General features: G+C 60.6%; 52 protein-coding genes and 3 pseudogenes. 42 read left to right on the forward strand and 13 right to left on the reverse strand.

All coding sequences use genetic code 11. From position 1 onward, the window contains the following. Positions 1-424: pseudogene (locus C0Z18_RS26310) on the reverse strand (PAS domain S-box protein); the annotation flags it as partial. A gap of 32 nt (positions 425-456) precedes the next feature. Further along, positions 457-819: a hypothetical protein gene (locus C0Z18_RS26315; protein WP_102648409.1), complete on the reverse strand. Its 363-nt coding sequence runs from the start codon at positions 817-819 to the stop codon at positions 457-459. Positions 820-1,886: 1,067 nt separating this feature from the next. Between C0Z18_RS26315 and C0Z18_RS26320 the strand changes: the two genes are divergently transcribed. The 15 genes from C0Z18_RS26320 (at position 1,887) to C0Z18_RS26385 (ending at position 18,980) form a co-directional block, all read left to right on the forward strand. Further along, positions 1,887-3,077, forward strand: coding sequence for an AAA family ATPase (locus C0Z18_RS26320; RefSeq protein WP_233217499.1), 1,191 nt, complete (start codon positions 1,887-1,889; stop codon positions 3,075-3,077). After that, a complete protein-coding gene (locus C0Z18_RS26325; RefSeq protein ID WP_102648410.1) occupies positions 3,078-4,124 on the forward strand; it encodes a ParB/RepB/Spo0J family partition protein in 1,047 nt (348 codons plus the stop codon). 323 nt (positions 4,125-4,447) lie between these two features. After that, on the forward strand, positions 4,448-5,719 hold the full coding sequence (locus C0Z18_RS33295) for a Replication protein O (protein WP_199189559.1): 1,272 nt from the start codon (positions 4,448-4,450) through the stop codon (positions 5,717-5,719). A 199-nt stretch (positions 5,720-5,918) separates the two neighbouring features. Beyond that, positions 5,919-6,182: a ribbon-helix-helix domain-containing protein gene (locus C0Z18_RS26335; protein ID WP_102648411.1), complete on the forward strand. Its 264-nt coding sequence runs from the start codon at positions 5,919-5,921 to the stop codon at positions 6,180-6,182. Between the two features lie 19 nt (positions 6,183-6,201). Continuing rightward, positions 6,202-7,287, forward strand: coding sequence for a hypothetical protein (locus tag C0Z18_RS26340; RefSeq protein ID WP_102648412.1), 1,086 nt, complete (start codon positions 6,202-6,204; stop codon positions 7,285-7,287). 93 nt (positions 7,288-7,380) lie between these two features. Further along, complete coding sequence (locus tag C0Z18_RS26345) at positions 7,381-7,893, forward strand: hypothetical protein (protein ID WP_102648413.1); 513 nt, start codon at positions 7,381-7,383, stop codon at positions 7,891-7,893. A 33-nt stretch (positions 7,894-7,926) separates the two neighbouring features. Then, entirely contained in the window at positions 7,927-8,343 is a 417-nt protein-coding gene (locus tag C0Z18_RS26350; RefSeq protein WP_146014101.1) for a hypothetical protein, read from the forward strand. A 490-nt stretch (positions 8,344-8,833) separates the two neighbouring features. Continuing rightward, positions 8,834-9,004, forward strand: a complete 171-nt coding sequence (locus tag C0Z18_RS33300) for a hypothetical protein (RefSeq protein WP_199189560.1) — start codon at positions 8,834-8,836, stop codon at positions 9,002-9,004. A gap of 78 nt (positions 9,005-9,082) precedes the next feature. Further along, positions 9,083-9,355, forward strand: a complete 273-nt coding sequence (locus tag C0Z18_RS26355) for a hypothetical protein (RefSeq protein ID WP_102648415.1) — start codon at positions 9,083-9,085, stop codon at positions 9,353-9,355. Between the two features lie 29 nt (positions 9,356-9,384). Beyond that, complete coding sequence (locus C0Z18_RS26360) at positions 9,385-11,205, forward strand: site-specific integrase (RefSeq protein WP_102648416.1); 1,821 nt, start codon at positions 9,385-9,387, stop codon at positions 11,203-11,205. Positions 11,206-11,326: 121 nt separating this feature from the next. Continuing rightward, positions 11,327-11,662 carry a hypothetical protein gene (locus C0Z18_RS26365; RefSeq protein ID WP_146014102.1) on the forward strand — a complete coding sequence of 112 codons (336 nt, stop codon included), beginning with the start codon at positions 11,327-11,329 and terminating at the stop codon, positions 11,660-11,662. A gap of 564 nt (positions 11,663-12,226) precedes the next feature. Then, complete coding sequence (gene hsdR, locus C0Z18_RS26370; RefSeq protein WP_102648418.1) at positions 12,227-14,581, forward strand: EcoAI/FtnUII family type I restriction enzme subunit R; 2,355 nt, start codon at positions 12,227-12,229, stop codon at positions 14,579-14,581. A gap of 18 nt (positions 14,582-14,599) precedes the next feature. Further along, positions 14,600-16,069 (forward strand): type I restriction-modification system subunit M, encoded by a 1,470-nt coding sequence (locus C0Z18_RS26375; RefSeq protein ID WP_102648419.1) that lies wholly within the window; start codon positions 14,600-14,602, stop codon positions 16,067-16,069. Continuing rightward, positions 16,066-17,820 (forward strand): restriction endonuclease subunit S, encoded by a 1,755-nt coding sequence (locus tag C0Z18_RS26380; RefSeq protein ID WP_102648420.1) that lies wholly within the window; start codon positions 16,066-16,068, stop codon positions 17,818-17,820. The genes C0Z18_RS26375 and C0Z18_RS26380 overlap by 4 nt, the downstream gene beginning before the upstream one ends. Before the next feature lie 170 nt (positions 17,821-17,990). Further along, the gene (locus C0Z18_RS26385; RefSeq protein ID WP_102648421.1) at positions 17,991-18,980 is read left to right on the forward strand and encodes a hypothetical protein; all 990 of its coding nucleotides are present in this window, start codon (positions 17,991-17,993) and stop codon (positions 18,978-18,980) included. A gap of 419 nt (positions 18,981-19,399) precedes the next feature. Here C0Z18_RS26385 and C0Z18_RS26390 read toward each other — a convergent pair whose 3' ends face one another. Continuing rightward, on the reverse strand, positions 19,400-19,660 hold the full coding sequence (locus C0Z18_RS26390) for a hypothetical protein (RefSeq protein ID WP_102648422.1): 261 nt from the start codon (positions 19,658-19,660) through the stop codon (positions 19,400-19,402). Between the two features lie 920 nt (positions 19,661-20,580). On the opposite strand from C0Z18_RS26390, the gene C0Z18_RS26395 reads away from it, so the two are divergent. The 7 genes from C0Z18_RS26395 to C0Z18_RS26425 all read left to right on the forward strand — a co-directional run bounded on the left by C0Z18_RS26395 (position 20,581) and on the right by C0Z18_RS26425 (position 26,210). Continuing rightward, a complete protein-coding gene (locus tag C0Z18_RS26395; protein WP_102648423.1) occupies positions 20,581-21,459 on the forward strand; it encodes a hypothetical protein in 879 nt (292 codons plus the stop codon). 201 nt (positions 21,460-21,660) lie between these two features. Beyond that, positions 21,661-21,948 carry a helix-turn-helix domain-containing protein gene (locus C0Z18_RS33660; protein ID WP_269845333.1) on the forward strand — a complete coding sequence of 96 codons (288 nt, stop codon included), beginning with the start codon at positions 21,661-21,663 and terminating at the stop codon, positions 21,946-21,948. A gap of 192 nt (positions 21,949-22,140) precedes the next feature. Then, positions 22,141-23,235 (forward strand): ATP-binding protein, encoded by a 1,095-nt coding sequence (locus C0Z18_RS26405; protein WP_102648425.1) that lies wholly within the window; start codon positions 22,141-22,143, stop codon positions 23,233-23,235. Between the two features lie 22 nt (positions 23,236-23,257). After that, positions 23,258-23,809 (forward strand): MarR family transcriptional regulator, encoded by a 552-nt coding sequence (locus C0Z18_RS26410; protein ID WP_102648426.1) that lies wholly within the window; start codon positions 23,258-23,260, stop codon positions 23,807-23,809. Between the two features lie 133 nt (positions 23,810-23,942). Then, positions 23,943-24,380, forward strand: a complete 438-nt coding sequence (locus tag C0Z18_RS26415) for a hypothetical protein (RefSeq protein ID WP_102648427.1) — start codon at positions 23,943-23,945, stop codon at positions 24,378-24,380. Continuing rightward, entirely contained in the window at positions 24,364-24,774 is a 411-nt protein-coding gene (locus C0Z18_RS26420) for a hypothetical protein (protein WP_102648428.1), read from the forward strand. The genes C0Z18_RS26415 and C0Z18_RS26420 overlap by 17 nt, the downstream gene beginning before the upstream one ends. Further along, the gene (locus tag C0Z18_RS26425) at positions 24,771-26,210 is read left to right on the forward strand and encodes a ThiF family adenylyltransferase (RefSeq protein WP_102648429.1); all 1,440 of its coding nucleotides are present in this window, start codon (positions 24,771-24,773) and stop codon (positions 26,208-26,210) included. Before C0Z18_RS26420 ends, C0Z18_RS26425 begins: the two co-directional genes overlap by 4 nt. 45 nt (positions 26,211-26,255) lie before the next feature. Here C0Z18_RS26425 and C0Z18_RS26430 read toward each other — a convergent pair whose 3' ends face one another. The 3 genes and pseudogenes from C0Z18_RS26430 to C0Z18_RS26440 all read right to left on the reverse strand — a co-directional run. Further along, on the reverse strand, positions 26,256-26,534 hold the full coding sequence (locus C0Z18_RS26430; protein ID WP_102648430.1) for a hypothetical protein: 279 nt from the start codon (positions 26,532-26,534) through the stop codon (positions 26,256-26,258). Then, positions 26,531-27,012: pseudogene (locus C0Z18_RS26435) on the reverse strand (DUF2778 domain-containing protein). Before C0Z18_RS26435 ends, C0Z18_RS26430 begins: the two are co-directional and overlap by 4 nt. A 119-nt stretch (positions 27,013-27,131) precedes the next feature. Further along, a pseudogene (locus tag C0Z18_RS26440) lies at positions 27,132-27,944 on the reverse strand (SOS response-associated peptidase family protein); the annotation flags it as partial. Positions 27,945-28,089: 145 nt separating this feature from the next. Between C0Z18_RS26440 and C0Z18_RS26445 the strand changes: the two are divergent. The 18 genes from C0Z18_RS26445 (at position 28,090) to C0Z18_RS26530 (ending at position 48,286) form a co-directional block, all read left to right on the forward strand. After that, the gene (locus C0Z18_RS26445; RefSeq protein WP_011875589.1) at positions 28,090-31,086 is read left to right on the forward strand and encodes a Tn3 family transposase; all 2,997 of its coding nucleotides are present in this window, start codon (positions 28,090-28,092) and stop codon (positions 31,084-31,086) included. Further along, entirely contained in the window at positions 31,083-31,448 is a 366-nt protein-coding gene (tnpC, locus tag C0Z18_RS26450) for a Tn3 family transposase post-transcriptional regulator TnpC (protein ID WP_009693043.1), read from the forward strand. Before C0Z18_RS26445 ends, tnpC begins: the two co-directional genes overlap by 4 nt. A 358-nt stretch (positions 31,449-31,806) precedes the next feature. Beyond that, complete coding sequence (locus tag C0Z18_RS26460; RefSeq protein ID WP_011875590.1) at positions 31,807-32,175, forward strand: hypothetical protein; 369 nt, start codon at positions 31,807-31,809, stop codon at positions 32,173-32,175. Positions 32,176-32,266: 91 nt separating this feature from the next. Next, positions 32,267-33,559, forward strand: a complete 1,293-nt coding sequence (locus C0Z18_RS26465) for a TolC family protein (RefSeq protein WP_060096529.1) — start codon at positions 32,267-32,269, stop codon at positions 33,557-33,559. Between the two features lie 11 nt (positions 33,560-33,570). Beyond that, the gene (locus C0Z18_RS26470) at positions 33,571-35,100 is read left to right on the forward strand and encodes an efflux RND transporter periplasmic adaptor subunit (protein WP_011875592.1); all 1,530 of its coding nucleotides are present in this window, start codon (positions 33,571-33,573) and stop codon (positions 35,098-35,100) included. Then, on the forward strand, positions 35,097-38,303 hold the full coding sequence (locus C0Z18_RS26475; RefSeq protein ID WP_021157489.1) for an efflux RND transporter permease subunit: 3,207 nt from the start codon (positions 35,097-35,099) through the stop codon (positions 38,301-38,303). The genes C0Z18_RS26470 and C0Z18_RS26475 overlap by 4 nt, the downstream gene beginning before the upstream one ends. After that, positions 38,300-38,650: a copper-binding protein gene (locus C0Z18_RS26480; protein ID WP_011875594.1), complete on the forward strand. Its 351-nt coding sequence runs from the start codon at positions 38,300-38,302 to the stop codon at positions 38,648-38,650. The genes C0Z18_RS26475 and C0Z18_RS26480 overlap by 4 nt, the downstream gene beginning before the upstream one ends. A 73-nt stretch (positions 38,651-38,723) precedes the next feature. Further along, a complete protein-coding gene (dsbD, locus tag C0Z18_RS26485) occupies positions 38,724-40,595 on the forward strand; it encodes a protein-disulfide reductase DsbD (RefSeq protein WP_042973489.1) in 1,872 nt (623 codons plus the stop codon). Between the two features lie 51 nt (positions 40,596-40,646). Next, complete coding sequence (locus C0Z18_RS26490) at positions 40,647-41,009, forward strand: hypothetical protein (protein WP_011875596.1); 363 nt, start codon at positions 40,647-40,649, stop codon at positions 41,007-41,009. A gap of 113 nt (positions 41,010-41,122) precedes the next feature. After that, positions 41,123-41,422, forward strand: a complete 300-nt coding sequence (locus C0Z18_RS26495) for a hypothetical protein (RefSeq protein ID WP_011875597.1) — start codon at positions 41,123-41,125, stop codon at positions 41,420-41,422. 53 nt (positions 41,423-41,475) lie between these two features. Next, positions 41,476-41,703: a DUF2933 domain-containing protein gene (locus C0Z18_RS26500; RefSeq protein ID WP_043292957.1), complete on the forward strand. Its 228-nt coding sequence runs from the start codon at positions 41,476-41,478 to the stop codon at positions 41,701-41,703. 82 nt (positions 41,704-41,785) lie between these two features. Then, on the forward strand, positions 41,786-41,947 hold the full coding sequence (locus C0Z18_RS33030) for a hypothetical protein (RefSeq protein ID WP_009687857.1): 162 nt from the start codon (positions 41,786-41,788) through the stop codon (positions 41,945-41,947). A gap of 244 nt (positions 41,948-42,191) precedes the next feature. After that, positions 42,192-42,527 carry a PCYCGC motif-containing (lipo)protein gene (locus C0Z18_RS33665; protein WP_021157492.1) on the forward strand — a complete coding sequence of 112 codons (336 nt, stop codon included), beginning with the start codon at positions 42,192-42,194 and terminating at the stop codon, positions 42,525-42,527. 33 nt (positions 42,528-42,560) lie between these two features. After that, entirely contained in the window at positions 42,561-42,878 is a 318-nt protein-coding gene (locus C0Z18_RS26510; protein WP_009687817.1) for a P-II family nitrogen regulator, read from the forward strand. A 437-nt stretch (positions 42,879-43,315) separates the two neighbouring features. Continuing rightward, on the forward strand, positions 43,316-43,711 hold the full coding sequence (gene cueR / locus C0Z18_RS26515; RefSeq protein ID WP_009687816.1) for a Cu(I)-responsive transcriptional regulator: 396 nt from the start codon (positions 43,316-43,318) through the stop codon (positions 43,709-43,711). A gap of 67 nt (positions 43,712-43,778) precedes the next feature. Continuing rightward, on the forward strand, positions 43,779-43,976 hold the full coding sequence (locus tag C0Z18_RS26520; protein WP_009687815.1) for a heavy-metal-associated domain-containing protein: 198 nt from the start codon (positions 43,779-43,781) through the stop codon (positions 43,974-43,976). 398 nt (positions 43,977-44,374) lie between these two features. Further along, a complete protein-coding gene (locus tag C0Z18_RS26525; protein ID WP_089454681.1) occupies positions 44,375-46,669 on the forward strand; it encodes a heavy metal translocating P-type ATPase in 2,295 nt (764 codons plus the stop codon). Between the two features lie 72 nt (positions 46,670-46,741). Beyond that, on the forward strand, positions 46,742-48,286 hold the full coding sequence (locus C0Z18_RS26530) for a multicopper oxidase family protein (RefSeq protein WP_060096533.1): 1,545 nt from the start codon (positions 46,742-46,744) through the stop codon (positions 48,284-48,286). Between the two features lie 392 nt (positions 48,287-48,678). Here the strand turns inward: C0Z18_RS26530 and C0Z18_RS26535 are convergent, their stop codons facing one another. The 7 genes from C0Z18_RS26535 to C0Z18_RS26565 all read right to left on the reverse strand — a co-directional run bounded on the left by C0Z18_RS26535 (position 48,679) and on the right by C0Z18_RS26565 (position 54,173). After that, positions 48,679-49,011 carry a DUF4148 domain-containing protein gene (locus tag C0Z18_RS26535; RefSeq protein ID WP_069302012.1) on the reverse strand — a complete coding sequence of 111 codons (333 nt, stop codon included), beginning with the start codon at positions 49,009-49,011 and terminating at the stop codon, positions 48,679-48,681. A gap of 269 nt (positions 49,012-49,280) precedes the next feature. Continuing rightward, entirely contained in the window at positions 49,281-50,222 is a 942-nt protein-coding gene (locus C0Z18_RS26540) for a copper resistance D family protein (protein WP_060096539.1), read from the reverse strand. Then, positions 50,222-50,596 carry a copper homeostasis periplasmic binding protein CopC gene (gene copC / locus C0Z18_RS26545; protein WP_009693495.1) on the reverse strand — a complete coding sequence of 125 codons (375 nt, stop codon included), beginning with the start codon at positions 50,594-50,596 and terminating at the stop codon, positions 50,222-50,224. Before copC ends, C0Z18_RS26540 begins: the two co-directional genes overlap by 1 nt. A 63-nt stretch (positions 50,597-50,659) precedes the next feature. Beyond that, the gene (locus C0Z18_RS26550; RefSeq protein WP_009693496.1) at positions 50,660-51,007 is read right to left on the reverse strand and encodes a copper-binding protein; all 348 of its coding nucleotides are present in this window, start codon (positions 51,005-51,007) and stop codon (positions 50,660-50,662) included. Positions 51,008-51,074: 67 nt separating this feature from the next. After that, positions 51,075-52,370, reverse strand: a complete 1,296-nt coding sequence (locus C0Z18_RS26555) for a copper oxidase (RefSeq protein ID WP_060096542.1) — start codon at positions 52,368-52,370, stop codon at positions 51,075-51,077. Between the two features lies 1 nt (position 52,371). Further along, a complete protein-coding gene (locus tag C0Z18_RS26560; RefSeq protein ID WP_069302011.1) occupies positions 52,372-53,877 on the reverse strand; it encodes a TolC family protein in 1,506 nt (501 codons plus the stop codon). Continuing rightward, positions 53,874-54,173 (reverse strand): hypothetical protein, encoded by a 300-nt coding sequence (locus C0Z18_RS26565; RefSeq protein WP_009692898.1) that lies wholly within the window; start codon positions 54,171-54,173, stop codon positions 53,874-53,876. The genes C0Z18_RS26560 and C0Z18_RS26565 overlap by 4 nt, the downstream gene beginning before the upstream one ends. 833 nt (positions 54,174-55,006) lie before the next feature. Between C0Z18_RS26565 and C0Z18_RS26575 the strand changes: the two genes are divergently transcribed. Continuing rightward, positions 55,007-55,678: a heavy metal response regulator transcription factor gene (locus tag C0Z18_RS26575; RefSeq protein WP_060082467.1), complete on the forward strand. Its 672-nt coding sequence runs from the start codon at positions 55,007-55,009 to the stop codon at positions 55,676-55,678. Then, positions 55,675-57,096 (forward strand): heavy metal sensor histidine kinase, encoded by a 1,422-nt coding sequence (locus C0Z18_RS26580; RefSeq protein WP_009692901.1) that lies wholly within the window; start codon positions 55,675-55,677, stop codon positions 57,094-57,096. Before C0Z18_RS26575 ends, C0Z18_RS26580 begins: the two co-directional genes overlap by 4 nt. Positions 57,097-57,671: the final 575 nt, after the last annotated feature.

Below are 57,671 nucleotides of genomic sequence, written 5' to 3' on the forward strand. Positions count from 1 at the left end.
CCGCCTTTTTATTGAATCGATGTATCCTGCCGGCTCTGTCGAGGACAACAACAATCGCGTTTACTTCCGACACGATACCTTCCGCAAAGGCCAGCGCCTGCATCGAATTCTCTGCGACCGATTCCGAATCCATCAACAGGGCAGCAACGCCCGCCCATTCGTAGGCATTAATCTTTTTGCCGACGAGATGCAGTTTGGAGCGCTTCCCAAGGATGGTGACGCCGAAAATTAATACGTCGGTCACCCCGGTTAGGCTTCGAATGCGCTCGGCTTGACGGGCACTCAACTCAACGGTAACGCTTGGGCCAATCTCTTCGCCGGATGCGGATAGCTGGAGCACGCAGCTATCGCTTGCGAATTTCCAGACCGGACTCGTGGTGCCCAATAGATCATCAAGATCACGAAAAGCTGCGTTTCCTTTCATAGCGTTCACCAGGCGTTAGAGATGCGTCACAGTCACCGCGTGCCGTAGTACGCCCTTCCGTCGATTTCACCGACCAACGCATTCATTGTCTTCAGCAGCGAGCGCGCCGATGCGATTCCTCGCCATTTATTTTCTGCAATTCGCCGGCCAACCAAGATGACATCGAATTGTTGTCCGTAAAACGTCAGCGAACACGGCACTTCTTGAGGTTCAGTGGTCAAGGACCGAATTTTCGCCGCATCAACGGGATTTAATTTGCATGCGATGTCTGAACAGTCGACCGAACCGCCCAACCGAAGCGCATCGCTGTCGCCCCCGATACTCCAAAATGGATTTTCACCGCCCGTAGAGAGGTGAAAGAAAGTGTCGACGTCACCGTTATCGACAAACAACATGGCTGACCTCCGTAGCGCGGAAGCGCGATTAGATCTTCATTGATTCGGTAAAAATGATGTCACTCTCGTTGAGCGCGAACTTTTTTCACAGAAAACGTTTTCTCCCTTCAGCGCGCTTTCATAACCCTTTGAGACGCCGATACCCCACGTAACGAGATGATTACCCGCTATGGATAAAGCGCTTTTTCATCGGAGCAATGACAGTACATTCATTTTTCCAGATGTTCAGTTACAAGATGTTACGAAGCACCGGAAACGAAATTCCCCTTTCTGGTATTTCCTGTCAGCATTGATAGTTGACAGGTTTATTATTTTCAGGTCGTGAATGCGTATGTGCGGTACTGCGTTCATTGCCTATGCGGATGCTGGCGGTCATTTTTTGGGTCATGTCGCTCATTCCGGCGTGGTAGCGACGCGGGCCGTGGCACTGCGCGGACCAAGTACCGATGCGGCTTACCTTGCAATTTTTCCGACCGCTATTGCGCACGACGCGAGGCGGCTCGGCAGCTCTCCGTTGCCGCAGGCCAACGCTTACTCGATGGTGGACCGGTGCGCGACCGTAGCCGGAATCGGGACAAAGTTCGGCAACCACACATTCCGAGCGACCGGAATCATTGCGCGCCTAAGCAATGACGAAGCGTTCTGGAACGCGATGGCGACGGCCACTGCGAACTATGCGTCAGCACGTAGGACGCGGCTCTATGACCTGCGGCGCAACGAAGTCAGTTCGATCGAGTCGAGCACGTCCGCGGCTTGCATGGGCGCAGCACTGTCCAGATCCGTGCAGACGCGTACCTGCCAAGCAGACCATCGCGACGACGATCAGCAGCATCGTCGCGCAAACACACGAACACGGCTCTGCGCGGGCCTGATTCACGTCGCGCTGCACGGCAATGCTGCTGCACGCGTTGACGGAGGCACTTCCGCCGGGACTTTTTCACGAACGTCGCGTCGGCTCGATAGGCTCTTAAGAGTTTACTTGAAGTTTACCGGCTCCCCATTTATTCTCCGGTTAGCCGCATTTTTGCCGACAACCGGGAAACCCGCCAGTTACCAGGACACTAACCGTGAGCACTATCGAGCCAATATCGACCAGGCTGCCCGAAGTGGATCAGTCTTTGACAGTCGACGACATCATGGCGCTGGCGGCCCAAGCCGAGAACGTCCTCGATCAGATCCGGGACGCGATGCTTGAGCCGTACCCACGCAAAAAGGCACCGATGTTCACGAGCGCAAGTGTCGCGACGTTGTGCGGCCTCGACAAGGCTCGCCTCAAGTACTTGTCAGCAAACGGTAAGCTTCCGGCTGGTACTTCTCGTGGAGCGGGCCGAGCAAAGGAATACACATTGGAAGAAGCCATCGTGTGTATCCAAGCAACTTCGAAGCGGCCCACTCGCCCGCCGGGCAAACGAGGGCGAGTGTATGCCATCGCAAACTTCAAGGGCGGAGTCACGAAGACGACCACCACTGTAGCGACAGCGCAGGCGCTATCACTGCTTGGTCGTCGGGTTCTGGTCATCGATTCAGATCCGCAGGGCTCCTCGACGCAGCTGCTCGGTTATAGCCCTGAAACTGAGGTCAATGACGACCAGACGCTACTACCACTATTTTACGGCGAGGCATCGTCACTCGCCGGGTCGATTCGCGAGACGTATTGGCACAACGTTGACTTGGTGCCAGCGTCGATTTCGTTGTCCGATTCGGATTTCGCAGTCATTTCCATGCTGCTCAAGGACCGCCACTTCGAATTTTGGGACATTCTGAACAAGGGATTGGCCGCGCACCTCAACGACTACGATGTGGTGATTATCGACACACCACCGGCCCTCGGCCAAATAACCACCAACTGTCTAGCGGCGGCCGATGCAATCGTTCTGCCCTGCCCTCCTGAGGGTTTGGATTTCGCTAGCTCGACCCAGTTCTGGCGCCTTTTTTCGGAAGTCGCACGGCGACTCCCTGGCGTTCGCGAACACAAGCGCTACGACTTCGTGAACGTCCTCATGACGAAGGCCAAAAACACGGAGCAATCGAGGGTGGTGCAAGGCTGGCTGCAGAAAGCCTACGGTACGCGAGTACTTCCCATCTCGATCCCTGACTCCAGCGTACAAGCCGGCGCGGCAGCAATGCTCTCGACTATCTACGACCTGTCGAAATCCGACGTGAACAGCCAGTCCTATGCTCGAATTCGAGAGCCGTTTGACCAGCTCGCTGACTACCTCGATAGCCAGTTGGTGCGCGCATGGGCACGGGAGGTGTAAATGGGCATCAGTAAAAAACTTGCCGAACGGACCAGCAATATTCAGGCAACCCCTTCGATGGATCGACCATCGATGAAGGCTGATACTCGGCTAACGACGCCGGGTCGACTGCTCGACGCGCAGTTGCACATCAAAGAAGCCGAAGATCGCGCTGATGCCGCAATTGCGGAAGCAGCGACGGTAAAGCATCAGCTCGACGAGGCTCGAGCTCTGATCGAAACGCTGCAAAATTCAGGGGATGCGGGGGGTGCAGCAGAAGTCGACATCTCCACCCTGGTCGAAAAGCCGGGCCGTCGCCGGGTCCTATCGCCGACAGAGTACGAAGAACTCAAGGCTAACCTTGCTGCGAATGACCTCATTTACCCGGTTGTCTATCGTCCGTTGGGCAATGGCAAAAACGAGATCGTCGCGGGGCACAACCGGGTAGCCATCTATAGAGATGAACTCAAGCGGGCGAAGATTCTTGGGATCCGATTCCTCGGGGACGAGCGCCAAGCGGAGCTAGGCGCGACGTTTTCGAACCTGCTGGCCCCTTCCCTTCCCGACTTCGAGAAGTACAGGCAATTCGTCCGCCTTCAAACCGAATCCGGGTTTACCCGATCAGATGTTATTAGGGCCTCCGGACTAAGCAGTTCGCACGTGTCGAGAATTCTCGCATTCGACAGCTTGCCCCCGGAAGCGCTCGAGGCAATTGCCAAGCGTCCGGACCGCGTCGGAGGAAATGCGGCGGAGGAGTTCGCAGCCCTCGCCGGCAACGGGAATATGCAGGCCGTCGTGGATGCCATCAAAAAGCTCATCGAGGATGAATCCCTGACGCAAAAGCGAGCGCTTGAGATGGCCCGTCCGAAGGCACCCCGGGCACATCTTGCGAATTCTCGGCCAATCAATATCGGGAAGAAGAAGCTCTGTGAGGTTTCGGTCCGCAGTGGTGTGATCGGTGTGCGGTTCGCTGGAAAGGAAGCAGAGACCGTCGCAGCGAAGTGGATCGATAAGATCGAGCAGTTTATTCGGGACGAGATCGCTCGTGAAGCGGTCGGCGGTGAATGACCTTCCCTACTAGGGAAGAGAGAAAAATCAAGGCCTTACGGTTTCGTCTGGTAGGAACACAATACCGTCCCTAGTAGGGAATCTTTGTAAATCAGTGACTTACGGGAAAAGAAAGATGTCGATGCCATAAGATTCGACGCACCAAAAGCAAAGGCCCTCGGCTGGAACCGAAGGCCTTTTGCAATTCGGGCTTGACTGGAATCCCGCCCGTCTATCGCTCCATCCGGCTGGAACCGGCTAGAGACTCGACATCTCGGAGTGTAGCGGATCGCGATCGACAGTCAAGCGTGGATCGACCATTTTTTTAGAAATGGGCGCTGGATATGTCTATCGCGCAACGCTTGGTTGCTGGCGAGGGGAACACACATCCCTTCGACCAGAACCTCCCCTATGTTCACCTCGACAAAGAGGCGCTGTCGCAATTCACCTGCGACACGACCAACCTTCCCTGGGTCATCTTCCGAGCTGCGTTTCGGGCGGAGCACCTTTCGGAACTGCCGGCTCGCGCCCGCGCCCTGCTGGCTGCCCTTGCCCGCACCGTTGACGCGGATCGCCCTTACGCCGCGATTTTCGCCCGTCGTGAGCTACTCACTGGCCGTGCTCTACAGTCCATGCGGACGTTCTACCGTAGCCTCGACGATCTCGAGAGCGCAGGTCTCATTCACCGCCCCCCGCAAAAGCGTCACGGCGAAGTCGGTCTCTTTGGCCGGGCCTACTTACACCTCACCCCCAAAGCCGCCGCGTTGCTGGGGCTCGTCGCAGTAAAAGAAGTCGAATCTATTACCAGCGCCGAATCACCGTCCGACGAAACTCACGTCGTTCCGTTAGATCAACGGTCTGCCAAGGTGGCAGACGGAGCTATATATAAGGATCTTTCCCCTTCTGCCTTTCAAAAGAGACAACCGGGTCAGCTCCCTGCCGATCTCCAGCGCCTGCTGTCCTTGGGTTTTCGAAAATTCCTGATCTTCAAGCTCATGCGAGAAGCGCAACACCATGGCAAACGCCTCTCGGACGTCGTCGACGTCGCATGGGCACACCTCGAGGTCGCCCATGCCCCGATCGCCTACCTGCGCAAGCTGCTCACGGTGCCGGTCGACTTTGCCTATCAGCGTCGGGCTCGCGAGAGCGACCAGCAAGAAGCCCAAGCCGGCCAGCGCGACGCCGAGCATGTGCAGGAGACCATCGCCCGATGTGCCGGCCGCCTGTTCTTCGATACCCAGGCGCAACGCCGTTTGGAGGTCTCGGCGGACCACGCCGTCCTGACGGTCCTCGATGCGCGAGAAGGTCGCCCGCGGGTTTCCGTGACTAGCTGGCAAGCCGAGTTCGTCGCGGCACTCGAATCGGGCAACGTGACAGCCGCGACGCCCGAACTCACTGAGCGGTTTGAAGCGCAACGCATGCAGGCCGTACAGGGCAGGGCCGCCCCTCGCGCGCACCTTCGATCCGCCGAAGCCGAAAGCACCGTCGCGTCGCCGGCCCGTGATGCCGGCCCGCGACAAGTCACGCCCACAGCGGCCGACCATCTCACGCGGCTGAGGACGATGACGGTCGCCGCTACGTTTTTCGCCCGTCGCTTCTCTGGGGGGACGCCTTGAGTGCTCGAGCCGCCGAGTCGCGCGGGGACAGTCGACGTTAGAACGGACGATGTCCGGGCACGAGGCGGCCAGGCCTGGCGCGATCACGATACGCTGGGTCGCTACGAAGTGAAAACTGCCGCCGCACCGTGCCCGCCAACTTGAAATTGGCACGTGAGCCGAGTAGGATTAAATCCTGTTTAGCAGCATCGGAGCCGCCATGCGCACAACCCAACAATTCAGCGTGACCTTGCCGAAAGAGATGGCCGAGCTGGTGCGCGCCAAAGTCGCCAGCGGCGAATACGCGTCCGAGAGCGAAGTCATTCGCGACGGCCTGCGCTCGCTGGTTGCCCGCGATCGAGCAATCGAGTCGTGGCTCCGATCCGAGGTCGTGCCGGCTGCCGAAGCGCTCGCCAACGATCCCGAGCGCGCGTTGAGCGCGGCGCAGGTTCGCGAGCACTTGGCTCGCAAGCGCGCGCGGTGAGCCCGATAGGAGACATCCGATGCGAAAAGAGTATGAGTTGCAGACCGACGTGTTGGCGACGATCGTGGCGGCCGCGCCGGTCACGCCCAAACACACCGACTTGCTCACGACATTTGCCGCGCGCACGGACTATCGCGGCGCGCGCCACGTGAAGACGCGGGACGAATTCGGCGAACGGCCGGCGCGCATCCTTGACGCGGACGATCGCGAAATCGCCCCCGACTATCGCGCCTGGATCGACGCCGAGCTGGACAAGCACGGCGGCTCTGCGCGCGCCGTGTGGACGGCGCACAAGGACGCAGGCTACCGGCTCACGGAGATTCAGCCGGTGCTGCATTACTTCGTCCACGATCGCGGCGAGGCGCAGGAGAACTTCGTGCAGATCGAGGTCTGGGAAGAGCAGGAGTTCGTCGAGCGCGAACTGTTCCCGCGCGAGGAGCACTGGGGCCTGCCGAACGTCGACGAACTGCGCCGGGGCGCGCCCGGAATGCTGGTCGAGCACATCGAACGCCGCACGCTGGGAACGCCGCGGTACCGGCTCGAGCAAGTGATCGACATGCAGCAGTTCATCGCGATCGGGAACGCCGCGTACGAGGCGCGTCGGCGCGCCGACGGCGATCGACGCTGGATGGAAACGAATTCGACCACCGGCGAACAGCGCGTCGTGACCGCCCGCGAGCTGACGCCCGGGTACGATCAAGTGCGCTGGGAAAGTCGACGCTTTTTCGAGGACTGGGCGGCTTCCAGCCCGGGCCGGGCAGGGGAGCGCGCCTGCTTGCGCTGGGCCTTCAACACGTCGGATTACACCGATCCGAAGGGCGTACGCTACATGAGCTTTGTGCCGCAATGGGGGCACACGCGCAAGATCGCAGAACTGAAGAACACCGGCAAACTCGACGTCTACAGTCTGTACGGCAAGCTCACGCAGCTCGACGAGCGTGTGGGGTACCGGTTCGCGTGGTACTTCTACGGCCTCCACGGCAACCTCGTCAAAAGCGGCCAGATGGAGCGCGTGCTTGAGGCGGCCGAGGCTGGCCTGATCGTGCTGCCCGAGCACGACTACCGCGTGCTGCGCGCCTGGCACGAGGCGCCGTACGGCTTCTGACGTCGACGGGACGGGAAGAACAGCAGGGTTCTAAACTGGCCTATCGGAATGCCGATTAGGCGGGCCTTAGCAATACGAATAAGAACACCCACTATGACCGGAATTGCCTCAACGCGGGAACTGTTCCAACAGGAGATGCGTACCGCGCTGGATGTGGCCGAGCAGGACCTTCGCGCCAAGTACAGTGATCCGGGGATCGCGCTGGAGATCGTTGACTACCGGACGGTCCCCCGGGTGGTCGCGCCTTGGGACGAGATTCTGGACTGGGAATACGCGCGCCGACGCGCGGCCGCGACGCACCGAAGCTGTTTCGTCGGCATCAGCGCCGGCTCATCGCGTAACGTTGCTGCGCTGGCGTTGGTCAAGGTATCCAGGCACCGTGTGACGACCTCTTTGTTGTTTTTCCAGAAGGACGAGCAGGCGCAGATCCCTGGGCGGGCAATGGCCATGATGGACGTGATCTTGGGGGCCGTGGCCGCCGTGTTCGAGTCAACCACGATCGCGATCGACACGCCGCTGGGCCACTTGGTGTCGTACTACAAGAGCTACGGCTATACGACCGAGCGATATCTGGACCACCGGTTGTTGCTGACAAAGCCCGCCTAACTGGTCTAACATATTGATGTAACGGACAAATTTATGGCTATGACCAAACGCAAATCAACCCGAAAAGCCGACGCAGCGCTGAGCAAGGCGAAGTTCGGGGTGACCAAGCTCGTCGGCGTGCTTAAGCTCAGGACCAAGCGGATTCGCCATGTTGCGATCGAAGCTGCGGTGAAAGCTCAGCTCAACACACAGGCCAAGCGCTTGGGCGGCAGTCGGCGTCTCACGCTGGACGAAGCGGCGATTAGTCGGTCCGAACTCGCGAGCCGGGCGGTGGAACTGTCGGACGCGCAGCGGGCGCGCCTGCAGGCCGCGCGTGCGCGCGCCGAAGCACGACTGCGCCGCCCCGACATGAGTGCCGAGGCGGTGCAGGCGCGCGAGCGCGCGGGTGCCGAGTGGGAAGGGCGGCACGGGCCCGTGACGGCGTTTGCCGGCGCAAGACGCGGGCGTTAAGGAAGCCCAAACCCGGCTCCGGCCGGGTTTTTTGTGAGGGGTGTCAATGCCGCTAAGTCCCATTAGCGGCATTGCGCTTAATACCTGAAATCGCTAATAATCTGCTTTAAGCTGGGTTCGGCGCGGTGTTGACTAGGTAGTTACCCTAGGTTTGCCCGTCATCCCCCCGCGCCGCGTCGATACGCTCAGGCAGGCGCTTCGCTGCCTGCCTCGGCCGTCGCGTTCCGCCCGGTCGGGAACGCGGGAGTGTCGGGCGGTACCGAGCACGGTTGATCCCACCGTGTGGGCCATCTCGTTGGCAGGATGGGATGTCCGCAAAGTGGACCCGTGGGGCTGCTGTGGCCCACCGCGGCCCGGTAGCCGTGATGTGACCTTGACCCGCCCGCTGGGGCGGGTTTTCGATAATCGAGGCCGACTTGGTGGCACTGCCTGGTCCCGTGTACCGACCTGCTGCGAAGCCTGCCGACCTTATTGCAGAACTGGAGCCGTGATGCTGACCCTCGCTGATGCCCTGCGCTTGGCCATCAACACCCTGCGCGATGCGGCGGAATCGCGCCGCATGCCGTCCGGTATCGCGCTCGATGACGCGACTGCGGCGCTGCACGCGGATGCGGCCAACCAGCTGGAACAGGAGCTCGATGGCCTGCGCGACTATGAGTAGGGCGCCCGCCTGTCGCGGCGCGACTCGCGGGGCGGCTCTTGTGCGCTGCATCCGCGTTCGAGTGATGAGCATCTTCCGATGACCGATCGCCGCTTTGCCGCGCCGTCGGCTGCGCTCTCGACCATTCGCGCACGCTACCGGTTCATCGAGGGCGACACCGTGTCGGTTCCCGTGCGGCCGTCGGGTGCATGGCTCGGGTGCGATCGATGGCGCCAACGCGCGTGTCATCCGCATACCAAGGCCGGCCTGCGCTGGCAGTTGGTCTCCGACACCGTGCTCGCCGCGCTCGCCGACGACAGGTGGCTCACTGCGCAGCTTGAGGCGCCGCGCTACGTCGACGTGCCGGCCTGAGGCGCGCCCCTTACTCACCGACCCACACCATGGCCAATCAACCCCAGCAGCTCGAACTCCCGGCGCCGCGCACCTACAGCCGCACCGAATTCACGGCGCTGCGCGCGCGCGTCAAGGGGCTCTCGATCACAACGATTACCCGCGCCTACTTCGATGCTGAGACGACCGAGCCGCTCGGGGTCGAGCGGCTGCTGCGCACGATGCGCGATGACCTGGTTTCCCTTGCGCTGCGCGAAGGTTCGTCGGTGCTGGTGTCGCACCTACAGGCGTCGATCGCCAAGCACGCCGAGGTGCGCCTGACGCCCGTGACGCTGCAGCTCATCGAAGAAGCGGCCGGGCAGTGGGCCAGGGCGCGGCCGGCGCTCGACCATCCGCTGTCGCGGTGGTTTCGGCCGCTGGTGGCCGCGCGCCTTGCCGGCGAAGGAATCCGCACGATCGGCGACCTTATTGCGTTCATCAATCGCCGTGGCGGCAGCTGGTGGCGCTCGATCCCGCGCATCGGAGTCGGGCGCGCGCGCGTGCTGGTGGCCTGGCTGCGCCGCCACGCGAGCTCGCTCGGCCAAACGGTCGAGCTCGAGGTCGAGCTCGCCGATCCGCTGGTCGCGCCGATGCCGATCGTCGTCACGCGAGGCGCGGAACAGTTGGCGCCGCTCGAGCGCTTGGCGGTACCGGCCGAATTGTCGGGTACGCGCGGCACGAACCGAGCGCCGGGGTTCGCGTACGTGCGCGCGGCGCACGACCTGGACGCCGTGCGCGCCTATCTGCACCGCTACGACGAGCGGCCCGAGACGCAGCGCGCGTACAAGCGCGAGCTCGAGCGTTTGGTCCTGTGGTGCGTGGTGGAGCGCGGCGTCGCCCTCTCGTCGATGACGGTCGAGGACTGCGAAGCATACAAGGCGTTTTTGAAGCAGCCGGGCGAGCGTTTCACCGGCCCGCCGATGGCGCGCGCCAGTCGGCAATGGCGGCCGTTCGCACCGGGTGGTCTTTCGCCGGAGAGCCAACGCTATGCGGTGCGCGCGATCCGCGCCGCGTTCACCTGGCTCGTGCATGTGCGTTACCTCGCGGGCAACCCTTGGCAGGCGGTGACGGATCCGGCCACCGTCAAGCGCGCGCGCAAACTGCAAATCGAGCGCGCCCTCTCGCTGGATCTTTGGACGCGGCTACGTGTGACGCTCTTCGAGCGAGCCGCCACAACTGGCGCCAAGGGCGCACGCTGGCGTGCCGCTCGTGCGTTATTGCTCATCATGGGCGATGGAGGGCTGCGCATTGCCGAGGCGGCCGCCGTCGCGCGCCCCGCGCTCGCTTGGCTGCCTGCAGACGACGAAGTGCCAGCAAGCTGGTTGCTAGAAGTCATCGGGAAGGGCATGAAGGAGCGCTTCGTTCCGGTCAGCGATGAATGCGTTGACGCGATCCGCGCGCACTGGCGCGATCGAGGCCAGGATTTCGACGCGGCCGATGCGGCGGGACCACTCGTGGCGCCGCTCGTCGTGCCGCCAACCCCGCGGGCCCGCGCTAAATTTCGCACCAAGGAGGGCGACGACTGGGTTTCCGCGAACGGTGGATACTCGGTGCGAGGTGCTCGCGGGCTCACTCAATGGGTCATCGATCAGTTGCTCGATGCGCTGCCCGAGCTTACGGAGGCGGAGCACCGCAAGCTGAAGCGCACCTCGCCGCACGCGTTTCGCCACACTGTCGCCACGCAAATGCTCGCGAGCGGCGCCGCGCTCGAAGTCGTGCAGCAAACCCTGGGGCACGCATCGCTCGGTACGACTTCGATCTACGTGTCGCCGGAACAGTCGCGCTTGCGTCGTGAGGCGGCCAAGTACCATGATCGGTTGAAGCGGCTCTAAATCGCGAATTGCGGTCCGTTTTTCGCAGAGGTCGCCCGAGGTCCAGGAGTCCTACTATTCGAGAATGCGGCAGCACCGTCGAGCACGAAGCTTGACATATTGCGGTCGAAAAGGAGGCTGCATGAAACGATCGCTGGATGTGAGCGTGCATTGCGTGACCGTGATTCTGCGGAGATTCGACGAGCTATGGGGCGGTGCTGACCATCTGTCGGGTGAGCAGAGAATATTGCTCTGGGAATCGACGGGATACCGAGATTGGGTCATCGATTTGATCGATGACTGCGAAGCGAATTTGCCTTTGGACGAGGATACGCAACAAATCCCTTCCTGGGCTCTAAAACAGGCAATAGGCGGCTATACCCGCCATGCTCTTCTGACTTTGCGAATGGCTATAGTGCGCGTGCTCGACGTCGTTGGCCGACGAGACGCCGAGAGTTCGTGTCGTGCCGAAGGTTAAAGACACCGTTGCCAGCAAACTGACACGGCCTATCGGGCAGGAAAAGCCGCTTCGGCCCATCACCCGCGCGGGGCGCGCGTGCGCAGACTTGCAGGCAGATCGGCGCGTCAGCGACGAGTTGAATCGGCGGCCGTTGGCCGAGGTTTCACGTCCAAGTAACTTCGCGGCCGCACGTCGGCGCGAGATCGACTTTCTCAGCCCCTCAGCGAACGGATTGCGCCGGTTCTCAGGCTCGACCGTCTGTATAGTAGATAGTAGACCCGCCGCCTCTGTTTCATTGCAACACTCCTCGCTGCTATGCAGCCTCAAGTGTGTTGCATCGACGGGTTGAATCCGCAGCGTTCCGGTTACCCTAGCGTCTTGAGCAAGCGTGGCCGCTCTGCAAGCCAAGCGAGCGAATCACATCGCGCGCTAAGCGCGTGCCGAAGGGCGTGTAACCGGCGAAGCGGGACCACTTGAGGTAACGCCTCGTGTCGTCGACAAAACGCCCTGCATGCCGCTGATTGCTAAGATACGAACAAACGAACATCAGTTGCGACGAATCCGGGACCAGCGAGAGAGCCAGTGAATAAAAAATCGCTTTCAGAACGCGACATCTGCAGCAAGTTCATTTCCCCCGCGCTCATCAGCACGGGCTGGGATCTGGACACCCAGCTGCGCGAAGAAGTGGCGTTGACCAGCGGGCGCGTGGTGGTGCGCGGCAACAAGGCGAAGCGCGACGACAAGACCATCCGGCGCGCCGACTACGTGCTGTACTTCAAGCCCGGCATCCCGCTCGCGATCGTGGAAGCGAAGGACAACAATCACACGGTGCGCGACGGCATCCAGCAGGCGCTCGCCTATGCCGACATGCTCGACGTCCCGTTCGCCTTTTCGAGCAACGGCGACGGCTTCGTCTGGCACGACAAGACGCTGCAGGATGGCGTGCTCGAGCGCGAGCTCGCGATGGACCAGTTTCCGTCGCCGGCGGACCTATGGCAGCGCTACCTCGCGTGGAAGGGTATCGCCCCGTCGGCGGAGCCAGTCTATGCGCAGGACTACTACCCCGGCAAGCCGGCGCGTTATTACCAGCTGAACGCGGTGAACCGCGCGATCGAGGCGGTCACGAAGGGCCAATCGCGGATCCTGCTGGTGATGGCGACGGGCACCGGCAAGACCTACACGGCGTTTCAGATCATCTGGCGGCTGTGGAAGGCGCGGGCGGCGAAGCGCATCCTGTTTCTCGCCGATCGCAACATCCTGGTGGACCAGACCAAGACCAACGACTTCAAGCCGTTCGCCGGCGCGATGACCAAGATTGAAAATCGCGAGGTCGACAAATCCTACGAGATCTACCTGTCGCTGTATCAGGCGGTGACGGGCACGGAAGAGGCGCAGAACATTTACCGCCAGTTCAGCCGCGACTTCTTCGACCTCGTGGTGATCGACGAATGCCACCGCGGCAGTGCGGCCGAGGATTCAGCCTGGCGCGAGATCCTCGACTATTTCAGCTTGGCCACCCATCTCGGGCTGACCGCGACCCCGAAGGAAACCGCCGAGGTATCGAACATCACCTACTTCGGTGAGCCGATCTACACGTACTCGCTGCGGCAAGGCATCGAGGACGGCTTTCTCGCGCCGTACAAGGTGGTGCGGGTCGATCTCGACAAGGACCTGGGCTGGCGGCCCTCGGCCGGGATGGTCGACAGCCTGGGGCAGGTAGTCGAAGACCGGATCTACAACCAGTCCGACATGAATCGATCGCTGGTGCTGACGCGCCGCGACGAAGCTGTCGCGAAACGCATCACCGAATTCCTGCATGCGACCGACCGGATGGCGAAGACGATTGTGTTCTGCGAGGACATCGACCACGCGGCCCGGATGCGCCAGGCGCTGATCAACGCGAACCCCGATCTGGCCGGGGCCAACGCGAAGTACGTGATGCAGATTACGGGCGACAACCTGGAAGGTAAGCTCGAGCTCGACAACTTCATCAATCCCCGCAAAGACTATCCAGTGATTGCCACCACATCACGCCTGATGACGACCGGCGTCGATGCGAAGACCTGCAAGCTCGTCGTACTCGATCGTACGATCCGGTCGATGACTGAGTTCAAGCAGATTATCGGCCGCGGCACGCGGATCGACGAGGAGTACGGCAAGCTGTGGTTTACCATTCTGGATTTCAAAAAAGCTACCGAACTGTTTGCTGACCCGGCCTTTGACGGCGATCCGGCCGTGGTGTTCGAACCCGAGCCTGACGAACCCGTCGTGCCACCGGAAGAGGCGGGGGATCTGATGGGCGTGTCCGCTGGCGGACTGGACGGCGAGGCGGGCGGCAGGCCAGTTGTTCTGGGTGGGTCTGACGCGCCCGGCACCACTCGAACCCGGTACGTGATTGACGAAGTGCCTGTGTATGTCGTCAACGAGCGGGTCCAGTATCTGGGGCCTGACGGCCGGCTGATCACCGAGTCGCTACGCGACTTCACGCGGATCCAGATCGGCAAACGCTTCGTGTCGCTCGACGCGTTCCTGCAGGCCTGGAACGAAGCCGACAGAAAACAGGCGATCGTCGCCGAGCTTGAAGATCAGGGCATCCTGTTCGACGAACTGGCGAAAGAGGCCGGCAAGGACCTCGACCCGTTCGACTTGGTTTGCCATATCGCGTTTGGCCAGAAGCCGTTGACCCGGCGGGAACGTGCCGAGAACGTCAGGAAGCGCGACTATTTCGGCAAGTACGGCCACACCGCGCGGCAGGTGCTGCAGGCGCTGCTCGAGAAATATGCCGACGACGGCATTGAAAACCTTGAACGCCCCGAAGTACTGCGGCTCGCGCCGCTCGACCAGCTTGGTTCGCCGGTCGAACTGGTTCAGGCGTTCGGCGGCCGGGCCCAGTATCAGGCAGCGATCCGCGAGCTCGAACGCTCGCTCTATCAATAAGGTTTCACCGGTTCACTCATGACAATCAGCTCTACCTTTATCAAGTCCGTGCAGGACATCATGCGCCAGGACGCCGGCGTCGACGGCGACGCGCAGCGGATCTCGCAGCTGACCTGGCTGCTGTTCCTCAAGATTTTCGACGACCAGGAAACCGAGCTCGAACTGATGCGCGACGCCTACCGGTCGCCCCTGCCCGAGCGGCTGCGCTGGCGCAACTGGGCGGCCAATCCCGAGGGCATCACCGGCGATGAGCTGCTGACGTTCGTGAACACCGACCTGTTTCCGTCGTTCAAGGCGCTCAATGCGGACCCGCAGCGCAATGCGCGCGGCTTGGTGGCCCGGGAGGTGTTCAGCGACGCGTACAACTACATGAAGTCCGGCCAGTTGCTGCGCCAGGTGATCAACCGGATCAACGAGATCGACTTCAACAACCGCGCCGACCGCCACCTGTTCAACGACCTGTACGAGCGGATCCTCAAGGACCTGCAGAGCGCAGGCAACGCGGGCGAGTTCTATACTCCGCGAGCGGTCACGCAGTTCATGGTCGACCAGATCAACCCGCAGCTCGGCGAGCGCATCCTGGATCCGGCGTGCGGCACGGGTGGCTTTCTGGCCTGCGCGCTTGAGCATCTCAAAGCGCAGCGCCGGAGTGTCGACGACGACATCGTGGTGCAGAACGCGATCAACGGTGTTGAAAAGAAGCAGCTACCACACCTGCTGTGTGTCACCAACATGATGCTGCACGGCATTGAAGTGCCGTCGCTGATCCGCCACGACAACACCCTCGCGCGGCCGCTCGCTGACTATGGCACGCGCGACATGGTCGACGTGATCCTGACCAATCCGCCGTTCGGCGGCACTGAGGAACCAGGCATCGAGGGCAATTTTCCGGCGGACGTGCGCACCCGTGAAACGGCTGACCTGTTCCTGGTCCTGATCATCGAACTGCTAAAGCACAACGGCCGCGCGGCCGTGGTGCTGCCCGATGGCACGCTGTTCGGTGAAGGCGTGAAAAGCCGCATCAAGGAAAAGCTCCTCACCGAGTGCAACCTGCACACGATCGTGCGGCTGCCGAATGGCGTCTTTGCGCCGTATACCGGCATCAAGACAAACCTGCTGTTCTTCACCAAGGGCATACCGACACGCGAGGTCTGGTACTACGAGCATCCGTATCCGGCCGGCTACAAGAGCTATTCCAAGACCAAGCCGGTCCGGATCGAAGAGTTTGCTGCCGAAAAGGCCTGGTGGGGCAACGAGGCCAATGGTTTTGTCGGCCGCGTCGAGAATGAATTCGCCTGGAAGGTCAGCATCGAAACCCTGAAGGCTAATGGCTTCAACCTCGACCAGAAAAATCCCCACCGCGGCGATGAGGTCAGCCATGATCCGGACGAACTGCTGGCCCAGTACCAGGAGTTGACGACCCGGACTCAGGCGTTGCGCGATCAGCTGAAGGGTATTCTTGCGAATGCACTGCAGGAGCAAGCATGAATCTGAGAGATGGGTTCGAAATGCTGGCCACCGCGCCTCACGGCATTACGCGTTTGCGTGAACTGATTCTGTCTCTTGCCGTTCAAGGTCGCTTGACCGATAGGAACGCGCTCGACGAACCGCCGAGCCGACTAGTCGACCGAATTAATTCAGAACGTGATCTACTAGTTGAGGCTGGGCGTCTAAAGAGAGGGGGACTCCCTTCCCAAGTGTCCGATGAGGATAAACCCTTTAGCCTTCCCGATGGCTGGCAGTGGACTAGGCTTGGTTCATTGGCGCTGCAGATTACTGACGGCACTCATCACACACCGAAGTATCTGTCTGCGGGGGTGCCATTTATCTCGGTCAAAGACCTTGATGGACGCACTGTCAACTTTAACAATTGCAAGTTCATTTCCGAGGACGAACACGCGCTCATCAACCGCCGCTGCAACCCTGAACGGGGCGACGTGCTCATTTGCCGAATCGGCACTCTAGGACGACCCACGATTGTCGACACGGATATTTCGTTCAGCGTGTTCGTCAGTGTCGGCTTGATCAAACTTCCCAAAAGCGTCGACATTTCTACTTTTCTGCACTTGGCGTTGCGCAGTCCAGTACTGACGGACCAGTACGAACGGATCAAGGCAGGTGGTAGTCACACTGTGAAACTCAATCTTGGTGATATACCGCAGTTGCTGATTCCGCTGCCTCCCATTGAAGAACAGGCGCGCATCGTCGCCAAAGTCGATGAACTGATGCGGCTGTGCGATGAACTCGAGACTCGTGGCCGGCTGGAGGCCGAGCAGCATGCGCAGCTGACGACCACGCTATTCGACGCACTGGCCGCGAGCGAGTCGTCGCACGCGCTCGCGGAAAACTGGACCCGCGTCGCCGCGCACTTCGATCTGCTGCTTGACCGGCCGGAGGCGGTCGACGCGCTTGAGCGAATCATTATGCATCTGGCTGTGCGCGGCCTGCTCGTGCCACAAGACCCGACCGATGATGCGGTCGATTCGCTTTTGGAACAGGTTCGGACGCGAAAGGAAGAACTGGTGGCTGAAGGAAAGGCCAAGCGTGAGAAGCCGATGCCCGCGATCGAGGAGCAGGAGACGCCGTTTGCACTGCCTGCAGGATGGAAGTGGATCCGTTTGGGTCAACTGTTGAGCAAGCTTGGTGCTGGAAGTACACCGCTTGGCGGCAAAGACGTTTACGTCGCCAGCGGGGTCAAATTTCTGCGTTCTCAGAATGTTTGGAACGAAGGACTTCATCTTGAGGGCGTTGCTTTTATCACCCCGGAAACGCATGCCCGCATGGCGGGCACTGTGGTGTTGCCGGACGACATACTATTCAACATTACTGGCGCTTCGATCGGCCGCTGCGCCGTCGTGCCTGGCGAGTTTGACGAAGCCAACGTTAGCCAACATGTCGCCATCGTTCGTCCACTTGTAAACGACATCACATCATATTTGCATCTCGTTCTGATTTCACCGCACGTTCAACAAACAGTGATGGACGTGCAAGTGGGAGTGTCCCGCGAAGGCCTCAGCATGAGTAAGCTTAGTCAATTCGTAATTCCGCTTCCACCGCTCGCAGAACAGTCGCGCATCGTTGCACGCGTCGAAGAGCTGCGCCGCCTATGCGCTGACCTGCGCGAACGCCTGACCGCACGCCAGAGATGCCAGGCGCGTTTTTCCGAGGCCCTGGTCGAACAAGCCACGTTGACCGTGCCATTGATGGAGGACACGGACGGCCTCGCAGCGGCCGCCTGAGGAAAGGTCTGCGTCGGCCGGGACGCTGCATCGTCGGAGGTGGCGGGCACGGCCCCGTTGGCATCCGCCGGCCGTGGCCGGCCCGCTCCGGAGCAGTCCCAACAGCCATTGATAAAACAGGTTATCCCGGACACAAGGGACCTGCTGCGCAGCCAGAACAGGACAACAAGATGCAGTTCAAGCAGCGCACCCTCATGCAGATTGCCGATATGATCTGCGGCAACTTCGTCGCCGACAAATCCTTATTCGTGTATCGCAGCAGCAGTCGCCTCTCCGAATTCTTCATGGACTGCGACACCGATTATGTTCACGACGGCTCGACGCGTCAGGCGTGGGTCGCCGAGACGCTGCGTGCAATCCTGGCTGAACCCCAGCCGGGCCCGAACACTCCCCCGGATACATTCGCCCGCGTCATCGAACGGCTCATGGACCAATCGGACGCCCAGAACGAGGGGCTCGACCGGCCGGGCGCCATGGCTATGCTGGCAGCTGCTTTGGCCAGAGAGGGCTTCGAACCGTTTTACGCTGATGACAAGAAATGCTATCTCCGCCATATTGCGACCAACACGATCGCGACACCACGGGCCAATCCCCACAGGCCGTTCTCGGCCGCCGAACTTGCGCGGCGCGAGCAATTGATCACGTATTTGGACAAGGCCTCGGAAGATGAACTGATCGAGGAAGTTCTGCTGCCGCTGTTTCGCCAGCTCGGATTCCACCGCATCACCGCTGCAGGTCATAAGGACAAAGCGCTCGAGTACGGCAAGGACGTTTGGATGAAATACATCCTACCCACGCAACACGTCTTGTATTTCGGGATTCAAGCGAAGAAGGGCAAGCTCGACGCTTCCGGCATGACCAAAGGCGAGAACGCTAATATCGCCGAGATCTACAACCAGGTCGTGATGATGCTCGGACACGAAGTATTCGATCCGGAGATCGGCAAACGAGTGCTCGTCGACCATGCCTTCATCGTCGCCGGCGGAGAGATCACCAAACAAGCCAGAAACTGGCTCGGCAATAAGCTGGACGCGACAAAACGCAGCCAGGTGATGTTCATGGACCGTGAAGACATCCTGAACCTGTTCGTGGTGACGAACCTCCCGCTGCCTTCGGGAGCCTTGCCGAAAGACAGCGACGACGACGATTTGCCGTTCTGAACGAAGGCTGGACTTACCGAGCGACCGCTCGACTCTGATACCGGCCTTTCCAAATCCGACGGCTCGACCGGCAGCAACGGGTTGCAAATGGACCGTCGCGCGTCAAGCAACGGCCGTTCGACATATCGAATGGACGGCGCAGCGACGCTACCTGTCCGCGTCCGCGGTGCGCACGCAGGACGACGGGCACGCGAAAAACCCGCCTGGTCACCCGCGGAGTTAATGCTTGCCCCCGCGGGCGCCGACCGTGGTCGCCAACGTCGAGCGGATAGGGAAATGAGAGCGCGGCCGACTCTGCAAGCGCGACTACGTTAGCGCCTAGCGTGCGCCGTTGTCCGGTCCATCCGAAGCGATCGCGGACCTGCTCACGGCCTGCCCCAACGCGCACTACGTCCGCACCGGAACACACCATTCGCGCATTACTTGCGCGGTTGTTGATGATTATCCGTAGTCGGCGTGCCCCGCGTGCTTCTGCGAGCCTTCGGCATGTCGTCGCACGAGGGCTGTGCGGCACGCAGCGGCAAGGTCAACGCCACGACCACAACGCCCACGAGCAGTAGCGCGATGCAGCAGACGAACATGGCGCCGCCGGATTGGTGCTTGTCGAGCTGCGCGACGAAGTTGCTGCACGCATCGACGAATGCGGCGGCCTGGTTGATGTTTTCGACATGGTGCTTCATTGGCTCACGGAGCTCCGGTGGTTAGAGCCAATATCTAGGTATGACGTGTTAAACACTTCGAGCACTCCCGCTTTTAGATGCCCCCAATCGTGGCGTCACGACCGAATCCCGTATCCAGCCGTTTTGCGTGTAGAGCGCCGGGGCACGCATCACGACGCGCGTCTGTCAATCTACAGACGGCAATTCAGCTGAGCGAGCGAAGAACGGCGCCTATGAGCCGGTCTTTTCCGCGTCCAACACGTGACTGGTGCCTGGGGCTGTTGAGGGAGGGGGCAGGGCCGGGAGTGGCGTTTCAAACCAGAAGTGACACCCGATTTATGTGGCGATGCAGCACAATATCTAGTGCATGAGTGACTGATTTTACCTAGATATAGTGGTGTTTTTGGCTACGATATGAGATAATGCGCTGCCCGTGAACAGCCGTCATGTTCCGGGCCGCACTGGTCGCGATAGCAATGAGCCGTACGTGGGGCTGCTGCCAAGAAAACCGCGCAATCCTGGGCGTTGCCGAAGCTTGAGCCGGTGCAAATCCGCGTCTAGGTAGGCTGGCAGTGGATTGGCCTATAGGGCATGTGGGAGGGACAGAAAGGCGCAATGCGTCGTTGGACGGCCCCATGTAAAAATCCGCGACCCATCGGGTGCTGAAATCTCCGCTCCAAACCCACACTTAAGCGCCGTGGGGTAGGGGGCAATATCGGCTGAAAATTCACGCTGGCGAAGCCTGCAAAATGCCTCGAAATAAGGGGTAAAAGACTGCGCGGCGCAAATTTGGCCCAAAAATCGCGCAAAGGTTCTCCCTGCCTGTGGATAACTTGCGCTTACGTACAATGGAGCAGCTAAGCTCACCAGCCGAGTCGCCCGGCGAGCGGCGCTTAGTCCAGCGGTATATCTGTCAACTTGTTGGGTAAATCGAATCGCTCGTGATCAGCAACGAAAAAGAACAAGTGCATCTGGCGCATGCCTATGACGAGGCGCGCGCTTTTCTTGCGATGAGCCCCCACACTCAAGCGCAGTCCGCCTGGCTGGCGAGCATCCGCGACGATCGGGACACTCGGAAGTTTTTCCTAGGCGACGCAATTCGCGGCAGCACGGGTTTTGCGGTAGCAGTGGCCGTGCTGGTCGCCAAGGCTTACGTGGTGTGCGCGGAAAGTGGCGAGGAAACACCGACGCCAACGATCAAGCAGATTGAAGGCCTGAAGGCCAGCGCCAGCGTTCTGGAGTTGAAGCTGGGAGCGGCGGAGTGGGTCGTACCCGAGGCGCGACGGCCTGAATTTCGCGAGCCATTGCGCCGGCTAGCGTCGGCGCCTTCGGCTCTGGCGCCTCGCGCGGCGGGACGCCCACCGCTACTCAAGCGACGGCAGTTTGTCCTGTCCCTCGCCGAATCACTGTACGAACTAAGCGCCACGTTCGACATCAAGCTGCTTATGATCGCGGCCATCAAAGGCTGGGAAGACACGGGCGAGCGGCAGATTCGCGACATCCTCACTGAGACGGTCAGATCTTCGATCGTTTCGGCGGTGCGGGCGCGACGGGCGAGACAAATCGAAAGCGAGAATGCCACCTTTGCACTACTCAACCGCGTTAGCGTGGGCCCCCAGTCGCAGGCCGAGGCCAAGAGGACAGACACGCGCAGCGACGCCGAAAAGATCGTCGCAGGGCTAGAACTGTTTCGCAGCCTCACAGACCCGACTGCGTCGATATTGATCGTCGACGCCGTACGAGGCATAGCCGAAGAACTCGGCCTTTTGCCTGACGCGCAAGCGGACGGCGACGGCGGTAATGGAAGCGTTTCGGAGTGAATTTCCGCCGGCGCTAATTGGTGGCCCGGCCGCCGAAATATCGTAGCAACAAATGAGGGGCGGCAGCCGAACATAGCGTCCATCTTGACCGCTCCCAGGAATCTCATGGACGCCGCCGCAGTATGCAAAAAAAGCAGAGCCGCATTTGCCGCCATTCTTGACTGCATTCCGGGCAATAGCGCCGTGTGTCAGCGCGCGCGCATGCTCGCCGCGATGCGTCAGTTCGAATACGTTACGACGCTCGAAGCCATGCGCTTCCTTGATGTCTACGATCCGCGTCCGCGCGTCCATGAATTGCGACGCGCGGGGTATTGGATCCACACAACCCATGCGATGCAGGCTACCGAGAGCGGAACGTCTCATGTCGTGGGTGCCTACTCGCTCCCGGGGCCTAACGCCCCTATCGTGCGATCTTCGCGAATTGACGGCTGGGTGCAAATGACGCTCCCATGGAGTCATGCGTCCCGCTTGAGCGACGCGGGTCTCTGACACGATCGCCACTCGTCATAAGGTAGAGGGAACTGGGAAGCGATTTTGCAGTATATTATCGAAACACAGACATACGAATCGGGAAACTTGCACTCGCCCCACCAAATAGCTCTGGGCAGACGTCCAAGAGAATCTGACGTTAGCTTTGAACCGCATCTGAGAGCGGAACGAGACCTAATTCGCATCTAAGAAATGTTTACCGAAATTGAAAGTCTACTGCGAGAGAATCCTGGGCTTAAAGCCAAAGTCATCGCCAGCAAGATTGGCAAGGATAGGAGTGAAGTTAACGCGTTTTTATACGCGCAAAGCGAACGGTTTCGGAAAGATGACGAACATCGTTGGTATCTGACGCGGCCTCATGAGCTTCGAATTTCGCTTCCCGCGGATACCTGGGTCAATGCGAAGCTTTTTGAAGATGCACTTGAACGGGGTGATTCGCCGCTCGCATCGCCCTGTAATAGTATCGTAATTATTCTTTCAAAAGATAGTAAGTTACTCCTTGATGCTATGGCGCGACTGTTGGCGCTCTGTAACCAGCTTGCGCGCGACGGGAAGACAGTGTTTGTCGACTGTAGCAATGCCATCTCCACCCATGGCTACTTCGACAGGGTCGGATTTTTTCGCTTGCTTGACCCTAGAGTCAATGTAAAACCATCTCGGCCGCAACAATCCCGAGCGGATATCTACGAGGCCGGAAATGATGGACTCGTAGAGATGGCGATGATAGAGCCTACATCGCCAGACGAAAATATTCCCCTCCGGCTGCAAGAATGTTTCAAGAAAATAGCGGACTCCAAATATTGGACAGGCATATTTACCGTGCTGACGGAGCTATTCAATAACGTCCGAGATCACTCGCAGACATCGATCGCGGGATTTGCCGCCCTCCAATACTATCGGAAAGGGCGCAAGAGGCACGTTCAAGCGGTATTTTCTGACAGTGGGCGGGGTATTTGGGGAACCTTGGGGCCAATTTTGGAAACGAAATACTCGCCATTGGCAAAGCGGATTCGTCAATCGGGTATTCACGAAGGTGTCGCGTTAATACAAGAAATTTTTCGTGAGGGTGGCATTAGCAGTAACGATGACGATGGAAGAGGACTTGGTTTAAAGCGAACCGCGGATTTCGCACACAAATTTAACGCTCAAATCACCGTCCGGCAGCATAAATACGAAGTCGAGGTGCACTATAGCGAAAGCGGCCAAATCGAATTTTCGAGCCGGATGGACATGCACGAGCTTGAGGGAACTCACGTCTGCTTTGACTTTTTCCTTGACGGGACGTAAATGTTCTCTTTAAATTACCGGCATGAACCAGACTACACACCTTATCAAACTTCGTGAGCTGACCGGGACTACGCAGCCGTTCGGCAACGTCCAAGGCAAGGAAGCTTACAGAAAGCTGTCAGAAGAGATCGATCGACATCCAGAGGCGGCGGTGTTTGGTATTTCCCTCCAAGACATCGAGGCGACCGACGCTTCTTTCCCGCGAGAGAGCGTGGTTTCGGTAGCGAAACACTACCGGGGGGAGAAAGGCCTGTTCCTCGTCGATATGGATGATCGGGATTTGGTCGACAACTGGAAGTACGCTTGCCAAGCAAAGGAGCAACCCTTGGTGATCTGGCGAGGTGAGTCGTTCGAGCCGATCGGTCCCGATATGAGTTCGTCGAGTAGAGACCTCCTCAACTACGTTCTCGAGCACAAATGTGTCCTCGCTTCGCAGGTCGCCTCCGACCTCGGGCTCTCCGTCCAAAACGCCAGCACTCGACTCAAACGCCTCGTGGCTGACGGCTACATTTTGCGAACCGAAGACATCGCGAACACGGGCGGCATCGAGTACAGGTACAACGCGATCCGATAAATCTGCTTAAACAGCTTGCACGAAGCAGAACTGCGGTGATATGCTTTGTGCACAGCCTCGGTCCGTTGGTGCGGGCCATGGTAAACGGCTTCGTTTAACCAGAATGAGGCGCTATTGATACAGGAACGTCATCATGCGCGACACAAATTTCGACGAAAAAGCCGATCTCCAGACGGCGCCCGACGGCGATCATGGCGGCATTGATTCCCTCGTGCCGAATTCACTGGGCAGCGAATTTGCACAAGCGCTGCGTAAGGTGGAGGCAGCCGAGGGAGAAATCGCGGAAGGTAAAGCGGATCTCGACGAGGCCATCCATGAGCTCGATGAGCTTGAGCACTCCCATTCCGTCCAAATCATCGTCAATACCAAGCAAGTCGAGATGCCGCATAACCGGGCGAATGGACTGGCGATCAAAGAACGCGCGATCGCCGTCGGCGTGAATATCAAGCTCGACTTTGTTCTGTTCGCTGAGCTCGGGGATGGCCGGCAGGAAGTGGTCAAGGACAACCAGGTGATTCACCTGCACAGTGAGCAGCGTTTCGAGGCGATCGACAATGACGACCACTCCTGATTTCACCGGTCTGAAGGCGGAGGTCGTCAAGGCGATCCAGGGCGTGATCCAGCAGTTTCAACCGATGGAGTTCCACCTCGAGGCCGACGGCGCTGGTGGAGCGAGGATTCGCTTTGGGCCTGTCTCACTCGGAGACCCTTACGTACAGAGGGAGACATGGATCGGAGCTCATATCCCGCCGCTCGTGCCGTATGCAGACATCTACCCCGTCTTCGTGCGTGGCGATTTGCTTCGAGCTGATGAGAAGGCGCTCGTTGTGCCTATGACTCGAAACCATATCTTCATGGAACAGCCAGCCGTCCAGGTCTCGCTTCGATCGAATCGGCGCGACGCGATCCGGGAAACGGTCTCCATAAAGCTCCTGAAGGTGATTCACTGGGTGAAAAGTCAATGATTACGAAATGCTCCCTGGTCTTGCCCCGCCATCTTCAAGAAACCATCCTCCGACATTTATTCCCCGGCGACAGTGACGAGCATGCGCTTGTGATCCTTGCGGGTGTTGCCGATTTCGATGGGCATCGACGGCTACTCGCGCGCGAGGTTGTCGTCGCTCGCGACGGCATCGATAGCGTCCCAGGCCGGTACGGGTACAAGATGATGAAGGCTGAATTCATTCAGCCGCTGATTCGACGCTGCAGGAAGGAGAGACTTGCCTATATCTCTGTGCATAATCACGGCGGTGAAGGCTCGGTGGCATTCAGTCAAGCTGACCTTACCTCGCATGAGCGTGGCTATCCAGCGTTGCTGGACCTTGCCGGTGGGATGCCGGTCGGAGCAGCTGTATATGCACGCAATGCAATTGCAGGCGACATTTGGATGCCGGACGGTACGCGCATGCCGCTTGAAGAGACGCGCGTTCTTGGAATCAACATTGAGCGGTTGTACGACTCGCCTCGTTCCAAGCATGCTGCGAATTCGCCGTTCCACACGAGGCAACTGCTCATGTTCGGCGAAGCTGGACAAGCAAAGCTTGCGCAGGCACGTATCGGCGTGATTGGTGCTGGGGGTGTTGGATCATTGCTGGTGGAGTATTTGGCACGCCTCGGTGTCGGCACCATCGTCGTCATAGATGACGACCGCATTGCATTGTCGAACCTGTCGCGCGTGGTAGGCGCCACGCGATGGGATGCGCGTTACCCCTTTTCTTTAGACTGCATGCCGAAGATTGTGCGCGAATTTGCCGAACGGCACTCGGCCAAAAAAGTGAAAGTTGCGCAGCGCGCTGCACGACGGGCCAATCCGAATTGCAATGTCGAATGCATCGATGGCGATTTTGCGGCCCCGTCCTGCGCCAGCCAGTTTTTGGGATGCGACTTCTTGTTTTTGGCTGCCGATTCGATGCGTGCGCGCCTCCTTTTCAACGCAATTGTTCAGCAGTACTACATCCCTGGCATTCAGATCGGCACGAAAATCAAGAGTCAGGCCGACGCGAAGTCGCTCGACGACGCGTTCAGTGCTGAGCGTTGGGTTCTTCCATCATGCAACTGCCTTTGGTGCTCGGGAATGATTTCACCTTACCTGCTTGCGGTCGAAGCAAAGTCCCCGGTAGAGCGTAAAGATCAGGATTATGGGACCTTGGAAGCAAACCCAAGCGTTATCACGATGAATGCAATAGGGGCAAGTATGGCCGCTAACGACTTCCTGATGTCTTTTCTGAGACTCCACGATGAAGCGGCGGCCGTGACCCCCCGGCGGGTCAAGCATCTTTCCCGCGCTACGATCCACGAGACTTATCCGGCGGACCCTCACTGCCCGGAATGCTCCGCGACCGATGGGTCTCGACTGGGGAGGGGCGATGCAGCGGAGTTGCCGACGATACTGCCATCATAGCGGGTCGGGCTCGGGTGCATCGTGGTGTCCGCAAGGATGTAGCGATCACTTCGCCTGGCGCTGCCTCGTTCGCACGATTGCGCCGGATATGAACCACGCGACTACGAACGACAGAACGAACGACGCGACCAACAACGTGTTGAGGACGACATCGCCTTCGCCCTCGACGCCGATCACGCCAAAGAATTTGAGCAACGGGTCAAAGGTATCCCAGCCGTGACCTCGGGCCATCCAATTGCCGAACCACGGACTGCGGCCGATGCCGATCGCTATAGGAAAGGCCAGCGCGAGCGCCGCAAGCAACGAAACAAAAAATCGCTTCATTGGACGATCACCTTCCCGTAGTAGATGAGCTCCGTCCCAGGGATTTTCTCGGTTTTTTGCGAGTGCAGAAACGCCCGCAATTGCTCGAACTGCGTCGGATGCGTGAGCGTGATGCAGCCGTCGCTTTCACCTAGCCGGCCGACCGGGCGAATGCGGAAATTCCCGCGAAGCACCCCCTTCACGTTCATGTAATCGCCGATCGGCGGGGTCGTGCTGTAGAGCGAAAACCACTCGCGCCGATGCGTGTTAGTGATGACGTCGTGAATCGCATCCTGGAGCTCGGGGAAACGTCCGCCCGTTTGGCGATCGATGATGTAGTCGATGCCGGCGGGAATAGGCCCCTTCTTCGCAACTGCCGTTGCGTCAGGATCGTTGACGTATTGATCCTTTCCGGAGAACGCTGGGATGCCACCCAGCCCAGGACATTGCAGAAATGATGTCTGCTTCTATTGAGCGCGTAAAGGCAGGTGATCGGCATTTTATTCCATGCTTAGAATGATCGGATTGCGACGACCGGCCTGTCGCCGCGGCGTCGATCATAACCGATACGCACTGCCGGACCTTTACGTACTTTGTGCGCGCCAACATCGTCGAATCTTATGCCGCCATTCGATGCTCGTAGTACGGCCGTTCGCGCGAATCGAGAATCGCGTGCAGCGCGGCGAGCTCGCCGGCGTCCGGATTCAACCAGGCGTCGACTTGCGCCGGTTGGATCGGAATAATGCAGCGATCGTGACCGGCCGCCGCGATCTCCGGAGGCGGCTCATCGGTAAACGCAGCAAAGGAAAGGAGACTCGGCTCGTCTTTGCCTTCCCACCGGGACCACAAACACGCCACGAGCATGTCGATTGGCGGATTCGGCTTGAATTCGAGCACGACATTCGTATCCTTCTCGCCGTCGGCGAGCGTACGCCCCTCGAGGCGCGAGCTGCTCACATTTTCGTAGAAGGCGTTGACGACCATCACGCCGTGCGAGTATCCGAAAAGCTCTTTCCAAAAGCCGCCGAGATTGTTGCGGCGGGCGTTGTAGGTGCCCGGATACTTTCGATCATAGAAAGCCGGCTTGCCGGCGGGCCGACACTGATAACGCATCGGTTTGATGACGCGTTCGCCGGCTTCCATGACCACGACCGGCGCATAGTGTCCCGGGAAAATTCGCCCGTCGCGCTCTTTCGGCTCGGTGCGCCGAAGATCGTCCAGACGTCGCAGCAGGGCATCAACCTTATCCCGCGCGATGCGCTTGCTTTCGGCCGCGGCCTTGGTCACCTTGGTTTGCAGTGACCGCTCCGCGTCGGCCAGGCGTTTGCGCTGGGCGAATAGCTCCGCCTCGAGCTTGGCCGCCTGCAGTTGATTGAACCGATCGATCATGTCCTTGATACGTTGCTCGTCTTCGGATTGCGGCTGTCCGAAGAGGGGGCATGGACAAGGTAAGCGCGAATTCCTATCATAAGCCTTGTAGTTATGAACTCCGCCTTGCTTATTACTATTTTGCGCAGTAACGCCAGATTTTTATTGCGCTAATCTAAGCGGCCCTCTGCGATCCGGACGATCCGCAATGGCTACCCTCGAACGTACCGCGTACCCGCGCTTTCCCGAGGTTCTGGCACCCCGGGAACTGCAAGCCTGTTACACCCCACTGCCCGACGAGCTCGAATGGGCGCGCCGCTCAACACGCGGTGAGCGACCTCGACTGGGCCTGCTGGTGCTGCTGAAGGTCTTTCAGCAACTGCACTATTTCCCGCCGGCCGACACCATTCCGGCCGCCGTTGTCGAGCATATTCGGGCAGCCGCGGATATCGGCGACTCCGTACAGTTCGGCTACGACACAGAGACCTCCCCAACGCTGTTCCGGCATTACGCGGCGGTTCGCACCTACCTGGACGTGAAGCCGTATTACGGCACCGACGCCAACGCGATCGCGACACGGGCGGCGCACACGGCGTCGCTGACGATGGACCAACCGGTCGACATCATCAACGCGACGATCGACGAACTCATCGCGCGCGATATCGAACTGCCGGCGTTCTCGACGCTCGATCGGCTGACCGAACAGATTCACGCGCGGGCGCAGTCCCGGCTCTTCAAGCGCGTCACGCGACGCCTGACCGATGAGCAGAAACTCGCGCTCGACCGGTTGCTCGCGCGTGATCTGTCAAGCCGGCAGACTGCCTACAACCGGATCAAGCGTCACGCGAAACGCCCATCGCGCCAGCATCTGGACCTGCTGATTGAGCAGGTCTCCTGGCTCGACGAGCTCGGCGATTTCTCACTGGCCGTCGCCGGGATTCCAGCCTCAAAGTTGCGCTCGCTCGCCAATCAGGCGATGGCGCTCGACGCGTCGGCGCTCAGGAACGACACTTCGCCCGAGAAGCGCTACACGCTGATCGTCGCGCTGCTCAACCGTATGCGCGTGCGCGCCCGCGACGATCTCGCCGACATGTTCGTCCGGCGCATGGGCGCGATCCACAAGCGCGCGAGCGACGAACTGGACGCCATTCAGCGAAAACAGCGTGATCAGGTCGAGGATCTCGTCGGCTTGCTGGACGGTGTGGTCGACATTCTCGCCGATGAATCCGACGAGACGGCCATCGCCCGAGCGGTCAGGAAGCTGCTTGCGCCGAAAGGCGATCTCGAGCCGTTGCGCGAGAGTTGTGCGGCGATCCGCGCGTTCAGCGGCCGCAACTATCTGCCGCTGCTCTGGAAGCACTTCAAGGCCCACCGTTCGGTCATGATGCGTGTCGCCCGTACGCTCGAATGGGATTCGACCAGCCCGGTCCGCACGCTGCTCGATGCGCTCGACGTCGTGCTGGAAAACGAGTCGCGGCATCGCGAGTGGATCGATGCTGATGTTGACCTGGGCTTTGCGGCGCCACGGTGGCGCAAGCTCGCACGTCGCACCCACGGCGACGGATTGCCGACCAATCGACGGTATCTCGAACTCTGCGTGTTCTCGTACATGGCCGAAGAGCTACGGGTCGGCGATCTGTGCGTGTCCGGCTCCGACGCCTACGCCGACTATCGCGATCACCTCCTGCCATGGCGGCAATGCGAGCAGCAGTTGCCAGACTATTGCGACAAGCTCGGCATGCCCACGACCAGCAGTGACTTCGTGTGCCACCTGCGTCAATGGCTGACCGACGCTTCCCACAAGCTCGACGACGAATTGCCGCGCAAGCGCGAGCACGTCGTGATCGATCGTCACGGCGAACCTATCCTGCGCAAAACCGTCGCGAAAGAGATCCCGGCGAGCGCGATCGCATTGCAGGAGCGGCTGAACGCCCGCCTGCCGACGCGAAACATGCTGGACATCCTCGCGAACATCGAACACTGGACGCATTTCACGCGGCACTTCGGGCCGCTGTCCGGGAGCGATCCCCAGATTCGCAAGGCGGCCGAGCGCTACCTGCTCACGATTTTCGCGATGGGCTGCAATCTCGGCCCGACCCAGGCGGCCCGCCATCTCGACTCGGATGTCACCGCGCACATGCTGTCGTTCGTCAACCGTCGGCACGTGAGCCTGGACAAGCTCGAGACTGCACAGCGCGAGCTGATCGAACTGTACCTGCGGCTGGACCTGCCAAAACACTGGGGCGATGGCAAGACGGTGGCGGCCGACGGCACGCAGTACGACTTCTACGACAACAACCTGCTGGCCGGCTATCACTTCCGCTACCGAAAAATGGGCGCGGTCGCGTACCGGCACGTTGCCGACAACTATATCGCGGTGTTCCAGCACTTCATTCCGCCGGGCGTCTGGGAGGCGATCTATGTGATCGAGGGCCTGCTGAAAGCGGGCCTGTCGATCAAGGCCGATACGGTCCATGCCGACACGCAGGGGCAGTCGGCCGCCGTTTTTGCGTTCACGTACCTGCTCGGCATCAACCTGATGCCGCGGATTCGCAACTGGAAGGATCTCGTCCTGTACCGCCCAGACAGCAAGGCCAAATACAAGCACGTCGACAAGCTGTTCAAGGCGACCATCGACTGGGTGCTGATCGAGCAGCACTGGCAGGAGCTGATGCAGGTCGCGCTGTCGATTCAGGCAGGCACGATCTCGTCGCCGCTGCTGCTGCGCCGGCTCGGCTCCGAAAGCCGCAAGAACCGGCTGTACCTGGCCGCGCGCGAGCTCGGCAACGTTGTTCGCACGGTGTTTCTGCTCGAGTGGATCGGCAGCCTCGAATTGCGGCAGGAGGTCACCGCGAACACGAACAAGATCGAGTCTTACAACGGCTTCTCCAAATGGCTGTCGTTCGGCGGTGACGTGATCGCCGAGAACGAGCCGGAGGAACAGCAGAAACGGCTACGCTACAATGACCTGGTCGCATCGGCCGTGATCTTGCAGAACACGGTGGACATGATGCAGGCGCTGCGCGAGATGGCGGCTAACAGCGAGAAAGTGCGCGCCGAAGACATCGAGTTTCTGAGCCCGTACCCGACCCACAACATCCGCCGCTTCGGCCACTATAAACTGCACCTGGACCGTCGGCCGGAAGCCTGGATCAAGGATCCGCTGTTCGGCCATGCTGCCCGTACCTATGCACCCCGACCATGACTGCACGCCCGGCCATCACGACGACCTATTTCGGCGATATCGACACCGCCGCGCTCGAGCGGCTCGAATCGAGCTACGATACCACCCGCCTGCTGGCCGCCGTCGATATTGTCGATCGCATACGCATCCAGCTTCATGATCCCGAGGGGCTACGCGACGATCTGCTTGAGATCCACAGCATGGCGCACTCAGTATTGAATGGCGCACCGTCGGTTCCGTCGCGCCGCGAAGGTACCTTGCCCGAGCAGGTGCTGGGCGCGCTTGATCTGATTGACGAATTTGTGATGGAACTCACGCGGGTGAGGACGATGCTCGAACCGCTCGAAGCGCTGCACCCGGACGACGGGTTTGGCGAGGGTTGAAGGCGCCCGCCCACCGATCGAGACAGTATGTGGTGGCCCGATCATTGTCAGTCATAGTTGACACGGTCGAAAAGTGTCAGCCATAGTTGACACATGATCGAACTCATCAAGACCGCCGTATTCGAACGCTGGTTGACCGACCTTCGCGACATTCGAGTGCGAGCACGCATCGAAGCCCGCATCCGCCGACTGAGTTGCATAATGAAATCAGCTACTTCCTGATTGGTCTCCTCCGCACCCCGCAGTCGCCATTGGCGTTCGCATTGCAAGCTGCCCGTCTGGTTCAGATCGTGGTCCGACAAAAAGTAGTGCAATTATCCACCGCGATCGCGCCAGGCTGCAGGCTATAATTTCCGCCATGAAACTGCTCCGGACCGTCATCCTGTTGCTGCTCTGCGCGGTGCTGCCCATCAGTGGGCTGGCAGCCAGTGGCTTGACCGGTGAATGTCCGATGCAGCAAACCATGTCCATGGATGCGGACGCCAGCGTATCCGCTGACATGCCGGGCTGCGATTCGATGAAGCCCGCATCCGTCGACAAGGCCAAGGTCAAGGGCATGTTTTGCAAAGTAACCGCCCAATGCCAGTTCGGCAGCCTCTATCACCCGGCCGCCAGGGCTGAAATCGGCCGCCCGGCTGCGGTCGGCACGCCTGTCATCTTCCATTACACCCAGTCTCTTCCGGTCCGTGACCCGAACGGGTTATGGCGACCGCCGCGTCTCGTCTAATCCCTCGCTGACAGGTTCACCGCAGTTGCGGTGAGGTTCGTCGTATGCCGGACGCGGAATCCCTATGGGATTTCGCCTTTGGGGTTAGAACATGCCATTCATTTTCGGCACGCCGCTGCGCCGGCGTGTACCTTGGCGCGTGCACACGCTTTTTGCCGCGCTTCTCGTCGCGGGCGTCGTTCACGCCCAGCAGGCGCCTTTCACGCTGGACGCCGCGCTACAGTCGGCGACCGATCGCTCTGCATCGATGCAGGCCGCGCAGTCGTCCGTCCGCGCCAGCTCCGAGGCGGCCGTCAAGGCCGGACAACTGCCGGACCCGATGCTCAAGGCCGGCATCGATAACCTGCCGGTCAACGGTCCGCAACGCTTCACCATCGGCCAGGACTTCATGACGATGCGCCGCATCGGCATCGAACAGGAGTGGGTATCTGGCGAGAAGCGGCAGCTGCGTTCCGCGTTGGCCGATGAGGTGGTCGGGCGCGAGCGCGCCGACTATCTGGTGCAACTCGCCAACGTTCGCCAGCAAACTTCCACAGCCTGGCTGAACGCCGTGTATGCGAAACAGGCGCTGGCGCTGCAGCAGGCGCTCCGCGACCACATGCACCACGAGCTGGAGGCGACGAAGGCGTCGTATCGCGGCGCCAAGGCAAGCACCGCCGACGTGGTACAGGCGCAGGTGATGCTCGCGCAGACTCAGGACCAGGTGCTCAAGGCGCAACAGACTTATCAGACCGCGCTTATTGGGTTGTCACGCTGGACGGCCGTTCCCGTCTCCGATGTGACCGGTGAACCGCCGGCGCCCGAGTCGTTCGTGTCGTCGCTCCCACCTGACGAACTGCGTCTGTCGCAGCCGACGCTCGTCGCCGCCGCGGATGACATCGCGGTCGCTGATGCCGATACGGCAGTCGCCGACAGCGAGCGCAGCCCGAACTGGACATGGGAGGTCGCGTACCAGCAACGCGGCGGTGCGTACTCGAATATGGTGTCCGTCGGCGTCACCATTCCATTGCCGTTGAACCGGAAAAACAACCAGGACCGCGACGTCGCCGAGAAAGCCGAACTCGCCACGAAGGCGCGGCTGATGTACGAAGACGCGCTGCGACAGGTGCAAGCCGACATCCGCGCACAATCCGCGACCCTGGCGAGCGGGCGCGAGCGCATCGCCAATCTGAGCCAGTCGTTGCTGCCCGCCGCGGACCAGCGCGTGCAACTCGCGAATGCTGCCTATCGCGCTGGTAGCGGCTCGCTCGCGGACACGTTCGCTGCCCGCCGTGCCCAACTGGAAGCGCAGTTGCAGGTGCTCGACCTCAAACGAGAGGTGTCGCAGACCTGGGCGCAGCTCGAATATCAAGTCGTGCCACCGACGATGGCCGCCGCGCAATGACGGAGAACAGCATGAACAGGAAACCTTTGGCACGCGCGGTGTTGACGGTATTTGCCGGCGCGGCGCTGCTCGGCGCGGGCTATTTCGCGGGAACGCGTCACGCGGCGACCGGCACCGCAGTTGCCTCGACTGGCGCCGCCTCGCCGGGCGGCAAGATCGACCCGAAGACCGGGCGGAAGGTGCTGTACTGGCACGACCCGATGGTGCCGAACCAGCATTTCGACAAGCCGGGTAAATCGCCATTCATGGACATGCAACTTGAGCCTGTCTACGCGGATGAAGGCGAGAGCTCTTCAGGCATCAAGATCGACCCGGGGCTTGAGCAGAATCTTGGCATTCGCTATGCGACCGTGCGTCGGCAGGAAACGACCGGCGGATTCGATGCCATCGGCACGACGCAGTTCGATGAATCGCACTCGGATGTCGTGCAGTCGCGCGTCACCGGCTACATCGACCGGCTCTATGCGAACGCGCCGATGCAACGCATCGCAAAAGGCGCACCAGTCGCATCGCTGTTCGTCCCGGAATGGCTCGCGCCGCAGGAGGAATATCTCGCACTCAAGCGCGGCGGCATGGACGCCACTTTGCTCGAAGCGTCGCGAGCGCGGATGCGCGCCTTGTCGATTCCTGATGGAATCATCGCGAGCCTTGACCGAACCGGCAAGGCCCAGACGCACGTCTTGCTGACGTCGCCCGAGTCCGGTGTCGTCAGCGAACTGAACGTCCGCGACGGCGCGATGGTCGCGCCCGGCCAGACACTCGCGAAGATTGCCGGCCTGTCGAAGCTGTGGCTCATCGTCGAGATTCCCGAGGCGCTCGCGCTGGGCGTACAACCCGGTATGACCGTCGATGCGACGTTCGCAGGCGACCCGACACAACACTTCAACGGTCGCATCCGCGAAATCCTGCCGGGCATCAGCACCACCAGCCGCACGCTCCAGGCGCGTCTGGAAATCGACAACGCCGGATTCAAGCTGACGCCGGGCATGCTGATGCGCGTGCGCGTTGCCGGCCAGAAGGCTGTCTCGCGACTGCTGGTGCCCTCCGAAGCCGTGATCACAACGGGCAAGCGCTCGGTCGTCATCGTAAAGAACGGCGACGGGCGCCTTCAGCCGGCGACGGTTACCGTGGGCAATGACATTGGCAACGAAACCGAGGTGCTGAGCGGCCTGAACGACGGCGACACCGTTGTCGCGTCCGGCCAGTTCCTGATCGATTCCGAAGCGAGCCTGAAGTCCGTTCTGCCGAGGCTGGAGGGCAGCACGGGGGCAAGCGCAAGCGCACCGGCGTCCGCACCCGCCGTCGCAGCACAAACGTACGAGACCACCGGCAAGGTCGAAAAAGTGACCGCTGCGGACATCACGTTCTCCCATCAACCCGTGCCGGCGCTCGGCTGGGGCGCGATGACGATGGCGTTCAACAAGCCCGCTCCCGATGCCTTCCCCGACGTCAAGGCCGGACAGACGGTGCACTTCGTCTTCAAGCAGTCGGATGAGGGCTACCAGTTGACGAAGGTCGAACCGGTCGGAGGCGTGCAATGATTGCCCGGCTCATCCGATGGTCCATCCACAACCGTTTCCTGGTGCTGCTCGCGACTGTACTCATGACCGGTTGGGGCCTCTACTCGGTCGCCGAGACGCCGCTCGACGCACTGCCCGACCTGTCCGATACACAGGTCATCATCAAGGCATCGTATCCGGGCAAGGCGCCGCAGGTTATCGAGGACCAGGTCACCTACCCGCTCACGACGACGCTGCTCGGCGTGCCGGGCGCAAAGACCATTCGCGCGTACTCGTCGTTCGGCGATGCGTTTGTCTACGTGCTGTTCGACGACAAGACCGACCAGTACTGGGCACGTTCGCGCGTGCTCGAATACCTGAATCAGGTGCAAAGCCGCCTGCCGCAGGGCGCGACCGTCTCGCTCGGGCCGGACGCGACCGGCGTGGGATGGGTGTACGAGTACGCGCTGGTCGACAAGACCGGACAGCACGACCTCGGACAGCTGCGCGCGCTGAACGACTGGTTCCTGAAGTTCGAGCTGAAAGCAGTGCCGGACGTCTCCGAGGTCGCCAGCATCGGCGGCATGGTGCGCCAGTACCAGGTCGTGCTCGACCCGGACAAGCTGCGCGCTTACGGCATCACGCAAGCCGCGGTGACCGATGCGCTCGGCAAGGCAAACCAGGCATCCGGCGGCTCGGTCGTCGAGCTGGCCGAATCGGAGTACATGGTGCGCTCGTCGGGCTATCTGCGCTCGCTCGACGACTTCCGGAATGTCGTATTGCGCACCAACGACGCGGGCACGCCGGTGCTGCTGGGCGACGTCGCACGCATCCAGATCGGCCCCGAGATGCGTCGCGGCATCGCGGAGCTGAACGGTCAGGGCGAAGTCGCCGGCGGCGTCATCGTGATGCGCTCGGGAAAAAATGCGCTGAAGACCATTGACGCGGTGAAGGCGAAGCTCGCCGACCTGAAGCGCTCGCTGCCACCCGGCGTCGAAGTCGTCACGACTTACGACCGCTCGCAACTCATCGAACGCGCGGTGGACAACCTGAAGGACAAGCTCATCGAGGAGTTCATCATCGTTGGGCTCGTCTGTGCGGTGTTCCTGTTTCACCTGCGCAGCGCGTTCGTCGCCATTCTGTCGTTGCCGCTCGGCGTGCTGGCCGCGTTCATCGTGATGCGGTATCAGGGCGTCAACGCGAACCTGATGTCGCTCGGTGGTATCGCGATCGCGATCGGCGCGATGATCGATGCGGCCATCGTGATGATCGAGAACGCGCACAAGCACCTGGAAGCGTTCGAGCATGCGTTCCCCGAGACACGGATGACCGCCGCGCAGCGCTGGGAACTCATCGCAGCTTCGGCAACTGAGGTCGGGCCGGCATTGTTCTTCTCGCTTCTCATCATCACGCTGTCGTTCATTCCGGTGTTCTCGCTGGAAGGCCAGGAGGGCAAGCTGTTCTCTCCGCTGGCGTTCACGAAGACCTACACGATCGCGGCGGCAGCAGGTTTGTCGGTCACGCTCGTGCCTGTCCTGATGGGTTACCTGATCCGCGGCCGTATTCCGCATGAGAACGCGAATCCCATCAATCGCGTGCTGATCTGGCTGTATCGTCCATTGCTTGAGGCGACGCTGCGCTGGCCGTGGGCGGCGATTGGTCTCGCAGTTGTCGCGCTGGTGCTGACGATTCTGCCGATTTCGCGTCTTGGCGGCGAATTCATGCCGCCGCTCGACGAGGGCGATTTGCTGTATATGCCGACCGCTCTTCCGGGCATTTCCGCCGAGAAAGCGAGCGAGCTGCTGCAGCAAACCGACCGGCTCATCAAGACCGTGCCCGAGGTCGCGACAGTGTTCGGCAAGTCGGGCCGGGCGGATACGGCCACAGACCCGGCACCGCTCGAGATGTTCGAGACCACCATCCAGTTCAAGCCGCGCAGCCAGTGGCGGCCGGGCATGACGCCGGAAAAGCTGGTCGATGAGCTGGACCGGACGGTCAAGGTGCCCGGTCTTTCGAACGTATGGGTGCCGCCGATCCGCAATCGCCTCGACATGTTGTCGACCGGCATCAAGACGCCGGTGGGCGTCAAGATTTCCGGGCCGGACCTGACGCAGATCGACCGTATCGCGACGCAGGTTGAAACGGCCGTCAAAGGTGTCCCTGGTGTGACGTCCGCACTCGCGGAACGGCTCAACGGCGGGCGCTATATCGACGTGGACATCGACCGGCTCGCCGCAGCACGCTACGGACTGTCGGTGGCCGATATCCAGTCGGTCGTGTCGTCGGCGGTGGGCGGTGAGAACGTTGGCGAGGTGATTGCCGGCCGCGAGCGCTTCCCCATCAATATCCGCTACCCGCGCGAATTCCGCGATTCGCTTGAGAAGCTGCGGCAACTGCCAATCGTCACGGATCGCGGCGCGCAAATCCAGCTCGGCGACGTCGCCCACATCACGATCGCCGACGGCCCGCCGATGATTCGCAGCGAGAATGCTCGGCTCTCCGGGTACGTCTACGTCGATATCCGCAACACGGATCTCCAATCCGCCGTGAAGGCAATGCAGCAGGTCGTGGCTCGGCAGGTCCAGTTGCCACCCGGCTACTCGATTGCGTGGTCGGGCCAGTTCGAGTACCTGGAGCGCGCGGCGGCCAGGCTCCGGACCGTCATTCCGGTGACGCTGGTTGTCATCTTCGTGCTGTTGTTCCTGACCTTCAACTCCGCCGCCGATGCGCTGCTGCTGATGTCGACCGTGCCGTTCGCGCTGGTCGGCGGCTTCTGGCTCATCTGGATACTCGGCCACGCGGTGTCGGTCGCGACATCGGTCGGATTCATCGCGCTTGCGGGCGTCGCTGCCGAGTTTGGGGTGGTCATGCTGCTGTACCTGAAAGGTGCGCTCAATCGCCGGCTGGAAGATGGCGAGCTGCTCACCGAGGCGTTGCTGTTCGACGCGATTCGCGAAGGCGCCGTGCTGCGCGTACGGCCGAAGGCAATGACGGTGGCCGTCGTGCTCGCCGGCCTCATTCCGATCATGGTCGGGCACGGTGCAGGGTCGGAGGTCATGCAGCGTATCGCCGCGCCGATGGTCGGCGGCATGGTGACCGCGCCACTTCTGTCGATGTTCGTGATTCCCGCAGCGTGGTTCCTGTTGCAGCGTCGTCGCGCACGACAGGCCAGCGCTGTCCATTTTCCCCACACAAACCCTTCCGGCACGAACGTGCCAGTCAACCAAACTGGAGAGATCCAATGAAGAAACTGTTTGTTATGTCCGCTGCCCTTGCAGCCACTTTCGCCACGCCCGCATTTGCCGGCAACGACATGGCCGGCATGGATATGTCGACCAGGGCTTCCGCGATGAAAGTGTCGTCGAACAATGCGCTCACCGACGCAGAGGTCAAGAAAGTCGACGTGGCGACAGGCATGGTCACGCTGAAGCACGGCGCGCTGGAAAACGTCGGCATGCCGCCGATGACGATGGCGTTCAAGGCGAAGGATGCCGCGATGGTCAAGCAGATCAAGGAAGGCGACAAGGTCAAGGTGCGCGTCGAAGAAGTCAACGGCACCCTGACCATCGTAAAACTCGAAAAGCGCTTGTGACGAAGCGTTGATGGCTGGCACGCAGGCTTCTGTCCGCGCGCCGGCAGCCAGGAGTTCGGGCGAGGAGACCACCATGCGAACGACATCATCCAACGCGTATCAGTCTGACTACCAAACAGCGGACATATTGAGTCGCATACTTCGCTTCGCCCTTGTCCTGTTGCTCGGACCCGCATCCTTTTCGGCTTACGCAGTCAACGAATCCGAACTGCTTGCGCCTGAGCAGGCATTTCCGTTGACCGTCAGCCTCGCGAGCCCGATGGAGGTCGTGCTCGACTTCAAGACGAAGCCCGGGTATTACCTGTATCGCGACCGAATCAGCTTTGCGGTTGACGGCACACTGGTAAAACCGGATTCGATGCCGCCCTCCGAGTCGAAGAACGACCCGACGTTCGGCGTGGTCCAGGTCTATCACCAGCCCGTCCGGATTCGTCTTCCGTTGTCCGCTGCGATCACGTCGAGCGCCATGCTGACAGTTACATCGCAAGGATGTGCCGACGTGGGGGTCTGCTATCCGCCGCAGACGCGCCGCTTTCGGATCGCTGCGGACGGTGCTGTGACGCTCGCAGCGCTCGTTGGGAGTGCGAATGCAGCGGACTTCCCTGTCGTCGAGAAAAGCCGGCAGTCCGCCGTACCGGGTCTACCGCTGCGTCCTGCCAATGGGATCGGCATCGCCGAATTGCTAGGCTTTCTGGTGGCTGGTCTGCTGATGGCGGGCACCGTGTGCATGTATCCGCTCATCCCTATCGTCACGGCGGTCATTAACGGTACCCGTGAGCGGTTGCCGGTATGGCGCGGGGTTTCGCTGTCGTTCGCCTATGTACAAGGACTGGCGATGACATACGCGGCGGCTGGAACCATTGCGGCAGTCGTTGGCATTCCACTTGTGGCGGTGACGCAGAAACCCTGGTTACTGGCCACGTTCGGCGCGCTCATGCTCATCCTCGCGCTCGGTATGTTCGGCGTGTTCAGGTTGCAACTGCCGACGGGCTGGCAGACGCGGTTTGCGGGATGGAGCAGACGCTTGCCCGGAGGCCGTGTTGGGCCGGTGTTCGTGATGGGCATGTTGTCCGCGCTGATTGTCGGGCCGTGTTCCACACCGGCACTGGCAGGCGCACTGGTCTACATCGCCAACAGTCATGACATCGCAGGCGGTACGCTGGCGCTGTATTTGATGGGTATCGGGATCGGCATTCCGCTGCTGCTTGTCGGCACGTTCGGAACGCGCCTGCTACCCAAGTCGGGACACTGGATGGTCGCGGTCCAGAACACACTCGGTGTCATGCTGCTGGCCGCAGCGCTGTGGTTCGTCTATTCACTGCTGCCTGTCTGGCTGCTGATGTCACTGGTCGCATTGCTGCTGACTGCTTGCGGAATGATGCTACGTGCGATCGACCCTTTACCGGCCGGCGCGACGGGGATTGCCCGAGTCGGCAAAGCGCTCGGTGTGTTGCTGCTGGTCGCAGGTATCGCCGAGTTTGTTGGCGTCGCATCGGGCAATTTCGACATGCTGATGCCACTGGGCGGTTTGACGCGGATGTCGGCGTCAGCGGGAGGTGGCGCAAGTTCGGCAGCGCGATTCGACACGATCACCTCGAACGCCAAGCTGGACGAGGCGCTCAAGCTCGCACGAGGAACACCTGTCATGGTGGACTTCTACGCGGACTGGTGCATCACCTGCAAGGAACTCGAGCGCTTCACGTTCACTGATGCACGTGTGATGGACGAGTTTACGCACTGGAAGTTGCTACGCATCGACGTGACGAAAAATACCGAGGCCGACACGGCGATGCTGCGGCGGTTCGGTCTGTTTGGCCCTCCGGCCCTGATTTTCTTCGACAAAACTGGTCGGGAGCAGCCTGATGCGCAACTGGTCGGATTTATTGGGGCGGACGCATTCCTGGCCCATCTGAAACGCTTGCAGTCGAGTGATGTGGCGCAATAACGCAGCTGTCGGCGGCCGCAGCAGGACTCATCGGCGCCTATACTGAAAATCATGAATCTCTGGGTCAAACTCGTCGCCTGCTTCCTGATCGCGTGGTTGCCGATGCTCGGTTACCCCGCCCAGGCCGCGTTATGTCCAGAAATGTCGTCGATGCCTGCCGTACAGCATCCCATGAAGGCAGCAGGCGCTATCGAAGCGACAGGATGCACATCCGGCACGATGCACGTCGGTACCAGCGCTCATCCATCTGCTTGCCACGCGGGCATGGGAAGCTCCGTGTGCGGGATGCCGGCCATACCGATGTCGCATACCGTCGGCATTGCCCCATCGACACCTGATTATCGGGCCATCACCCGGATCCTTTCCGAGCAGTTCATTCCTGAGCTGCCAGCACCGCCCCCGCGTTCGTTGTAACTCTCCTCCGTCGGCGCTTGCCCAGCGGTTCCGTACCGCGGCTCGAGTTCGCTCGCGGCCCGCGTGACCATCCGCGAAGCGTCACATGCTCGATTCGATTCTACGAACGAAAGATGGAGATACACATGAACGCAAGACATGCACGATTGGCTGTTGTTTCCACGCTATTGCTCGCTGCGAGCGCAGTGGGCCTCGCTGCCACTGGCTCTTCTTCCAGTCCGGCGATGCAGGACCGTGAGCACGGTCACGGCGCGATGATGATGGGCGGAATGATGGGCGGCTGCCCGATGATGGGTGGAAGCGCCGGTCTGGACCCGAAGACCGCGATGCGAATGCACGCCGAGATGATGCGGGCCATGAGCGACATCATGATGAAGTATTCCGACCAGGCGGTTACGCCACCGTCGAAGTGACCGCAAGCCCGACCACGTTACTCACATTGGATACAGCCTGACAAGGACTTCACATGAAATGCAACTGGAAAACCATGGCGGCCGTTGCGCTCGCACTGGTCGCCGTCATCGCCCTCGGTTACTGGGCATTTCCTCCTCTCAGAGGCACGCTTGCAACGCTCGCTGTTATCGCCAGTGTATTCATCTGCCCGCTATCGATGATGTTCATGATGCGTGGCGTGCGTTCTCACACTGGCGGTCCCGCCACGCGCGCTCGGGTAACGGACGAAGCCAAACACTGAGTCCGTCGATTTCTGCGGGAACTTCGGACCGGTGCGGTGGGAGCGCCCATCGTTCTGGTCCGGTTCGCTTCACGGAGAGCATATGTTCAACGGGAAACTAATCGTCAATTTTATCATCGGCTTGCTCGCGGTCATCGGCCTGTTAGCGGTGCTGGGTACAGGTGCGATGTGGGCAATGCACACCGGAATGATGCACGGGATGCTGTCTTGTGGAGGCACCATGTATCAGCATCCGGGATTCTGACCGGGAATCTGGGAGATTGAAAGTGAAACGACACATACGACCTCAGGCCGGCAGCATCGTCAGCAAGCACTCTAGCCTTGGCAGCAAGTCGGGGTGGCATCTGCTGTCTCTGCTGGCCCTGATTATTGCGATGCCGACGGCGTTGGTGTGGGGGCCGTCATTTGTCCATTGGGTTGCCGGCCCCACGGGAGTTGCCATCGAGTCAACAAATGCGATCCAACAGATACCCGGCTGGCGAGTTGGCATGCTGCGACCAGACGGGTTGCGCATCGTTCCATCAGGAGTATTCGACGCCTCGCACGTACTGAATCCGGCGCAATTCTCGGACAACGCCGTGCGGCACGCGTACTGGGTAGCGACCAGGATTCCCGCGACGCTCAACAAGCTCTACTGCTGGTGTGGATGCGAGAACCGTGGCGAGCACCGTTCGAATCTTCAATGCTTCGAGGACCGGATGGCTGTGTCGTGTCCGGTTTGCCAGGGGACCGCTGAAATCGCCTACCGGATGACGCAATCGGGTATCCAGGACGCAGCGAAGATTCAGGCGGCCGTCGATGCGAAGTGGGCGTCCAAGGGATAGGAGTGATGACTCATATTAGAAACGGAGGATGCGATGGAACTGAAATGCGTGATCGCGATACTGCGCCCCAATGTACTCAAGATGCTCGAGCGGCAGTTGGGCGCGCTACACATCCACGGCATGACGGTGACCCATGCAAGGGGATTCGGTGCACATCCCAATCTCTTTGCCAACGACTGGACGACTGAGCACATCAAGATCGAAATCTTCACAGTCGCCGAGAACGTCGACGCGCTGATCGAGGAAATCATGACGGTCGCCAACGAGGAATCTAGTGGTGATGGCGTCGTTGCCGTCGTACCGGTAGAACGCTTTCTGCGAGTGCGGGCGGCGACTGAAGGCGCCCGCTGAGCAAACGTCCTGGTCCTACGTTACTGGCTCTGCATTTTGAGAGACGCAGCGCCCGCAAGTTGTAGTTGCGGACGCAAGCCTGCGCTCGTTCAGCTTCCGATTCTAGGTGCGCTTAATTTCGCTTACGAACGAAGATCGATGCCGCTATAGTTCATTTCAGCCTCCTCAAGGGTCCTGTTGACCGTCGCAGTTCAACTAGTAGACCCTAGCCGCCGCCTCCTTCGGGCGGCCAGGAGGCCTCTCAATGATTATCAATCTCAGACGACAGCGCCCGGCCCGTTTGACGATGGCCCACAGGATCAGCCGTTCGGCCTCTTTCCGTGCCGCACCACGAATCGAACGATTACCCCTTGAATCGAAACCACTTGACCTTCCCAACGTGGGAAGGTCAAGAATAGTCAGTGCGGTTCGAATGGCCGTTTCGAGAGGGGAAAACGATGAATATCGGCGAGGTTGCGAAGTCGTCGGGCATGTCGACCAAGATGATTCGTCACTATGAGGAAACAGGCCTGATTCGGGCTGCCACCCGGACAGGGGCGAACTATCGTGTGTACACGCCCAGGGATGTCCAGGTGCTGCGCTTCGTCCGGCAGGCCCGACATCTTGGTTTTTCCACGAAGCAGATTGCGGTGCTGCTGGCCCTTTGGGAAGACCGCAGCCGGTCCAGCGGCGAGGTCAAACGGCTCGCGAATGAGCATATTGCCAACCTGAATCTACGCATTCAGGAACTGGTGGAAATGCGGGATACGCTCCGGCATCTGGCAGCCCACTGCAAAGGGGACTCACGCCCTGACTGTCCGATTCTGGAGAAACTGGCTGGCGCGGCGCATTGACGCCCCCTTGACCTGCCCCGCAGCGAAAGGTTGTAACTGAAATGATTCAACGGAACGGAGTTGGAAAATGGAACTGACCATCAAGGATATGACCTGCGGGCACTGCGCGGGCGTCGTAACGAAAGCGGTCAAGGAAGTCGATACGGCGGCACACGTGACCGTCGACCTGGAAACCAGGATCGTGCGCATCGAGTCGTCACGCGAGGCGGGTGAATTTCTTTCGGCGATACAGGAGGCCGGATATAGTCCCGCCGCGCTCGCATGAGCTTACACATCTGAAGGTCAGGCCACGAAGCCTTCGACTATCCCGTTTCTCGGGACCAGCCTGGCTCAGGGGCGGATAATCACACCGGCGGCCGCGCGTTCCCCTGCACTCGTGGAACGAGCAAGCTGGCCGGTCGGCGTCCCCGCAACAGACCATAGCGGCCAGCGTTACCAATGGACGGCACGACAGGCGACGCAATTTGTGCACAGTGTGAAAGACAACGCGGAGCACGGAAAATGAGCGGACAGCGTAACGACGGCGAAACTTCTCCCGAACACCTGAACGCGAGCCACGGCGCGGGCGGCCACCAAGACCATGCTGCGCACGCCGCGCAAGGTCAGGCCAGCGGGGATGCCGATGGCAATCACGCGGCGCACCACGGACATGGCCACGGTGAAATGTCCGAAGGTCCCGACGGCGCGCTCAGGGACCCGGTGTGCGGCATGTCTGTCACGGCGGATTCGCCATTTCGCAGCGAGCACGATGGACATCCGTATTTCTTCTGCAGTGCGTCATGTCAGAAGAAGTTTCGGGCGGACCCGTTGCGATATGTCAAACCGTCGACCAGCACGTCGGTTGAGGCTGCGCCGGAGGGCTCGATATACACCTGCCCGATGCATCCGGAAATTCGCCAGGACCATCCTGGCAACTGCCCGAAGTGCGGTATGGCCCTTGAGCCCTTGTTGCCCAGTCTCGAGGACGAAGAGAATCCCGAGCTGACGGATTTTCGACGCAGGTTCTGGTGGACGCTGCCGCTGACGGCCGTGGTGTTCGTCCTGGCCATGTTCGGCCACCGGCTGGGCTGGATGGAAGCGTCCACACAGAGCTGGGTCGAACTGGCTCTCTCGACTCCGGTCGTCGTGTGGGCGGGCTTGCCGTTCTTCGAACGTTGCACCCGCTCGTTCATCAATCGCAGCCCGAACATGTGGACGCTCATCGGACTTGGTACGGGGACGGCCTATGTCTATAGCGTCATCGCGACAGTCGTTCCAGGAGTCTTCCCGGAGGCATTTGCCGCACATGGTCGTGTGAGCGTGTATTTTGAGGCCGCGGCCGTCATTATTTCGTTGACGCTCGTCGGGCAACTGCTCGAACTGAAGGCTCGGTCGCAGACGTCCGCTGCCATCAAGGCACTGCTGGGACTGGCGCCGAAGACCGCGCGGCGTATCAACGCCGACGGCACAGAAGAGGACGTTCCACTGGCTCACGTCCATGTCGGCGACCTCCTTCGCGTAAGACCAGGCGAGAAGGTTCCGGTCGACGGCGTTGTGACGGAGGGTTCCAGCGCGCTCGATGAGTCCATGATTACGGGCGAACCTATTCCCGTCAGCAAGCGGGTGGGTGACCACGTCATCGGCGCGACCATGAATACCTCCGGAAGCCTCATCATCAAATCGGAGAAGGTCGGCTCCCAGACCATGCTGGCACAAATCGTCCAGATGGTCGCGCAGGCGCAGCGTTCCAGGGCACCCATGCAGCGCATGGCTGACAAGGTCGCGGGAGTTTTCGTCGTCGCGGTGGTCGGCGTCGCCATCCTGACGTTCGTCGCCTGGGGCTTTTTCGGACCCGAGCCCAGTTGGGTCTACGGGCTTATCAATGCCGTGGCGGTGCTCATCATCGCCTGTCCCTGTGCGCTTGGGCTGGCGACTCCCATGTCCATCATGGTCGCGAGTGGCAAAGGCGCGTCGAACGGTGTGCTTTTTCGGGATGCGGCTGCGATTGAGAACTTCCGGAAGGTCAACACGCTGATCGTCGACAAGACAGGCACCTTGACCGAAGGTCGCCCTGCCTTCGAACGCGCAATCGGCGTGAATGGATATGCGGAAGAGGATGTTCTCCGGCTCGCGGCCAGTCTTGACCAGGGTAGCGAACACCCGCTCGCTGCGACCATCGTGGATGCGGCCCGTGAACGGCGGCTCGCGTTCGAGAAGGTGGAGCACTTCGAGTCGAGCACCGGGATTGGCGTGCGAGGACTGGTCGGCAGCCGCAATCTCGCGCTGGGCAACACCACCCTCATGCAGGCCGACGGCATCGACGTTGGGACGCTCACGGAAAATTCGGACACGCTGCGTGCGCAGGGCGCCAGCGTCATGTATCTGGCGGTTGATGGAATGCTGGCCGGCCTGCTCGCGGTTTCGGACCCGGTGAAGGCAACGACACCCGAGGCACTGGCCCGGCTCAAGGAAGACGGTATCCGCGTGGTGATGGCGACGGGCGACGGTGTCGTGACCGCCAGGGCTGTCGCGACGAAGCTCGGCATCGGTGAATTCCATGGCGAGGTCAAACCAGCCGACAAGCTGGCGCTGGTGACGAAATTCCAGCAGGAAGGCAAGGTTGTAGCCATGGCCGGTGACGGTATCAACGATGCGCCCGCGCTTGCCAAGGCGGACGTGGGCGTCGCGATGGGCACCGGCACCGATGTAGCGATGAGCAGCGCACAGGTGACCCTCGTCAAAGGAGACCTGCGCGGCATCGCGCGAGCCCGGGAGTTGTCCGAGGCGACAATCGGGAACATGAAGCAGAACCTCGGCTTCGCGTTTGTGTACAACGCCCTGGGTGTGCCTCTGGCGGCAGGGGTACTGTATCCGTTCACCGGATTATTGCTGTCCCCGATGATCGCCGCACTGGCCATGAGCCTGAGTTCGGCATCGGTTATCACCAACGCGCTACGGTTGCGGAACGTGAAAATCTGACTTTTCGCAGAAGAAACCGGCGGCATTGAGCGCTGCCGTCATGATCGTAACCCATGAAACCAGGGGCGCCCCATGTCACTATCTCGCCGTCAATTCCTGCTGACGTCCGCTGCCGCCGCCTCGGCCGTGCTAACCGGATGCGCAGAATGGCCCTCAAGCGGTTCAAAAGAAGTCGCGAATGGAAATGTGAGCGGCACTTCGCGTCGCCTTATTGTCGATACCCGTTCGATCGAGGTCAACGGCCGTGCTGCGACGGTGTACGGGTTGCATCAGCCGGACGGCACGCGCGGCCTGTTCCTCGAACCGGGCGAGCGCTTTGCCGTGGAACTGGACAACCGCCTGCACGAACCCACCATTGTCCACTGGCACGGACAGACGCCCCCGTCCGATCAGGACGGCGTGACCCAGTTCGGCGTGCCGGCGCTTCAACCAGGGGAGCGGCGCGCCTATGATTTTGCCGCGCGCCCCGGCACCTACTGGATGCACTCACATCATGGTTTCCAGCATCAGAAACTGCTGGCCGCTCCACTGGTTGTGCGCACGGCCGACGATGTACGGGCTGACCGCCAGGAGGTGGCGATCTTTCTGGAGGATTTCCTGTTCCGCGATCCCGCCGAAGTGTTCTCAGAGCTGCAGAAGGGCAACGCAGATTCCAAGGGAGCCATGACCGGTCAAAAGTCGGGCGCGCAGCCCCACGGCATGGGTGGGATGGGCGGTATGCACGGCATGTCTGACATGGGTGGCATGGGTGGCATGGGTGGCATGGGTGGCATGGGCGGCAGTAGCATGCCGGATCAAATGCCCGGCATGAAGATGGACCTTAACGATGTCGATTTCGATGCCTATCTCGCCAACGACCGCACGCTCGACGACCCGGAAGTCATCCGGGTCGAGCAAGGCGGAAGAGTGCGCTTGCGGATTATCAACGGCGCCTCATCCACCAACTTCCACGTTGACCTCGGCTCGTTGCGAGGTACGGTCGCGGCGGTCGACGGCAACGCCGTCCAGCCGCTGACAGGCAGCCGCTTTGGTTTAGCGATGGCTCAGCGGATCGATATTCTCGTTGACCTGCCCAACGGGACCGGAGCGTGGCCGATTCTCGCCGTACGGGAAGGAGCCAGACAACAGACGGGGATTATTCTCGCCTCTAAAGGCGTCAACGTGGGCAAGGTCGCGGGGGCGACAGCCGCCGCTGGACCGGTGAGCTTCGATCAGGAACTGCGGTTGTCTGCGCTCAGGCCGCTGGCAGACCGTCCCGTCGATTCGCATTCTGTGCTGATGCTGACCGGTTCGATGCAGCCGTATACGTGGGGAATCAACCACAAGGGCTGGGACAATCGCGACACGGTGAAAATCCGCAGCGGACAGCGGGTGGCTATTACGTTCCAGAACACCACGATGATGGCCCATCCGATGCATCTGCACGGGCACCACTTTCAGATCGTCGCGCTCAATGGCAAAACGTTCTCCGGGGCGCTGCGTGACACGGTGCATGTCCCGCCGATGGCAAAGGTCACCCTGGCGTTCGATGCCAACAATGCAGGCCGGTGGCTGATGCATTGTCACAATCTCTATCACATGAAGTCCGGCATGATCACCGAAGTGCGTTACGTTTGACAGTCGGTCGGGCTACACGGGCATGCCTCTTTGTTTTTGGAACGGCCGGACCGCTGAACGGACGCGGATTTACGTCATCGCGGAGGACAGTTCGGTGGTTTGACGTGAAGGTTTTGGCAGGGATACGACGTTGGCAACCTGATGGCCCCCTGCCTCGTCGACTCATCGCCGGGGGCTTCCGAAGTCCGGGGCACCAGACTCGTACAGCCAGACAAGACGAGTAATGCAGCAAAAGTCACCGTAGTAAAACCTGCCACGCGACCGAATGGATTCACGTTGGGCTCCCAAAGACAGGCGATCTCGACACATCCGCGTCAGGCACGTCAAAGGGTAAGAGGCGGCGAACAGCAACAAGGCTCCGCGCTACCCGTCTCGACAGAGTGTGGAATTCGTCAATGCTGGGCTGCCCATTTCGATTCGGAAAGCTTATGGAGCTCCTTGTTGCGGGCGATGGTTGCTGCGCTCGGCGGGTAGTCATGCTTCCTGATTGGCAACAGGCCATCGTGATAGGCCTGAATCAGTTCCTGCCGGACCTGCTCCCGGGTCTTGCCCTGCGAAGCAGGGTTCCCGGATTGGCTCACGGTCGGAGCCGGCGAGACAGCGGCAGTGTTCGATACGGGATTGCTGTTTTGAGCGACGTTGGGATAGTCGTGGCCGCTATCGGCGAAAGCGGACGTGGCAGCAGATGCGGCGACAACCATGGCAGCGACAATTCGAATATTCATGTTTTCTCTCCGTTGCGAAACGTGGAGCCTCCATATGCGACTCCAATGAGACACATTCTGGAGAGGTGGCTCTGATTGAGCCGTGACGTGAAAATGATCTTTTGGTCACGCGGCGTTCATCTCCGATCGCACCACTCGAAGACGCGAAACCCGCGTACAAAAAAAGAGCCCGGCCAATCAGCCGGGCTTGCAAGGGATGGTCGCCGCACGAGAACAACGAATCTGCGTGGGCGAACCACCCGCGTGGACGGACGATGACGGCGTGTCGATTACGTTGTGCCTGGCAGCGGACTCGAGACGAGCACGGCGGCCACCATCAGCACGCCGACCAGTACGAGAGACTCCACATGCAGCACCATGCCAAATCGGCGAAGCGGCCCGCTCGGCACGGCCTTCGACGGATTTTTCAGCGTCGACAGAAGCGTCGGCATCTCGAAGAAACGATTGTGTCCGCCGAGTGCCGCGGCAACCAGTACGAGCGCAAGTTTGAGCATGAGCACTTGCCCGTAAGTCGACCCCAACAGATTGGCAGGAACATTGACTCCTCTCCAACCGTTGTACGCGCCGGTGCTGAACAGAACAATCAATGCATAGGTCGATGTGTCGGACAGCGACTGCACGAACGACGCGCTGGTGAGTCGTTCATTCCCAGGCGCATCGAGCAGGCGCGGCATCACGACATAGGTCGTCACCAGTACAAGCCCGACCCACGCACTAATGGCAAGCAGATGCAGCCAATCCGCCCAGACAGGCAGACTGAACAGTCCCGCATCGACAGGATGCCCACCGTTACTGCGCGCAAGCGCGACGCCAGCCAACGCCACCCATATCGCGAACGGGAAGCGGGCTTCGTTTCCTGACCTCACGAATGACAGTACGGCAATACCGAGCGTAAGAAACGCGCCAACCAACCACGCATGTCCAAAACCGGTTCCCGCAAGCATCGACCACACGGCCGGCCCGGCCTCCGATAGCGTTGAGTCGCTCATCAGTGCGCAATGCGCCCAGAACGAGAGCGTGCTCGCCAGCAACGAGACGATGGACGCTAGTCGAAGCGTGACGATAAGCCGCCGGCCGACCCGCTCCTGCCAGGTCGACTCGCCACGCGCAAGCCATTGGCCACTGAGCAGCGCACCGACGACGACGGCGAAACCGACGTTCTGAATGGCCACCGACACGAGTCGCAGGATGCCGAGGAACCCTTCGTTCATCACTTCACCTTGAACGTGTAGGTGCCCTTGGTCTTGTGTGCGTCGGCTGTCATCACGGCCCACTGAACCGTGTACGTACCCGAAGCCAGCTTCGGCACCGCGACTGTCATGACACGCGGATTAGCTCCGTCGACCTTTGCCTTTTCCTTCGTGACGGCGGTGCCGCTCGCGTCGGATACCTTCACCGAACTGAATGTCGGCTCGAGGTCTTCGTTGAAGGTCAGACGCAAAACGTCCGGCGCTACATCGACCGTACTGCCTGATGGGGGTGCTGCGCTTTCCAGTTTGCCGTGCGCAAACGCCGCGGCGGGTGCGAGTGCGATAGCGCTGGCCGCGGCGAGGCCAGCAAACCGGCTGAATGTGAAAGTCTTCATGTTCTTGCTCGTCTCGAATGGTCAAGGCGGGGCCGCAGAACAGCCGCACCCCGCCGGATGTCCTCACTGCTTCTGCAGCTTCGTCACGGTAAGTGCGCCGTTCACTTCCTCGGCCACGAAATCAATCTTGTCGCCGACCTTGACCTGCGAAAGCATCGCCGGGTCCTTGACCTTGAAGACCATCGTCATGGCTTCCATGCCAAGGTTTTCAAGCGGACCGTGCTTGATGGTCAGCTTGCCGTTGGCGGCGTCAACTTTCTTGATTTCGCCGTGCGACATGCTGTTTTTCGCGTCCTCGCTTTGCTTGGCGCCACCGCTCATGTCCATGTTGCTCATGTCGCCTGCTGCATACGCACCAGCGGAAACAACCAGTGCACAGCCCATCGCAATCGAAACAAGTGCTTTTTTCATCGTGCATTTCTCCAGAGTTGAGTTGATGAAGCGGATGGCCGGGTCACGCCCGACCTTGTTATGTTGTTCAGCTGTCCGGCAGTTCGCCGGTGTATTCGTAAGCTACGGTTCCCTTCGGGTGCTTGAACCAACCCGGGTCGCGGTAATCGTTTCGGCCGAGCCCCTCACGCACCTTCACGACCGTGAACATGCCGCCCATTTCCAGCGGCCCGAACGGTCCCGTGCCCGTCATCATCGGCAAGGTGTTGTCGGGCAACGGCATCTCCATCTCGCCCATCGCACCGCCCGTGCTACCCATCGCCATGTAGTCCGGCACCAGCTTGTTGATGCGCTTCGCGAGGTCTTTCTGCGGGACGCCGATGAGATTGGGTACCTGGTGTCCCATCGCGTTCATCGTGTGGTGCGACTTGTGACAATGGAATGCCCAGTCACCGGGACGATTCGCGGTGAATTCGATGGCGCGCATCTGCCCGACCGCCACATCGGCCGTAACTTCCGGCCAACGGGCCGACGGCGGAATCCAGCCGCCATCCGTGCCCGTCACTTCGAAGTGGTAGCCATGCAGGTGAATCGGATGGTTCGTCATCGTCAAATTGCCGAAGCGGATGCGCACGCGGTCGCCCGCGCGTACCGGCAGCGGGTCGATGCCCGGAAACACGCGCGAATTGAACGTCCACATGTTGAAGTCCGTCATCTCGTTGACGCGCGGCGTGTAGCTGCCAGGGTCGATGTCGTAGGCCGCCAGCAGAAACACGAAGTCACGGTCGACCGGCATCACGCTGCGGTCTTTCGGGTGCACGATGAACAGCCCCATCATCCCCATCGCCATCTGTACCATCTCGTCGGCATGCGGGTGATACATGAACGTGCCGTGCTTCTCGAGCTGGAACTCGTAGACGAAGGTCTTGCCGGGCGGGATGTGCGGTTGAGTAAGGCCGCCGACGCCATCCATGCCGTTCGGCAACAACATCCCGTGCCAGTGAACGGCGGTGTGCTCGGGCAGCCTGTTCGTCACAAAGATGCGAACCTTGTCGCCCTCGACGGCCTCGATGGTCGGGCCGGGCGATTGCCCGTTGTAACCCCAAAGATTCGCCTTCATGCCAGGCGCCATCTCGCGTACGACCGGTTCGGCCGTCAGGTGGAATTCCTTCCATCCGTTTTTCATCCGCCACGGCAGCGTCCAGCCGTTCAGCGTCGTGACCGGCGTATACGGGCGGCCGTTCGGCGGCACGAGAGGGGGTTGCGTGGTGGCTTTCGCCATGGTCGGCGCTTCGGGCAACGACGCGGCACCAGCCTTGCTGACCAGGGCCGCGCCCACCAGCGCTGCACCCGAGCCGTTGAGAAATTGTCGACGGGACACCATGTTATTTACCTTCCGAATCCATTGCCGGCGCCGATTGCGCCGCGGGAGCTGACGTCGATTGAAGCGCGGGCTGCGTGCTGTTGGGAGCGCTCATGACTACCGGTCGTTGCGGCGCCGGCTCTTTCGAATCCTGCTTGTCGCCGGCCTGCGGCAGACGGCCACCAACCGCCTGTTGGAGGTCCGTTTCCGCCAGCCAGTAGTCCTTCAATGCATCGATGTAGCTGTTGACTGCGCCGACCTGCTCCCGCGAATCGGCGAGCAACTCAAAGACGCTGGCGAGCATGCCGTTGTACCGAAGCAGAAGTTCGTCCGAGATGGTCTTGCGAATGGGCACGACCTCGTCGCGATAGTGCTTCGCAACGTCGTAGCTGGTGACGTAGGCCGAGTACGATTCGCGCACTTCGGAACGTGCATCAATCGCCGTCTGGGCAAGCTGGTTCGCCGAACGCATGTAAGTCGCTTCGGCCCGGGCGACCTTGGCGCTTCCGAAATCGAAAATCGGAATCTCGACGCTGATTTCGTAGCCGTGCTCGTGACCCTTGTCGGTCTCGTAGTTGTTCTGGTAACCGACGTCGAGCGCGTTGATGAACCGCGTGGCCTTGCTGAGCCCCATAGAAGACGCAACGCTTTGGGTCTGCAGCTTCGCCGCCTGGATGTCGAGGCGGTTCTGCATCGCATAGCTTTCCAGGTCGTTGAGGTCGGGCCTTTGCTTCGGCAGGTCGGGCAGACGGTCCGGGAGTGTGTATTGCGTACCCGCGCCCCACAGCCCCATGATTCGCGTCAGCTTTTCGCGTGCGACCACGGCTTGCTGGTGCGTCTTGGCTGACTGCGCCACCGCGTCCGCATAGAACGCCTGCTCACGGGCGTAATCGAGCTTGCTGAAGTTCCCGGCCTGACGCATGCGCGAAGCCAATTCCGCGCCGGCATCCGCCGAGTCTTTCACCTGTTCCGCGTACTTGGCCGCCTGCTCGGCGGCTACCGCGTTGACATACGCGCGGCGCGCCTCGGCCGCTATCTTGAGCATGGCGTCGGCGGTTTCGAGCTTCGTTTGCTCGAAGCGGCGCCCTTCGATATGCGCAGCGAACGGCAACGTCAGGATGCTGAGAACGTTCGCCGAGAACGTGCGGCCGATGTTCAGGTCGCCGTTGCCCGCGCGCGTCCGGCTGAACGTGAATCCCGGATTCGGGAGGCGACCAGCCTGTACCAGGTCGGCTTCCGACAGCCCCAGTTCGGCATAGGAAACCTGAAGACCGCGGTTGTTCAGCAACGCAACCTGGACAGCGTCGTCCATGCTGAGCGGCTTCGAGAGCAGTTCCTGCGTTCGTTTCGCCGCAGCGTCGCGGTCGGCGTCCGTCTTGACGATGACGGCGTCCTTGCCGAGCCGTTCCCTGGCAGTCGACGACACCGTATTGAACCCGCCGTCCTTGGAGAACGTCGTACACCCGGCGAGAAACACCAAGACGGCGACTCCCGCCCCCATTCGAGTAGAAACGAATCGTCGCATCATTTGGCGGGTTCCCCGTGCAACGAGTGGTTCGAATGGTTGTTGTTGGCCGGCTGGCTCGGCGTGCCACCGTGCTTCATGCCGCCCATAGACGGTTTGCCCTGGACAGCCTGATTCAGTTGCTGCCAGGTCGGGTTATCCGCGTCGCTATAGGGGCGATATCCCTCGAGGGCAGACGGGACGGTCACCGCCGGCACGGAGGCCGCTGCGTCGGTCGGGTCGGGAATTGTTGTCGTGGCGTGCACAAGCGCCGGCAAAGTAGCCGCCGCGCTCAGTAGCGCTGCAGTGATCAATCGCATACGTTTTCTCGTCGTGAGTCACCTGGCGGGTCCACGCAGAACCGCCAGTACGGATGGCACATCGCAGGTCATTGACCGCGATGGAGAACTAGACGAGAAGGCAGCGAGGAGGGCGTTCGATGCCGTCGGTCAGGAACGACACGACACCGGCGGAAGACGGCAGGGGAATGGCGACGCGGGTAGCGTCCGTGGATACGGCAACGACCGGTACGGCTGGCAGTCCTGTACCGAAGCAGCAGGATGCGCATGTCGAGCACGAATGCGCGTGGTGGGCGTTACCGTGGTAATGATGGGGATGGTCGTCGTCAGCGAACGCCACGCCATGCATTTCATGGTGGTGCTCTGACGCGGCCTGCTCCGCATGCTGGGTTGCCCCTTCTCCCGCGTCTGCATGCGCGGCAACACATTTCATCGAGATAGCCGCGAACGACTGAACCGGAAGGCTCAGTGCCAGCAACACAACGATGAAAAGTTTGCGCCAATACGACATGGGAGCGGAGTCTAGCACGCAGTGATAAAGGCTGTAAGTTCGAGAACGTGTCAGGGTGTAACCGATCGCTGTTTCGCTACGCGGTCACGACATTCGAGTTCAGCTTATCGTCGGATGGGTGACGACGGCGTGACCACAAAATGACCAAAATTTCATTGGCGGTCCCGGATTGGGGCGTGCCGAACGCTCCGGCAGTCGTTGGCACGAGGTGCCGATGCGGTACGCTTGGGGCGTTTCATGAAAAATCTGTCATGTAGCCGTCATTTTTCACTCATCCGGGCCGCCGTATGCTCCAAGCAGCACATTGACCGCGCGCATTCCCCGACAGCCATACGACATAGCCATGCGGATACTCATAGTCGAAGACGAACCGAAAATGGCGTCATATCTCCGCAAGGGGTTGATGGAAGCGAGCTACACGGTCGACGTCGCCGAAAACGGAAAGGACGGCCTGTTTCTCGCGCTGCACGAGAACTTCGACCTCATCGTGCTCGACGTCATGCTGCCGGAACTAGATGGTTTCGAGGTGCTCAAGCGCCTGCGGGAGCAGAAACAAACACCCGTGCTGCTGTTGACTGCCCGGGAGGCAGTCGAGGACAAGGTGGCCGGCCTTGAGCTGGGTGCCGACGACTATCTGCCTAAACCCTTTGCGTATGCCGAGTTCCTCGCCCGCATCCGGTCACTACTGCGGCGTTCACCACGGAATGCGCGGGACATGCTGCTCATTGCCGACCTCGAGGTTGACCTCATCAAACGGCGGGTGCGGCGTGGCGACACCCGAATCGACCTGACCGCACAGGAGTTCGCGCTGTTGCAGCTCCTTGCCGAACGCGAAGGCGAGGTGCTCACACGGACATTCATCACCTCCCAGATTTGGGACATGAATTTCGATAGCGACACGAACGTGGTCGATGCGGCCGTCAAGCGCTTGCGGGCAAAAATCGACAACTCGTTCGACAAGAAGCTCATCCATACAATTCGTGGCATGGGCTACGTGCTCGAGGACCGCTCGTGACGGTCCGGACCGACGCTCGCGCGTCGTATTCGCTGCTCAGGCGATTGACGCTCGCGTTTGCCCTCGCTGCCGGTCTGGTGTTCGCACTGACCGGAGCCTATCTCTACAGGTCGCTCTCCGCTGAGTTGCAACGACGCGATGACATCGAAATCAGCGGCAAGCTGAGCCAGTTCCTGCAGTTGGTTCGCCTGAGCGGTTCGACGAGCGTGGTTCGAGCAAACCCTGCGGGCTTTCATGAGGTGTTGCTGTCCCATCCGGGGGTGTATCTCGGCATCTACGACGGACAAAATGAGCCGTTGGTCGAACACACCGACAAACCTGGCAGAACATTGAAGGGTCTCGTCACAGAGACCCACCCCATCGGCAAGCCGTACGCCTGCTCGCCAGAGGGTATCGGACTTTCCCGGTGCATCGTTGCTGATGAGAGGCTGCCTTCCGGTGAACTCGTACACGTGTCACTGGTTCGAACGGCAGCCGACCGGCAATCGCTGCTCGAAAGCTATCGGGTAGATATCTGGTTTGCCGTAGCCGTCGGTGCCATCCTCGTCGGTGCGCTCGGCTACGCCGTTGCCCGTCGCGGACTTTGTCCCGTCAAAAGCATTGGCCGCCAGACGTCGACCATCGAGGCTCACAATCTGAACGAGCGCCTCGATATTCGTGGTGGACCTGTCGAGCTTCGAGAGCTGGCCGTCTCTGTCAATCGCATGCTGGACCGTCTCGAGCGCGCATTCGTGCGCCTTTCGCAATTCTCATCGGATCTCGCACACGACATGCGCACGCCGCTGGCGAACATCATCAGCTCATCGCAAATCACGCTGTCGCGCGCGAGGACGGCCGACGAATACGAGGCACTCATCGATTCGAACATCGAGGAATGCGAGCGCCTGCAGCGAATGATTGAGAACATGCTGTTCCTCGCGCGAACGGACAATGCCCAACTGCATCTCAAGGCGGTCGAACTGGACGCGGGTAACGAACTGCGCAGGCTGGCGTCGTACTTTCAGGGTCTTGCTGAAGACGCCGGGGTCCACATCGACGTGAAAGGGAACGCACCCGTTTTCGCCGACGCAACCTTGTTCAGACGAGCAGTCAGCAACTTGACATCGAATGCGCTCGACCATGCGAGACCAGGCTCGACCATTGAGCTGGCCGTGTCGGCGACTCAGAAATACTCCGTCGTCAGCGTAACAAACCAGGGGCCAGCCATCCCGGTCGAACAGCTCGACAAAATCTTCGAGCGCTTCTACCGCGCCGACGCATCGAGACATGGTGCCGCGAAAAACGCAGGGCTGGGATTAGCCATCGTCAAGTCGATCATGGAATTGCATCACGGAAAGGTTGATGTTGTGAGCGATGGCGTTCGTACCACCTTTACTCTTTATTTCCCGAGCGACGGTGCTGGACAAAATGCACGGTAACGGTAAGCCTATCCGGATCATGCCAGCAGTGCGAGCGATATCCGAGATAGTCCTATCGCGATCCTGCGATCCGGGCAATGGCCGACGTCGCGCGGAACCAGATCGTTAAATCTGCCTGGCAGCTCGGACTCAGCCGAATACCATGCCTTCCAGCTGGCCGGGTCCTTGACCTGGATCAATGAACCGTATCCACGACACCGCTTATCCGACGTTGAACTATCGGGACTACGTGGCGCCGGCTGTCGACGGATATTTGACGGTTGCCCGGTGAAACGGGCGGGCACACCCGACGAAGTTGCGAAAGTGGCCGCTCCGCTTATGGGCCCGATGGTGCGTGCACTACCGGCAGCGACATCCTGACGGATGGAGGCGTGCCGCGTCCTATTGGTTCGGACCGCTGGCACCGCGATAGTGTTTCGAAGGGCGGTTTCTACCTCGTTCAGCGACATTCGGAAGCTAGAGCGCCTCGCCGCCTGGCATACGAAAAAATCGAATCTTGAGGGCCCCCCAGCACGTTCACCGGGCTTAACTGACTTCCCTGTTCCATTGCTCCCCGGACCCCGACGCCCGGTCCG

It is taken from the genome of Trinickia dabaoshanensis, assembly GCF_002879885.1.
GTDB lineage: Bacteria > Pseudomonadota > Gammaproteobacteria > Burkholderiales > Burkholderiaceae > Trinickia > Trinickia dabaoshanensis.

Bases quoted from the DNA above. Each gene is read 5' to 3' on its own strand.
- C0Z18_RS26315 (WP_102648409.1), bottom strand. From the start codon at position 819: ATGTTGTTTGTCGATAACGGTGACGTCGACACTTTCTTTCACCTCTCT.
- C0Z18_RS26325 (WP_102648410.1), top strand. From the start codon at position 3,078: ATGGGCATCAGTAAAAAACTTGCCGAACGGACCAGCAATATTCAGGCA.
- C0Z18_RS33295 (WP_199189559.1), top strand. From the start codon at position 4,448: ATGTCTATCGCGCAACGCTTGGTTGCTGGCGAGGGGAACACACATCCC.
- C0Z18_RS26335 (WP_102648411.1), top strand. From the start codon at position 5,919: ATGCGCACAACCCAACAATTCAGCGTGACCTTGCCGAAAGAGATGGCC.
- C0Z18_RS26340 (WP_102648412.1), top strand. From the start codon at position 6,202: ATGCGAAAAGAGTATGAGTTGCAGACCGACGTGTTGGCGACGATCGTG.
- C0Z18_RS26345 (WP_102648413.1), top strand. From the start codon at position 7,381: ATGACCGGAATTGCCTCAACGCGGGAACTGTTCCAACAGGAGATGCGT.
- C0Z18_RS26350 (WP_146014101.1), top strand. From the start codon at position 7,927: ATGGCTATGACCAAACGCAAATCAACCCGAAAAGCCGACGCAGCGCTG.
- C0Z18_RS33300 (WP_199189560.1), top strand. From the start codon at position 8,834: ATGCTGACCCTCGCTGATGCCCTGCGCTTGGCCATCAACACCCTGCGC.
- C0Z18_RS26355 (WP_102648415.1), top strand. From the start codon at position 9,083: ATGACCGATCGCCGCTTTGCCGCGCCGTCGGCTGCGCTCTCGACCATT.
- C0Z18_RS26360 (WP_102648416.1), top strand. From the start codon at position 9,385: ATGGCCAATCAACCCCAGCAGCTCGAACTCCCGGCGCCGCGCACCTAC.
- C0Z18_RS26365 (WP_146014102.1), top strand. From the start codon at position 11,327: ATGAAACGATCGCTGGATGTGAGCGTGCATTGCGTGACCGTGATTCTG.
- C0Z18_RS26375 (WP_102648419.1), top strand. From the start codon at position 14,600: ATGACAATCAGCTCTACCTTTATCAAGTCCGTGCAGGACATCATGCGC.
- C0Z18_RS26380 (WP_102648420.1), top strand. From the start codon at position 16,066: ATGAATCTGAGAGATGGGTTCGAAATGCTGGCCACCGCGCCTCACGGC.
- C0Z18_RS26385 (WP_102648421.1), top strand. From the start codon at position 17,991: ATGCAGTTCAAGCAGCGCACCCTCATGCAGATTGCCGATATGATCTGC.
- C0Z18_RS26390 (WP_102648422.1), bottom strand. From the start codon at position 19,660: ATGAAGCACCATGTCGAAAACATCAACCAGGCCGCCGCATTCGTCGAT.
- C0Z18_RS33660 (WP_269845333.1), top strand. From the start codon at position 21,661: ATGCTCGCCGCGATGCGTCAGTTCGAATACGTTACGACGCTCGAAGCC.
- C0Z18_RS26405 (WP_102648425.1), top strand. From the start codon at position 22,141: ATGTTTACCGAAATTGAAAGTCTACTGCGAGAGAATCCTGGGCTTAAA.
- C0Z18_RS26410 (WP_102648426.1), top strand. From the start codon at position 23,258: ATGAACCAGACTACACACCTTATCAAACTTCGTGAGCTGACCGGGACT.
- C0Z18_RS26415 (WP_102648427.1), top strand. From the start codon at position 23,943: ATGCGCGACACAAATTTCGACGAAAAAGCCGATCTCCAGACGGCGCCC.
- C0Z18_RS26420 (WP_102648428.1), top strand. From the start codon at position 24,364: ATGACGACCACTCCTGATTTCACCGGTCTGAAGGCGGAGGTCGTCAAG.
- C0Z18_RS26425 (WP_102648429.1), top strand. From the start codon at position 24,771: ATGATTACGAAATGCTCCCTGGTCTTGCCCCGCCATCTTCAAGAAACC.
- C0Z18_RS26430 (WP_102648430.1), bottom strand. From the start codon at position 26,534: ATGAAGCGATTTTTTGTTTCGTTGCTTGCGGCGCTCGCGCTGGCCTTT.
- C0Z18_RS26445 (WP_011875589.1), top strand. From the start codon at position 28,090: ATGGCTACCCTCGAACGTACCGCGTACCCGCGCTTTCCCGAGGTTCTG.
- tnpC (WP_009693043.1), top strand. From the start codon at position 31,083: ATGACTGCACGCCCGGCCATCACGACGACCTATTTCGGCGATATCGAC.
- C0Z18_RS26460 (WP_011875590.1), top strand. From the start codon at position 31,807: ATGAAACTGCTCCGGACCGTCATCCTGTTGCTGCTCTGCGCGGTGCTG.
- C0Z18_RS26465 (WP_060096529.1), top strand. From the start codon at position 32,267: ATGCCATTCATTTTCGGCACGCCGCTGCGCCGGCGTGTACCTTGGCGC.
- C0Z18_RS26470 (WP_011875592.1), top strand. From the start codon at position 33,571: ATGAACAGGAAACCTTTGGCACGCGCGGTGTTGACGGTATTTGCCGGC.
- C0Z18_RS26475 (WP_021157489.1), top strand. From the start codon at position 35,097: ATGATTGCCCGGCTCATCCGATGGTCCATCCACAACCGTTTCCTGGTG.
- C0Z18_RS26480 (WP_011875594.1), top strand. From the start codon at position 38,300: ATGAAGAAACTGTTTGTTATGTCCGCTGCCCTTGCAGCCACTTTCGCC.
- dsbD (WP_042973489.1), top strand. From the start codon at position 38,724: ATGCGAACGACATCATCCAACGCGTATCAGTCTGACTACCAAACAGCG.
- C0Z18_RS26490 (WP_011875596.1), top strand. From the start codon at position 40,647: ATGAATCTCTGGGTCAAACTCGTCGCCTGCTTCCTGATCGCGTGGTTG.
- C0Z18_RS26495 (WP_011875597.1), top strand. From the start codon at position 41,123: ATGGAGATACACATGAACGCAAGACATGCACGATTGGCTGTTGTTTCC.
- C0Z18_RS26500 (WP_043292957.1), top strand. From the start codon at position 41,476: ATGAAATGCAACTGGAAAACCATGGCGGCCGTTGCGCTCGCACTGGTC.
- C0Z18_RS33030 (WP_009687857.1), top strand. From the start codon at position 41,786: ATGTTCAACGGGAAACTAATCGTCAATTTTATCATCGGCTTGCTCGCG.
- C0Z18_RS33665 (WP_021157492.1), top strand. From the start codon at position 42,192: ATGCTGCGACCAGACGGGTTGCGCATCGTTCCATCAGGAGTATTCGAC.
- C0Z18_RS26510 (WP_009687817.1), top strand. From the start codon at position 42,561: ATGGAACTGAAATGCGTGATCGCGATACTGCGCCCCAATGTACTCAAG.
- cueR (WP_009687816.1), top strand. From the start codon at position 43,316: ATGAATATCGGCGAGGTTGCGAAGTCGTCGGGCATGTCGACCAAGATG.
- C0Z18_RS26520 (WP_009687815.1), top strand. From the start codon at position 43,779: ATGGAACTGACCATCAAGGATATGACCTGCGGGCACTGCGCGGGCGTC.
- C0Z18_RS26525 (WP_089454681.1), top strand. From the start codon at position 44,375: ATGTCCGAAGGTCCCGACGGCGCGCTCAGGGACCCGGTGTGCGGCATG.
- C0Z18_RS26530 (WP_060096533.1), top strand. From the start codon at position 46,742: ATGTCACTATCTCGCCGTCAATTCCTGCTGACGTCCGCTGCCGCCGCC.
- C0Z18_RS26535 (WP_069302012.1), bottom strand. From the start codon at position 49,011: ATGAATATTCGAATTGTCGCTGCCATGGTTGTCGCCGCATCTGCTGCC.
- C0Z18_RS26540 (WP_060096539.1), bottom strand. From the start codon at position 50,222: ATGAACGAAGGGTTCCTCGGCATCCTGCGACTCGTGTCGGTGGCCATT.
- copC (WP_009693495.1), bottom strand. From the start codon at position 50,596: ATGAAGACTTTCACATTCAGCCGGTTTGCTGGCCTCGCCGCGGCCAGC.
- C0Z18_RS26550 (WP_009693496.1), bottom strand. From the start codon at position 51,007: ATGAAAAAAGCACTTGTTTCGATTGCGATGGGCTGTGCACTGGTTGTT.
- C0Z18_RS26555 (WP_060096542.1), bottom strand. From the start codon at position 52,370: ATGGTGTCCCGTCGACAATTTCTCAACGGCTCGGGTGCAGCGCTGGTG.
- C0Z18_RS26560 (WP_069302011.1), bottom strand. From the start codon at position 53,877: ATGATGCGACGATTCGTTTCTACTCGAATGGGGGCGGGAGTCGCCGTC.
- C0Z18_RS26565 (WP_009692898.1), bottom strand. From the start codon at position 54,173: ATGCGATTGATCACTGCAGCGCTACTGAGCGCGGCGGCTACTTTGCCG.
- C0Z18_RS26575 (WP_060082467.1), top strand. From the start codon at position 55,007: ATGCGGATACTCATAGTCGAAGACGAACCGAAAATGGCGTCATATCTC.